Here is a 57,477-nt window from a genome sequence, read left to right as displayed (position 1 = left end):
GCGCATCAAAACTGGTAATGACCAGCTCATTGTTAAATTGCCAGCCTTTCCATTCTGCCAGTTGGTTGATTGCATTTTGAAAGCCATTGTAGTTGCTTCCTCTTTTGTAATTGGTGAATTTATAGATGAGTGATTGGTTCCTGTTATTCTTAATCCCCGCCGTTGCACGAATGATATTTTCTGTTTCCGGCTGAATCAGGATCGGTAAACCCCAGTCCCTTGAAAATTCAACAGTTCGTAGCCTCTCCAGTGGCTTAAATTTATTTTGAACGTATTCGTAATCCAGGCCTGTTAACAGTTGCAGTTTATTTTTTTCACGTAATTGTTTTGTATTGTTTAGTTGAAACTTTGCCGCAAAACCTTTGTCATCACCATTGCTGATTTTTGAAAAAGTATTGGGATCATAATTGCTCATCGCTACTTCCGTTTTCAACAATGTATTATCCGTGAAAGCGTAGTCCACACCCAGATTTACCAACTGTTGTTTCTTCGGTGTGACTAATAATGTCACCGGTTCAAAGCTCCCTTGTCGCTGAGTACCTACGGGCGGCACATATTTATACACTTTGCCGTTGGCCCCATTGAAATCAGGAACATAATTGCCACGGCCAACGCCGACATCGATAAATGATAGACTATATTGGGCCAATGAAGGATCAGTGGAGTATTGATAAAAAGAGTCAATGCCGTTATAAATTTTCTCGTACAGTATTTTGCCTGCTGCAAAAGTGTCAATGGCGGCTGAAGGATAAAAAGCCCGTTGTATGCTGTCACCGATACCGGCCAGGAATTGCTTTTGCTCTACACTCAATACCTGGTTGATCTGTGAGTTCTTTGCATCGCCATTGGTAAATGCACCGACACGAAGCTTTAATTTTTTATTAATGTCAACTTCTTCCGATACATAAAAATTGGCATTTAAAAAATTACGATCCGCATATTCAAACTCAATTTGAATACGACTGTCTTTTGTGATCATTCGTTTGGGAGTAAATGTCACTTCAGCTGTGTTGTAATTGATCACATAATCCTGGTCTTCGCCCCGCTGCAACAATTGGCCGTCTAAAAACACTCTTTCTGTATTGGCCAGCACGATGAAGAAAAATTCATTGTTGGCGCCGGTAAGACGATAAGGCCCCTGGTTGCCTTCCAATGCCTGTATTACATTGCGGGTAAATTTTCCTTTTGCGATGGATCCGCTGGCCAGTGTTTTCGATTCCGTTTTTTTCCCAATCTTATTCGTCGTTTGGAAAGCGACTCCCTGCAATCGTTTATAAAAATTCAGGAAATAGCTTTGGTTTTGCCGGATGTCAATATCACCTAAATTGAGCTGCCAGTTTCGCTTTCTAAATTGCAAAAACACCTGGTCAAATTCATTGAGTTGTTGTGTAGTGCCATCCGGCTGAATGGGAATATTGTTATCGGTAATAGCAGCCTGAATTTCGATGCTGTCACCCAGCATGCCACTCAATTGCAGATTAAGCGTCGAGTTTAATACGGCATCCTGGCTATTGCCAAATGCGATTTGACGGCCAAAACTTCCTTCCGCTTTTATATTGCCGAAATTGAAAATACCTTTCTGCTCTTCACTCAATTCATTGTTGAATTCATAGGGCGCAACGGCCATACTATTGATAACGCTGTCGACCCGCATTCGCTGAACGACGGGATTGAGTTTATAAAAGAAGACACGGTAGGTGACACGAATGCTATCAGTAGCAGGTCGTTTATTCCAATGAAGAATAGCATTGATAAAATCGAGGCTGTAATCTGCAGGGTCAATCCCCTGAACCGTGAATGTTTGTGGAATGATACTGGTAGTGTCCAGGATGACGCTGTCAGCTGCAACGGCAAAAACCCGTTGGCGCAGATTGGAGCTGTTTTTACCGGGCACCTGGGCTTTGCTACACAGGGTCAAAACTACGGCGAACAAAACCAACGATATCCTTCGCAAACCATTCAATAGCAGTGAGTTTTTATCAAAAGCGCAAAATTCGGTGTTTTATTGCGCTAAAAATATCTCCCCCTGTTATTTCAGGAAAAAAGAAGCAAATTTGAGCCAGTCATGAAAAAAAATGTCTTCAGTTTTTTCCTTTTTGTATTTGTTGTTTCTACATCTTCGGCGCAAGTAACACAGGTTGATAAAAAAAATAATGCATTGTCAGTTGGTCTGTATGCATCATTGGGCGGCTTTAGTGATTCCCATATCATGGGAGCCGGAATTGACTATTGGTGGAAACCTTTTCATCCATATAAAGATAGCAACGATTCAAAACAGATTGCTTTTGCCATTAATGGCGGCGCTCACTACTTTTTCGGAAAGCATGTTATTGTGAATAGCTATGGATTTAAATTTAGTAATTTCCTTGACATGCATATCATGCCAGGGTTTTTGTACCAGCCATTGAAACGATCAATCATCCAGCTATCTGCAGGACCAAACGCTAATCTTTACAAACAAAATATCCGGGTTGGCGTTGGCGCTAATTTTTTTACCAGCTATTACTTAACAGAAAAAATCTCGGCAGGACCTGCGATCCATTTTAGAAAATTCTCCAACACAGCAGCTTTATGGAGTGGCGGCATAGCTGCCAGCTGCTTTTTTTAGATCACTTATCAACTCCTTCCAACACCAGCAGGAATGTATATTGCAACGCTACCTCCTTCAGGTAATCAAAACGGCCGGAAGCTCCGCCATGGCCCGCATCCATATTGGTATGAAATAATATTTTATTATCATCGGTTTTTAGTTCCCTGAGCTTAGCCACCCATTTGGCTGGTTCGAAATATTGCACCTGGCTATCATGCAGGCCCGTTAACACTAACAAATTGGGATAAGCTTTCTTTTCTACATTGTCTACGGGTGAATAAGATTTCATATAAAAATATTCATCCTTGTTTGCCGGGTTACCCCATTCGAGGTACTCGCCGGTAGTAAGTGGGATGTCAGCATCGCTCATGGTCGTTACCACGTCTACAAAGGGGACATCAGCCACTACCCCGTTCCAAAGATCAGGGGCCATATTGGTCACTGCGCCCATCAGCAAACCACCGGCACTTCCACCCATGGCATACAGATGTCCCTTGGAAGTATATTTCTCTTTGATCAAAAATTCACCACAATCAATAAAGTCCATGAAAGTGTTTTTCTTTTTCATCATCTTACCATCCTCATACCATTGACGGCCCATCTCCTGCCCACCCCGAATATGTGCGATAGCATACACAAAACCCCTGTTTAGAAGACTGATCACATCCCGATCGAAACCTGCATCCATACTGGCGCCATACGATCCATAGGCGTAGAGTAATAAGGGGTTGCCGCCATCTTTCATAAACCCCTTTTTATAGACGATTGACACCGGAACTTTTACACCATCCCGGGCAGTAGCGAAAATTCTTTCTGTTGCATATTCTTCCTTTTTGTATCCACCCAATATTTCCTGCTCTTTTTTTAATTCCTTCGTTTTAGTATCCATGTTATAATCGTAAATAGAAGGCGGCGTTACCAGGGACTGGTAATTGAAACGAAGAATATTGGTGTTGAAATCAGGATTGATATTAACGGCTGCATCATAGGCCGGCTCATCAAACTGTATATAGTGTTCTGATTTATCTTTTTGATTGATCACACGCAGGTTCATCAAGCCTGCTTTTCTTTCTGAAACAACCAGGTGATCTTTAAAAATGTTAAAAGAAGCCAGGTAAACATCCGGCCGGTGTGGAATTACTTCTTTCCAGTTTTCTTTTGCTGTTTTATCCAGCGGGCATTCCATCAGGCGGAAATTTTGGGCCTCCAGGTTGGTGCGGATATAAAACTTGTCATTGTAATGATCGATATCATACACAAGGCCCATGGTTCTTGGGTAAAAAACAGTGAAGACACCGGTTGGATTAGCAGCATCAAGAAAGCGATTCTCACTCTGCTGTTCGCTCAGCTCAGAACCAATCAAAATAAATTTCTTCGATTTTGTGCGGCTGACATTGATATAATGGCGGTTGTCTTTTTCTTCATAGATCAATACATCTTTTGAAGGATCGGTACCTAATTCATGACGCCACACCTGGTAACCCAGCAATGTGACAATGTCTTTTTTTATATAAAATACCGTTTTGTTATCAGCGGCCCACGCATAAGCACCACCCTGTGTGTTGATAATTGTTTCGGGAAAGTATTCACCGGTTTGAAGATTTTTGAAGCGAAGCTTATACAAACGGCGGCTTACGTCATCCTCACCAATTGCCAGTAATTCGTTATTATCGCTTACTACAAGGCCTGTAGCATTGTAATAAGTCTTCCCCTCTGCGGCTTTGTTAGCATCATGAACAATCTCCTCCGTCGCATCCAGTTTTTCTTTTTTCCGGCAATAGACCGGGTATTGTTTTCCTTCGTCAAAGCGGCGATAATACCAATATCCGTTGTCCTTATAGGGAACTGATTCATCTTTCTCTTTTATCCGGGCTTTGAGTTCAGTAAAAAGATCGTCCCGCAGTTTTTTTGCACCGGATAACATGGTATCCAGGTAAGCATTTTCGGCTTCCAGGTAATCGACCACTTTGCTGCTATCCGGACCTTTTTTGAAATAATCATTCATCCAGTAATAGTTGTCGATCCGGGTGTCGCCGTGTGCCACCAGTTCTTTCGGTTTTTTATCAGCTACCGGGGTTTTTACACCCTCTGGCCATTTATAGGTTTCCTTACTGATAGTTGAAGCGTTTTGACATGACATAATAAATAACAGTGCCAGGGGCCAAAAGTTTTTGCAGCTCATGCAGACAAGTTTATCCCTGAATATACGACCTTCTGAAAACAAAAAAGCCTTTGTAAAAAGGCTTTCAAAAAATAAGAAGAAAATTTTTATTTATTATCAGCAGTAACACCTGCCAGCATGTATTCAGCATTCAGGCGGGCAATATTGGTGATGGAAATTTCTTTAGGGCATACTGCTTCGCAGGCGCCGGTATTGGTACAGGATCCAAAACCTTCCTTGTCCATTTGAGCAACCATACTCACCACACGTTTTTTTCTTTCAGGATCACCCTGTGGCAGCAAGGCCAGGTGGCTTACTTTGGCTGATACAAATAATAAGGCCGATGAATTTTTACACGCTGCCACACAAGCACCACAACCTATACAGGCGGCTGATGCAAACGCATCGTCCGCTTTATCTTTCTCAACAGGAATGGCATTGGCGTCGACGGCATTACCGGTGTTGACTGAAATATAACCCCCGGCTTGTATAATGCGATCAAACGCATCCCGGTTTACCATTAAATCTTTTATAACCGGAAATGAATTGGCTCTCCAGGGTTCTACCGTAATGGTATCACCATCTTTGTAGGCCCGCATGTGTAATTGGCAGGTAGTATTAGCATGCCATGGACCATGTGGCCGGCCATTGATATACATCGAACAGGCCCCGCAAATACCTTCGCGGCAGTCATGATCAAAAGCAATAGGATCTTTTCCTTCGCTGATCAACTTTTCATTTAGTACATCAAACATTTCCAAAAAAGACATTTCGGAAGAAATACCAGATACCTCAAATAATTCAAAACGACCCGGGCTCTTTGCATTTTTCTGCCTCCACACTTTCAACTTAAGATTCATCAAGTAATGTTCCATAAACAAAAATATTCTTCGTTTAAAATTATTTGTATGACCGTTGCGTCGGCTTCGCCACTTCAAATCTCAACTCTTCTTTATTCAACTGCCACTGGCTTTCACCTTTATATTCCCACGCGGCCACATAGCTATAGTTCTCATCATTCCTTTTGGCTTCACCTTCCTCTGTTTGGCTTTCTTCACGGAAGTGCCCACCGCAGCTTTCGTTCCTGTTCAATGCATCCAGACACATCAACTCGCCCAGCTCAATAAAATCAGCTACCCTATTGGCTTTATCCAGCTCAGGATTCATTTCATTTATTTCACCGGGTATACGAACATCACTCCAGAATTCTCTTTTCAACTGCTGAATTTCACTGATGGCTTCCTGCAATCCCTTTGCATTGCGGGCCATACCACATTTCTCCCACATAATTTTTCCTAACCGCTTGTGCATGCTTTCTACCGACTGCTTTCCTTTTATATTCATCAGTGTATTGATGCGGTCACCTACTGCTTTTTCAGCTTCTTCAAATGCAGGATGCGATGTTGGTATCGGTTTCACTGCAATTTCATTGGCCAGGTAATTACCGATTGTATAGGGAATTACAAAATAACCATCCGCCAATCCCTGCATTAATGCGGACGCACCCAAACGATTCGCCCCGTGATCGCTGAAATTAGCTTCACCCAATGCATACAAGCCGGGGATTGTTGTTTGCAATTCATAATCTACCCACAAACCGCCCATTGTATAGTGCACAGCAGGATAAATCCGCATTGGCACTTCATAGGGGTTTTCGCCGGTGATCTTTTCATACATATCGAAAAGGTTACCGTATTCTTCTTTCACCACTTCTTTACCTAAGCGTACCAGTGTTTCCAAATCGGGATTTTCGATGCCTTGTTTGCTGGCTTCAACTTTACCGTATTTATTGATCAGGTTGTATTTGAAATCGAGGTACACCGCCTGCTTGGTAGTACCTACTCCATAGCCGGCATCACATCTTTCTTTGGCAGCTCTTGAAGCTACGTCACGGGGTACGAGGTTACCAAATGCCGGATATCTTCTCTCCAAATAATAATCCCTTTCTTCTTCAGGAATATCATTGGCTTTGCGGGGATCATCTTTTTTCTTAGGAACCCAAATACGACCATCATTGCGTAATGACTCTGACATCAGGGTCAACTTACTTTGATGATCGCCTGTTACAGGGATACAGGTAGGATGTATCTGCGTAAAGCAGGGATTACCAAAAAAGGCGCCACGTCTATGCGCTTTCCACGCCGCAGTGACGTTGCTGCCCATGGCATTGGTACTTAAATAAAACACATTGCCATATCCGCCGCTGCAAAGCAGTACCGCATGACCGAAATGTCTTTCTAAGTCACCTGTAACAAGATTCCTGGCAATGATGCCCCTGGCTTTACCATCGATTTGTACAATATCGAGCATCTCATGGCGATTGTACATTTTCACATTACCCAATGCCACTTGTCTTTCCAATGCCTGGTAAGCGCCTATCAATAATTGCTGCCCGGTTTGCCCTGCAGCATAAAAAGTTCTTTTTACCTGTGTGCCACCAAATGAACGGTTATTCAATAATCCTCCATATTCTCTTGCAAAGGGAACGCCTTGTGCCACACACTGATCAATAATATTGGCGCTAACTTCCGCCAGGCGATGCACATTGGCTTCTCTTGCACGATAGTCACCACCTTTGATTGTATCATAAAATAAACGGAAAACCGAATCACCATCATTCTGGTAATTCTTGGCAGCATTGATACCACCCTGTGCGGCGATGCTGTGTGCACGGCGGGGAGAATCCTGGAAACAAAATGCTTTCACCTGGTAACCCAATTCGCCCAATGCAGCGGCTGCTGAAGCACCGGCAAGACCTGTTCCAACGATAACAATTTCCAGCTTACGTTTATTCGCCGGGTTTACCAGTTTACAATGTCCCTTGTAATCTGTCCATTTCTGTTCTAATGGCCCCGAAGGAATTTTTGAATCGAGCATATTGTTCTTTTAAAAAATTATTTTTTGTACCGGCTTTTGAATCACTGCTCATCGTCCCTTGCGTCGCACTCTTCATCGTTCTGTTCGCTACTCGGCCTCTCCCCTTCTCCCTCCCCCAAAGGGAGGGAGCGGCGCTGAATTGCAGTTCCAAACTTCACAAATACCACATCAGCTTTATATCTCTACTCACCATTTTCGAAGATTTCGATCTATTGCAGCGTTTTTCGAAAAGCTTGGGCTGTGCTTTGCAAGTCTTCCGCCAATCGGCGGAGAGATTTTAGAGGGGGCCACCCTTACACCCAACCCAAATACATACTTACCGGCATCATCGCAAATGCCAATGAAACGACGACGGAAAAGCTAACACCAAGTGACTGAACTACTGCAATGTGACGTGTGTTCGACAGGCCCAAAGTTCTGAATGAACTCTGAAAGCCGTGTAGTAAATGCCAGAAAAGAGAAAAACAAGCCACAACGTATACGATCACTACCCACAACTCACTAAATGTAAACTTCATTAATGCAAACATATTATGAACTGTTCTTCCACCTTCTAATTCCATTTCAGGACCCGGGATACCTGTGAAACGTGAAGGAATCCAAAACTGCCACCAGTGCAAAATGAAAAACAATAAAAGAATGGTGCCCAACAATCCCATGCTGCGGCTATACCATTTACTGCCCTGGTTTCCCATAGGCACAGCGTACCCTACTTTTCTTTTGGATTGGTTGCTTGCTGTCAACAGGTAGCCTTGTATGATATGGAGGAAAATACCCAGAAAAAGCCCAACCTCCATGATGCGGATAACAACAGTGGCACCCATAAAGTGAGCGGCTTTGTTAAACATAACTCCGCCATCATTAGCCCAGATACAGGCATTTACTCCAACATGTACTACCAGAAAAGAAATAAGAAACAAACCCGTCAAACCCATTACTAACTTCTTGCCGACTGCAGACTTGAGAAATTCAGACCATTTCATCTTGTAATATTTGTTTTACCTGTTGCCAGATATTTAGCGTGTTGCTATAAATGACCGGGGTCTTTCATAAGCAATCATCAATTTGGTTGTTCAATTTTGCGCAAAAATAGTATCCAATGACCAAACAATGACAAAAAAAATTTGCAGGCAAAACAACTGTAAGTTTATTGTTTTGGCTAATATTTACTGCAATCGTGCAGCCAGTTCATTGTCTACTTTCTTAAAAAGATGATAAGGTTTATAGGTGCGCCAGTTTTCAATTTCCATCAGTTCAATATACCGGTTAAGATGCGCTTTTTTAAAATCATATTGCGTTTGTGACGGCATATTCAAACAAACGATCCAGCCATTTTCATCCATCAGTTCTTCATAAAGCTCTTCATAATAGTCAGCTCCGCCACTATGAAAATTAAGGACATTTTCAGTGATGAGGATGAATTTCACCATCCCTTCGTACATGAATTTTTCAAGTACTTCTCTTTTCAGCTCCATGATATCGTTTTCGATTGCATCATTCCATTCTCCTAACATTTCGATGATGGCATATTTCTCATCTTTATCGGCCATCAATACCTTGAGGTATAAGGTGCGGCTGCCAAAATCATCCCATTGTGGATGTATAAAGTAGTTGTAAACAGTTTGAGTGAATTCAAATTCAGAATACTGCCGGCCATAGAAAGGCGAAAGCTGATCCTCCTCACTTACATAAATATGTCGCCAGTTATAAAAGGGCTCTATGGTATGCATAGAAAAATTCTTCCTGCAAAGATAGAATAAGACTTGAAAGAGAGAATAGCTAAGAGATGAAGGAGAAAAAGAGAGAAAGAGTTGGTTGAAAATTCATTTTTACGTATGAAGCACTGCGGAGGCCAGCCAGTTGGCCAAGCCATTATTCTTCTCCTGTTTTGTGCACCGGGACACCCGGCTAATTTTCCAGGTTAAAAAAATTTACAATTGAGCGCTGCTCGTCGGTTTTGATAAGCAGTCTGGAATGGATTTTATTTGAGTATGGAGTTTGGAAAGATACCCGGTAAATTGTTTTGACTATATCTATTGCTTTTTCCGGACTCCATTTGCCATTACATTCTTTCAGTTGCCGTTCCAGCTCTTTATATACTTTACAGGCTGCAAAGGCTATGCAAATGTGTGCTTCTATTCGTTTTTTAAGATGGTGATAAACCGGCCTGATTTGTAAATCGGACTTGGATATTCTGAAGGCTTTTTCGATTAGCCACAGTTGATTGTATTTTTCAACAACTGTTTCTTTGGGCAATGTGGTGTTGGTGATATATCCCTTCAACCCGTCCCATTTGGCATCGTCATTATATTTTTCGTAATCTATTTTGATGGCGGCTTTACCTTCTAATTTCAGATATTTATTATACCCCTTATTATTGATGTGGTTCTTACTGAGTATTCCTGTTTTAACTTTTTTCTCCAGGCTTTCCAATCCTTTTTTCCTGTTATGCGCATCCTTGTCGGCACGGGCTTGTTTGTAATTTACTATCAGCCGGCTGTTGTCTTCTTTCATAAGCTCGGTACTTTGCTTATCCCGTAGCTCTAATGAGAGGATAGCTTGTTTTATGGCATCAGATTCGTTTTTAATCCGGCCTCCCAGTATGTATTGGTATTGTTTGGCCTGTAATGCTTTTATATTTTTATTGGATAACAGCCCGGCATCTGCCACTACTATCAGTTCTTCGGGTTGGTGTTTGGCTGCAAAGTGTTCTATAACCGGTATCAGTGTGTCTCCTTCATATTTATTGCCTTCAAATACATCATAATCCAGCGGATAGCCGCCTTCGCTTACCAGTAATCCTAAAACAATTTGTGGTTGCTGATGTTTGCCGTCTTTGCTGAACCCTGTTTTTCTAAAATCATCTTCACCGGCTGCTTCAAAGTACAATGTGGTTACATCATAAAAAACAACAGCGATTTTATTGCCCAACAGCTTTAGGGTGTGCCGTAAACTGATTTGCTGTACAAGTTCTTTTTGACTGGCGTGCAGTTTGTCTAAATAGCGGTAAATACGGTACACACTTATTTGCACACCTTTGTATTTAAATAAATAGTCAACCGTTTTAAGCTTGCTTACAGGGTACACAAGCCGGGTAATAACCAAATGGCGGAATAATTCATCCCGAACTGCATTAAACCCAATCTCATCAAATATTTTTCCCAGTAACAATTCCGGCCCCACCAACTCAAGCGAATCAATATGATTGATAAATGTATCTGCAAATTCCAGCTCAGCCTGCTGATCAAATGGAAAGGCGGTTTGTTTTGTGTGCTCTAATATCTCCAGCTTTGCTTTTTTAACCAACAAATCAATCTCGGCAGGTTCGGCAGAACTGCCTACAGTTCTGAACACTTCATACTTGCCACTGCTTTTATCAATTATTTGGATACTGATTACACCACTGGGATTAGGCTTTCTGCGTACAAACATTCTCAAATGTAATCAAGCCCCTCAAACTCAACAGGGACACCCAATACAAAAGTATGAACTCAATACTGGCAAAGGTTTCAGCAGATTTTTTTGATTTTTTTCAGACCACCGCACAAAACAGGAAAGAGAGAATAGCTAAGAGATGAAGGAGAAAAAGAGAGAAAGAGTTGGTTGAAAATTCATTTTTACGTATGAAGCACTGCGGAGGCCAGCCAGTTGGCCAAGCCATTATTCTTCTATTTCCCCATGCAAGTTGCTATCCAAAACAGGCCCTACTCTTTCTCCTTTACTCTTTGATCCTCCTAGCTCAGTAAATAACTTTTCAGCTCATTGTAATTATTCTTCATTTGAACACTTTTCTTTTCACTGGCCATGATAGTCGTCAGGGAGGATGGTATTTCAATCTTTTTCCCCGTGGTGCTCTCAACAGCATCCGGAAACTTAACCGGGTGTGCAGTTTCCAGGAAAATTCCTTTCGCAGAAGGATGAGAATCCAGGTATTTTTCTAAAGCCAGGTAGCCAACCGCACCATGTGGATCCAGTAGATAATGATGCTGATCGTACACTTTTTTAATCGTTGCAAGAGTGTCTTCGTCGGAAATACTATAGGAAGAAAGCTTATTTTTCAAATCAGGGAATTGGTGTTGAAATATCTCCAGTATTCTTACAAAATTGCTCGGATTCCCCACATCCATGGCATTGCTAAGTGTGGGAACAGCCTGCTTTGGTTTCAGCACGGCCGTATCGAGATAATCACTCACAATATCATTTACATTGCAAGCCGCAATAAAATGTTCAACTGGCAGGCCGGACTTGTTGGCCAAAATGCCTGCACAGATATTTCCAAAATTTCCACTGGGCACACAAACTACCGGCGGATGTTTCTTATCTGTCCACTGTTTGTAAGCAAAGAAATAATAGAATTGTTGGGGAAGCCATCTTGCAACATTAATAGAGTTGGCTGAAGTTAAAAATAATTGTTGATTCAGTTCTTTATCAGTGAAAGCCTGCTTTACCATCTGCTGGCAATCGTCAAATGTTCCTTGTACTTCCAGTGCATGAATATTTTTGCCAAGCGTTGTTAATTGTTTTTCCTGCACCGGGCTTACTTTGCCTGACGGATAAAGAATCACTACATCAATTCCGTGTACGCCATAAAAGCCATTGGCAACAGCACCGCCGGTATCTCCCGATGTTGCAACTAATACCGTAACCTTTTTAGTATTATCCTGCAAGAAATAGCCAAGACAACGGCTCATAAATCTTGCACCAATATCCTTGAAGGCCAGCGTTGGGCCATGAAATAATTCCAACGAAGAAATAGTATCATTTACTTTAACAAGCGGTATAGGAAAGCTGACTGTTTCTTTAACGATCTGGAATAGTTTCTCGTCCGGTATGGTGTCACCAACATAGGGTTTAATCACACGAAAAGCTATCTCTTCATTAGAAAAATTTTCTATACTATTAATCAAATCCTTGTCAAGCTGCGGAATGCTTTCAGGAAAATATAATCCTTTATCCGTCGCCTGTCCCTGAATAGCTGCTTCTTTAAAATCAACTAATGGTGATTGTTTATTTGTAGAGTAATATTTCATTGTCTCCCTATAATCTTTTTAATCTTGTAAATCGTGGTTCTGAATTTGTACGCCATTTTTATTAATGGTAGTTACATAGGTGTGATAATCTATTCCAATCCTGTCATACACATCCTTCATCACCTTTTCTACGGCCTGCGCTGTTGCTTTATCGCGGCTCAGCATAAATATTGATGGCCCGGAACCCGAAATACCACCACCTAATGCACCGGCCTCTTTGCATTTCGCTTTTACTTCATCAAAGCCGGGTATTAAAATGCTTCTTACCGGTTCAATGATCACATCTTCGAGTGACCGGCCAATAAGGTCAAGATCATTTTTCAAAAAACCCGTGACAAGACCTGCAATATTTCCCCATTGGCGAATTGCATCTTTTAACAGCACTTGTTGCCGCAATATCTGCCTGGCATCCGATGTTCTTACTTCTATCTGCGGATGAATAACGGTCACATGCAAATCAGGCGAAGGAATAGATACGATATCTAACGGATGAATGGAGCGAATCAGACTTACGCCACCCAGGATGCAGGGAGCAATATTGTCGGCATGCTTCACACCTGAGGCCAGCTTTTCTCCATTCATTGCCAACTGTACTACTTCATCAGACGAAAATATATTTCCGAATAAATGATTGGCAGCAACAGCCGCACCCGCCGCACTGGCTGCACTTGACCCAATGCCACTTCCGGGCTTAATGTGTTTTTCGATAATGACTTCAAAGCCTTTATTATTGCCAGCTTTTTCCATAGCCGATAAAAAAACGACACCTGCCACATTTTTTTCTGGCTCCGTGGGTAAGTTATAGTTGTCACGATTATGAATGATCACCTTTGGCTCATCCAATAATTTTACTTCCATGATATCACTTGGATCGCTTAGTGCCAATCCTAAAATATCAAAGCCGCAAACGAGATTGGCAACTGTACCCGGGCAAAATACTTTAATAGCTCCTTCCTTTGCATCAAACTGTTTATTATCCATTCAGCAGATTTTTCAAATTTATTTAAACGCAGCGTGTCATGATTGTTTTGCAGCACGGATAATATCGGCAAAAACACCGCTGGCTGTTACTTCGGCCCCGGCTCCCGCACCTTTTACAACCAATGGTTGCTCTTTGTACCGGTCGGTATAAAACAACACGACATTGTCCTTTCCATAAAGATGATAAAGGTCGTGGTTCGGATCGATATGTTGCAAGCCTACTGAAGCTTTTCCATCTTTATAAGAGGCTACAAATTTCAACTTGCAACCTTCTGCATTTGCTTTGTCATACAATTTTTTGAAATGATCTTCTTCTTTCGCCATGGCTGAATAAAAATCAGCAACCGTGCCCTGCATACATGAAGCTGGCATAAAGGAACTATTGGCGATGTCATTCATTTCAATCTTTTCGCCGGACTCTCTTGCGAGGATCATGATCTTACGCATTACATCAGTACCGCTCAAATCCAGTCGTGGGTCGGGTTCGGTGTAGCCCTCATCCTGCGCCTGTTTTACCACATCAGCAAATTTTTGCTTGCCGTCATAATTATTGAAAACAAAATTTAATGTTCCGCTCAATACCGCATCAATCTGGTGCACACTGTCACCACTGCGGAGCAGGTCATTTAGGGTTCCGATGATAGGTAAACCTGCACCGACATTTGTTTCAAACAGGAACTGGCAATTGTATTCACCTGCCAGGTCTTTCAAACGGCGGTAATTATCAAAAGAAGATGACGCCGCTATTTTATTGCAGGCAACGACCGAGATGCTTTTTTGCAAAAGCTGGTCATATACAGACGCTACTTTATCGTTGGCAGTAATATCAACAAATATGGAATTGCGCAGGTTGCGATTGATGATCTCCTGTACGAAGGTTTGCAGATCAGCCTTGTCAGCTTCTTCCAGTTGTTCTTTCCATTTTGCAGGATCGATGCCTTCTTCTTTAAAGATCATTTTCCGGCTGTTTGACAATCCCACTACTCTTAATTGCAATTGCATTTGTTTTTGCAGGAAGCCTAACTGTTGTTTTATTTGACCTAATAACTTGCCTCCGACGTTACCGGTGCCAATGATGAAGAGGTTGACTTGTTTGTAGGTTTTTTCAAAAAACTCTTCGTGCAACACGTTGATTGCTTTGCGAACGTCATTGGTGGCAATAACCGCAGAAATATTTTTTTCGGAAGAACCTTGTGCAATAGCCCGGATATTGACACCATTTCTACCCATGGCGCTAAACATGCGGCCGCTGATACCGGGGTGACTCTTCATGTTTTCTCCCACTAATGCAACAATTGAGTGTTCTATTTCAATTTTCAGCGGCTCCACTTTTTCCAAAGCGATCTCATTGGCAAAAGCATAATCGACAGCCTGTTTCGCTTTGCTGGCAGAAATAGCATCTACCGCTACGCAGATGGAATGCTCCGATGAGCTTTGAGTAATTAATATGACATTGATTTTTTCATTGCTTAATGCTTCAAACAATCTTTTTGAAAAACCAGGTATGCCGATCATACCACTTCCCTCGAGACTCAATAATGCAATATTGTTGATGCAGGAAATACCCCTTACGATGTTTCCATTTTTATTGGCAATTGACTCGATCAGTGTTCCCTTGTCCTCCGGCGCAAAAGTGTTTTTGATCCATACGGGGATATTTTTTGTCATCACCGGCTGGATGGTTGGAGGATAGATAACCTTAGCACCGAAGTGAGATAACTCCATCGCCTCCTGATAAGAGATATGCGGGATAATGCGGGCATTGGCTGTCAGTCGCGGATCGGCAGTCATCATGCCGCTAACATCTGTCCATATCTCCAGGTTTTTTGAAGTCAACGCTGCAGCTATGATAGCAGCAGTGTAATCGGATCCGCCCCTTCCCAGGGTAGTGGTAACGCCGTTGTTTGTTGCTGCAATAAAACCCGGAACGATAAAGAGCGATGCATCCTGGTGAGGAAAGAATTCAGCGATATTTTGATAGGTGGCAGCAAAATCAACTTCTGCATTGGTGAAATTGGCGTTAGTCACGATCAGCTCTCTTGTATCTTTCCATACATTTTCTACGCCTGCTGCCCTGAATGCTGCAGAAATGATTTGAGAAGAAAGCCATTCTCCATAGCTACCGATACGATCTTTTGAACGGGGTGTAAGTTCCCGCAGCAAGAAAATACCGTTGCAGATATCTTCGATTTCATTGCAGCTTTTCTTTACCAGGCTTAACAACTGGCTTTGATTGGCAACCGGTATTAATTGTTTGGCCGCTTCCAAATGACGCTGTTCGAGTAAGTTCAGTTTACTCTTGTAGGTCTCATCACCTTCAGCTGCCAGGGCTGCAGCGCCAAGTAGTAAATCCGTGACACCACCCAGTGCCGAAACAACTACTATCGTCTTATCTTTTTTTACTGACTCCTTTACAATGGCGATGACTTTATTGATATTATCTGCATTGGCTACTGATGTACCACCAAATTTTAAAACCTGCATGACCGATTATTTATTTTAATGATTTCAATGATGTGTAAACAAAGTTCTTCCTTTTGAAGATTCAGCGATTAAGCCCCTGGGGTGATATAAAAAGTATAATCCGCTTTAGCGGATTGTTGTGATAATAGTAGTGGTAGTGGAAATGGAGCCCACTGCGGAAGAAGAAATGATATGACTATTATTCAACACGATTTTTTTATAGGAGCGCAAGATACAGAAGAATAAGTAGAAATTAAATTTCTAATCCTTCAAATATTTTACAGCAAACTACTGTTAGTTATTTTGCTGCAGCAGCTTTTTTTACACTTCCATATTGCAACAATAATTTCTTTGCTTTTTCATAATCGCTAATGCCTAACCTGTCCATTAGCATCTTTACACCGCGGTCAACCAATTTTTCATTGGTCAATTGCATGTTCACCATTTTGTTATCCTCCACCCTGCCAAGTTGGATCATTGCAGAAGTTGAGATCATATTAAGTACCAACTTTTGAGCAGTTCCGCTTTTCATCCTGGTGCTGCCGGTTACAAATTCCGGTCCTACTACTACTTCGATGGGGAAATCAGCGGCTGCGCTAACCGGCGAATCAGGGTTACAGGAAATACTTCCCGTCAGAATTCCATTCCTGCGGCATTCTTCCAATGCACCAATTACATAAGGTGTGGTTCCGCTTGCAGCTATGCCAATCACCACATCTTTATCGGATACATTATGCGCCTGCAGATCTTTCCATCCCTGTTCTTTATCATCCTCAGCAAATTCAACCGCTGTAGTAATGGCCTTGTCTCCACCGGCAATAATAGCGATCACCAGCCCGTAGGGAACACCATAAGTAGGCGGACATTCACTCGCATCCACCACAGCCAAACGGCCACTGGTGCCAGCGCCAATATAAAATAAACGGCCACCCATTAGCATCTTGTCGCTCACCGCTTCTACTAATTTTTCTATTTGGGGAATTGCTTTTGCAACCGCATCGGGCACTAATTGATCTTCTTTATTGATATTGGACAACAGATCAGCCACACTCATTTTTTCCAGGTGATGATACGAACTCGACTTTTCTGTAATTTTTTCAAACGCCATACATCTTCGTTTAGCTATGGTACTCTATGAGGCCGCTCATAGGTTTCTTTAAAACTTTTCCTAATTCAAATTCATAACTGTGACACAGTTGTTCCAGTACATCCTTAAATCCAAAAGCTACACTGCCCACAAAGTTGACCGGGTGACTCCATACTTCTTTATACTTACATAAATGTGTAAAGAAAAAATCGTTCAGGCAATCTTCAATGATATTTTCGATCATGTAATGGCCCCTGTTTTCTGCAAGAAACATTACAAAGCTGGCAAGATAACGATTGGGTAATGGATTTTTATAAACATTTTCCAATATCTCTGTCGAATTGGTAAGATAAGTAACGTCAAACCGGCCCCGCAATTCGTCATCAAAAGTGTTGTATAAATAATATTGCAATACCCTTTTGCCCAAATAAGCACCACTGCCCTCATCGCCCAGCACATAACCAAGGCCCGGGCTATTGGTCACAATTTTTTTTCCGCTATAATAACAAGAGTTGGATCCCGTTCCTAAAATACAGGCAATTCCTTTTTGGTCACCGCACAAGGCTCTTGCTGCCGCCAGCAGGTCGTGATTTACATCAATGGCTGCTTCAGGAAAAACAGCCTTGATGGCTTTTTTCATCAGCTTTGCATTATCGGGGTTGGCGCAACCGGTACCATAATAGTAGATCTCGTCTACCTGGATATTTTTTAGCTTGGGTTTTAATTCTTTCAAAAGCAAGGCACTAATCTCTGCCTGGTTCAAAAAATAAGGGCTAATACCTTGTGTGAGAAATGTTTTTCGTTTTCCGTTCGTAATAAGACTCCACTCAGCCTTGGTAGCACCGCTATCAGCTATCAATTTTACCGAATCCATATAAAGATTTGTTGAAATGGACGAACGAAAAAAACATTCCGTTCAAATCCAGTATTTTGCGCCAAATTAATGTAAAGTTAGATGATGGGAAATAAAAAACTGCAGGTATGGTTACCAATGATCTTTTCATTGGTGTTGATAGCAGGAATGTTCTTCGGTTATAAAATGGGTAATAGCGGTAGCAGCAGAGGTTTTTTAAAAGTTTCCAAGACTACATCGCTGCAGGAGGCTCTTGATCTGATCCGGTTAAAATATGTCGATAAAGTCAACACTGATTCTATTCAATCAGGTGCTATCAAAGAAATGATGAATGAACTGGATCCTCACTCTGTCTACTTTCCACCCGTTGAACTAAAAGAAGCGAATGAAGACCTGGCCGGTAACTTTGACGGCATTGGTGTAGAGTTTAATATTTTTAATGATACGGTCAATATTGTTTACGTCATTCCGGGTGGCCCCAGTGATAAGGCTGGTTTACAAATAGGCGACAAACTTTTAAAGGTGAACGATTCATCCTTGATCGTAAAAGGCATGCCTACTTCTAAAATAAAAGAATATATAAGAGGTGAAAGAGGATCGGTTGCAGCCATTCAAATTTCAAGAAACGGCCAGATCAAGACTATCAATGTTACAAGAGGAAGTATACCTGTATCGGCTGTTGATGCGGCTTATATGATTGACAATACCACGGGCTATATCAAGCTGAATAAATTTACCGAGAATAGCTACGAGGAGTTTATGGCCGCCCTCGAGAGTTTAAAAAAACAGGGCTTGCAGGCACTTATTTATGATTTGCGCAGCAATGGCGGTGGTTATATGAATGAAGCTATTGACATGGCGGATGAATTTTTAGAAGGTGATAAACTGGTTGTTTACACCGAAGGAACAAACAGCAAGAAAAGAGAATATCGTTGCAAGCGTCCCGGGCTTTTTGAAAAAGGGAAATTGACGATCCTCGTAGATGAGCTTTCTGCCAGTGCCAGCGAAGTATTGGCTGGCGCTTTGCAAGACTGGGATAGGGCTGATATCATTGGTCGTCGCACTTTCGGCAAGGGGCTGGTGCAGGAACAATATCAACTGAGTGACGGATCAGCCATCCGCCTGACCGTGGCCCGCTACTACACACCGCTTGGCCGCAGCATTCAGCGTCCCTATGATAAAGGGAAAAAAGTGTATATGGATGAGATATGGGAACGATACTCGAACGGTGCATCGTTGTATGCTGATTCTAACAAAGTCAACAATGGAAAAGAATATAAAACGGCCGCAGGAAGGGTTGTATATGGTGGTGGTGGCATCATGCCCGATATTTTTGTGCCAATTGATACAGCTACTTATCCAAGAAGTATTAATAAGCTTTTTGTAAATGGCAGCTTCAATAGTTTTGTATACACCTATTATTTACAACACAAAAAACAAATTGATCAGTATAGTTCACCAACTGACTATATAAAAAAGTTTAACCAGCTGGAAGACATGTGGAAGCAATTTGTAGCGTATGCAAAAAAAGATTCTGCTAACCTCGAAGACGTCACAGCAAAACAAAAAGAAACCTTGCAAAAGCGATTAGAAGCTTACCTGGCAAGGTTTCGCTGGAGAAACAGCGGTTACTTCCAGGTGCTGAATAGCGAGGACACCGTTTTTGCAAAGGCATTTGAACTGGTAAAGAAATAAATTTGCCGGGAAGATGGGGAGACGGGAAGTTTGATTGAGGGATAATCTTTTCTTACCGACTTGCCGTCTTACCGGCTGAATTTTTCATTTGTGATGCTTTTCAGGATAAGATGCTGGTTGTTTATTGTTGGTTATTGATTTTATTGTCATCCCACCATTTCTTTTCCATTTTATAAGAACCGAAAAGGCCCAGCCCCCCTCCGATTGCAATCAATGCAAAATAGATCGGTATATTTTTCTCATTGTCGTAGTGACCATTGCGCAGATTTTGATATAGCACATAATTATCCAGCAAATAAGCCAGGAATAAACCAACTCCTGCTCCGATTAATAATAAAGCCCATTTCAGGTTTTTATAGGGGGCTGGCCTATTGGCAAATTCTTTGGGATTCATGCCTTTCTCTATCATGGCTAGATTTTGCCTTGTTTTCAGGTAAACAATGCCGAATATCATCGCAAATCCGCCTGCGAACATAGTTAGTGGAACTAAAACTTCTGGACCGCTCATAATTGTAAATTTTATTGCCTGCCTATCGGCAGACAGGTTTTAAGTAGTTTGTTTGTGTCTTGTTCTTCTATGACTACAGCTTTTAAACCCAGGTTACAGTCATTTCCAAACTTTTTTAAAAATCGTTGTACAATAACTAAGACTACACCTGTTTGAAACAGGTTACAAGCAATTTTCCAATATACTATATTAGGAGTAGAAAATCCTTCGAAACCCTCCTGAGCTTGTCGAAGGATGGGCTTGCGGGATAAAATCGTACTTTACGCTGTAACCAAAACTCTACGATTGTAGTCTTATAGATAGATGTCTACCGGACTAAATGATAATGAGCTTATTAGCAAAGTTATTGGCGGCGACCAACAGGCTTACGCAGCCTTGGTTAGCCGCTATCAGAACTATGTATTTACATTGGCACTCCGTTTTACCAAAAACCGGGAAGATGCCGAGGAAGTATCGCAGGACATATTTATCAAAGCATATCGTGCCCTGGCAGACTTTAAAGGGGCTTCCAAATTCAGCACCTGGCTTTATACCATTGTAAATACTACTTGTATCAGCTTTTTGAGGAAAAAGAAATTGGAAGTTCATTCTTTAGACAATGAAAAAGTGTTTGAAGTAGCGGATAGCCAGGATTCAGGAATGCGGGCCAACCTGGTAGAACAAAAATCGAGAGTGTCGATGGTCAATAACGCCATCAAAATGCTAAGTACCGACGATGCAGCCGTTATAACTTTGTTTTATAAAGGTGAGCAAACGCTGGAAGAAATAGCGCAGATATTAGGTATAGAAACCAATACGGCTAAGGTCAGGCTGCACCGGGCCCGCACAAGATTAAAAGAAAAAATGGAAACTTATTTTGCACAGGAAGTAAAAGATTTAAACTAATCCTAAACTGAAATGATATGAATGCACATGAAAATATAGAAGGACGTTTGTGGGATTATATAGATGGGGTTGCCACTGTTGAAGAGAAAACCATCATTGAACAATTGATTGCAACCAATGCTGAATGGCGTGACAAATATGGCGAACTGCTGGAAGTACAGCAGTTATTGCAGTCTTCAGAATTAGAAGCCCCTTCTATGCGGTTCACCAAAAACGTGATGGAAGAAATCAGCAAACTGCATATTGCACCTGCAACCAAAACCTATATCAATAAAAATATCATTCGTGGCCTTGCAATATTTTTTATTACACTGATCGTTGGCTTTTTGGTATATGGTTTCGGCCAGGTAGATTGGACGGTGCAGGGTGATTCTAAACTTCCGGTCGATTTCGCCAAAGTGGATTATAGCAAGATGTTTAATAATGACTGGATCAATGCATTCATGATGATCAATGTAATACTGGGATTGTTTTTGCTGGACCGATATTTTGCCAATAAACGAAAACAGTTCCACGAAGAAGCTTGACCTCTCCTCCGGCGCTTTGGCCGGAGTCAGACATTCATCGTCTGACCCTAACCCCCTCTCCGATGGAGAGGGGAATAAGAGCAAAATAAGTTGAAGATGCTTGGTGAATTATCATCAGGTCCGGTATAACCCTTCTGTTCGCAGGAGGGTTTTTTATTTGCCGAATTACGAGGAAAAGATGATGAAGCTTTGCAATTTTTCTCAAATCTGGAAACCGGGAGCTATTAATCCGTAGGGGCATTTATGAATAATTGCTCAGTCGGGTATTCTCTTAATTCTTTCCTTTAAGTCTTTATCGGTAATATCCCCTTGTTCCGACTTATCATAAATAGAAACCAGGTACACGATATTTGCAACTATCTTCACACAAGTGATCACCCTGGCACCACCGCTGTTCCCTTTACCTTTTGAAGCGATTGCCAATCTGATTTTGTATGTCCCCTTGCCAAGCGGGGTACCTATAGCCGGGTTGGATTGCAGTTGATTAGCCAACTCTGCAACATCATTCTTAAGCGAAGTATATTTTTTTGCAAGTTTCTTAGCCTCAGATAAAAACTCTGGTGTGGCCACGATATTATAAGGCATCAAGCAACTGTTTGAGCGGAATGGATTTCAATTTTCCTTTTTCAATTTCTCTTACCTGCTTCAGCCCTTTTTCCATAGATTTCAGAATCCTGCTTTTAGCATCAGGCTTATTCTTTTTTAATTCCGATGTAAGTTTTTCCCACTCCCGGATCGGGACGAAAACGCCCACCGGTTTTCCATTCGCATCATATGTGTACTGAAAAGACATTGTTGTGATTTGCTTTCAAATTTAAACAAAATCTTTTTGTCTTATTAGAAGGACGCATGATCCCTGCGCCAATTAACGTTTGCAGAGTGAATATATATTGACGTATCATAGTTATATAACAAGCGTGATAATGAACATTGAGCGTTGAAAATTGGATATTGAATTTTTTTCAGCGGCATTAAATGTTCAACGGTTAACGCTCTCCCGAGCTATCGGGATCAATGTTCAACGAAAGAGCTTATTTAAACGATATTAACCTTGCATTCACCACTCCCCATCATTCTCCTTCGCTCAGGATTCTTAACTTTGCGCTACAACAAATGTTTGTAATGGATATAAAGAATAACATACTGGAAACCATCGGCAATACTCCTTTGATCCGGCTCAATAAAATAACCAAAGATTTCCCCTGTACTGTACTGGCAAAAGTGGATTATTTCAATCCCGGCAATTCGATAAAGGACAGGATGGCGCTGAAGATGGTAGAAGTGGCGGAGCAAGAAGGAAAATTAAAACCCGGCGGAACTATTATTGAAGGCACGAGTGGTAATACAGGTATGGGTCTTGCCTTGGCTGCCGTGGTAAAAGGCTACAAATGTGTTTTTGTTACGACCGATAAACAATCAAAAGAAAAGGCAGATATATTAAAGGCAGTAGGTGCGGAAGTAATCGTTTGTCCTACGAATGTATTGCCTGAAGATCCCAAGAGCTACTATAGCGTAGCCGCAAGACTGGCAAAAGAGATTCCCAACTCTTATCATATGAACCAATATGATAATCTTGCGAACAGGTTGGCGCATTATGAAACTACAGGGCCCGAGATATGGAATCAAACTGATGGCAAGATCACCCATCTGGTGTGCACCGCAGGTACAGGTGGAACTATCACGGGTACTGCCATGTATCTCAAAGAAAAAAATCCCAACATCCAGGTATGGGCCATTGATGTATACGGATCATTACTTACCAAATATTTCCGGACGGGTGAAGTTGATATGAATGAAGTGCATCCCTACATTTCAGAGGGCTTTGGTGAAGATTTTGTGCCGAAGAATTATGACATGAGTGTGATCGATCATTTCGAACAGGTGACAGATAAAGACGGCGCCATTATGGCAAGGAAACTGGCAAAAGAAGAAGGGATATTTTGTGGTTACAGTGCCGGTAGCTGCATACAGGGATTAATGCAACTGAAAAGCAAATTGAAGAAAGATGACCTGGTAGTTTGTATTTTTCACGATCATGGCAGCCGCTATGTAGGGAAAATTTATAATGATCAATGGATGATTGAAAGAGGGTTTCTCGACGTAAAAACTTTTAAAGATGTGATTAGTTCGAGAGGTGCTACACGCCTGATCACGGTGGAACCCACTCAAACCGTTGCAGAAGCGGTGGAGCTAATGAAGAAATATGACATAGAACAGATACCGGTAATGAATGGCGAAGGCCCGGTCGGTGCAATCAGTGAAGGCGGTTTGTTCCAAAAAATATTTGACAACCCGGAGATAAAAAACTCAAAAGTGAGTGATGTGCTGGAGCCTATGTTGCCAGTGGTAGCTTTTGATACTCCGGTGGAAAAATTGAGCTCCCTCATCAACAAAGGCAACGGCGCCGTTTTGGCAAAAGACGAGGCGGGCAGTTACCATATTATTACGAAATACGATGTATTGCAGGCACTAAGCAAATAGCCACACAATACCGCTACAGTTGATTTAAAACAAGGCTGGTAATGTTTGCACCAGCTTTTTTCGTATAAATACCATTCTTTCTGTTGCTTTTTCCGCAACTAAAAACTGGTCCATTTACCATTGTTACAGGAAATACTGACATCATAAAGTAGGGCAGTTTTGCGCTATGATGCTAAAGGAATCACAATTATTTTTGTTTCAGAAGTTGATTGAATTGATTCAATCATTAGTCCAATATCATCCAGATAAAAACCAACCGTCCAAGTATCGATTTAATTTTAAAACCCAATCCTTAGAAAACCAAACGATTCGAAATCCAGTATCAATCAACTTCTACTTTTACTTTTACGATTTAGTTCAAAGAATATATAAGATCCAACATCCTTAGAAAAGCGAACCAAAATCCTGGAGAAAACCGATTCAACGATCCTTACGAAGACCATCCAAATCCAAGACCAGGAAAACCAAATCCAGTCCCTGAAGAACGAACGCAAGTCACCGTGTCCAAATCCATGAAAAGAAATTGACAATCCGGAACCCCTCCTGCTACAAACAACGTTTTTAGCAGGAGGCGCGGTGATAAAGACCCTCTCTACCAAGCTCTTTGCTTATACCAACCTCATTATAATTATAAAGTTATTCACTCAAGGACGGGCGACGCCAATGCTGATTTGAGAAAGAGATTGATGAATGACTCTTTCTCAAATCTAATTGGTATAAATTGCAGCAAAACAGCTAATGTTTTCTTTTACAGATCAAACAGGAAGAACCGTCTCCCTTACTTCTACCCCAAGACGTATCGTTTCCTTAGTTCCCTCACAAACAGAATTATTATTTGACCTCGGCCTCGACGAAGAAGTGGTCGGCATCACCAAATTTTGCGTTCACCCGGCCGAATGGTTTTATTCCAAAACCCGTGTGGGCGGAACAAAAAAAATCAATCTTTCAGCTATACATCAATTAGAGCCTGAGCTGATCATCGCCAACAAAGAAGAAAATGTAAAAGAACAGGTGGAAGAGCTTGCGAATTCTTATCCCGTTTGGGTAAGTGATGTGAATGACCTGGAGGATGCTTACCAAATGATCGAACAGGTGGGGCTGATGACTAATACCAATGACAAAGCCCAATCACTGATCACACTGATCAAATCAAACTTTGCCCAACTGCCGAAAAAAAATACAAAACCCCGAACCGCTTACCTGATCTGGAATGATCCGTATATGACAATTGGCGGTGATACATTCATCAACTCCATGTTGGACATAGCAGGTTATGAAAACATATTTGCTAATAAAATCCGTTATCCTGAAGTAAGGATTGATGACCTGCAAAAGGAAAACCTGGAATTTCTTCTGCTTTCATCTGAACCATTTCCATTCAAACAAAAACATATCGATCAATTGCAACCTCACCTACCTGGTACAAAGATCTTGTTGGTGGATGGTGAAATGTTTAGCTGGTATGGTAGCCGGCTACAATATGCACCGCGATATTTTTTAGAATTGCAGCGCTTAATGATTGAGAGTTGAATAGTTTGCAGGTGACAATTTTCAGTTAGCAATTGGTCTGCGCTTGTGAGTCTCCCTGGGTTTGCCGAAGGATTCGTAACTTCCCCTCATGAGTTTTGCAGACCATGATAATGACCTGGAAAAAACGAAAGTGGATAAGCCTTCCCGGAAAAAGCCCATGTTCCCGGTCAATGCGGCGCTTCGCTCCTATCTAAAACACCATGGCCGGGAAGTAAAGCTTCCTGTGTTGTATAAAGATCTTTTGCATTATACGTTTTCCGTTCCTATCAAAGACAAAAATGGCCGTGATACGCTTTGGGAAAAAACCATTTATGATAAAAGAGATTGGGATTTTATCCGTGACGGGCTGGTAAAAATTTATGCGATTCTGAAAACGGAAGGGGATTTTACTTTCACCAGCCACCTGGACGTAGCACGAATTGATTATTGCACATTTGGTAACTCACATCCGTTTCGCATCCGCATTGTCAATAAATACAATGACAATTACGATCATTATTATATCAAGATAGCAGATGCATCCCGCATTTACGGTTTGGAATTAGAACATATACTCTCTCCTAACCGCATTACTTTTTTTACCTGCGAGAATACTTTGGTGGAAGAGCATATTCCGGGAATACCGGGTGATGTATTCATTCAGCAGTTGAAGAACGATCCCAATATCAACCTCATAAGATTAGCTAAGGAATTTGTGAAGTTCAATGAGCGATGTTTTGTTCGGTTACTGGGTGACATGCGGAGCTATAATTTTGTGATCGACATCACACCTGATATAGAGGATTATCAATATCGCATTCGTGCCATTGATTTCGATCAGCAGTCCTATGAAGGAAGAAAGAACTTGTACCTGCCACAGTTTTTTAAAGAGAATTATCCGTATGTCGATCTTTGCCTGAAACATTTGAATAAAGAATCCATCGCACAGTACCAGGCAGAAGAAAGAACCATGATCACTTTCAGGTTGGCTTCCTCCCGCTATCGTATCAAAGAACTGTTGGATATCATGTCATTGGATAAAATATCTGTGCCTGAAAAAGTTGAACAATTGAAACAAGAACTGAATGCTCACCTGCATACTACAACCTTCAATAAGTGTCAATCGATGGGACAAGTTGTAAAAAGGCACTTAAAACAAACGCTGCAAAAAAACTTGTTGTTGGTTCAGCGAAATGTTGGGAAAGACAGTGATTAACCCCTGTCTCTTAAAGGGAATGTGATTTTACATTAATTAAACCCTTACGATTGTTTGCTTTTATAATACGCTGATCATCTGCAGACTCCCTACACTAATGATAAATAAACTATATTAGCGGCTCTTTTTACGGTTGCTGCCTCTTTTAAAACCAATTATTTTACTTAAAGAAGAAACTGTTGCAATGAAAAAGTACAAAGCCGGGGTCCTTTTCGGTGAAGAACTGGAAGCCCTTTACAAAGATGCGAAAGACAACCAATTTGCTTTACCTGCTGTAAACACCACTGGCACCAACACGATTAATGCCACATTAGAAGCTGCTGCAAAAGTCAACTCACCTGTTATCATTCAATTTTCCAATGGGGGTGCGCAATTTATGGCCGGTAAGGGAATGCCAAACGATAAACTGCAGGCTAACATTTCCGGTGGTATTTCCGGTGCCCTGCATATTCACAATGTTGCAAAATATTATGGTGTGCCCGTTATATTGCACACTGACCATGCAGCAAAAAAATGGCTACCCTGGATCAGTGGTTTGCTCGATGCCGGTGAACAATTTTACAAAGAAAAAGGCCAGCCCCTTTTTAGCTCACACATGTTGGATCTTAGCGAAGAGCCATTGGAAGAAAATATTCAAACCTCGGTAGAGTTCTACAAAAGAATGAAACCACTCGGAATGAGCATCGAGATTGAATTAGGTGTTACCGGTGGTGAAGAAGACGGTGTTGACAACAGCGACGTGGAAAATGATAAATTGTATACACAACCAGAGCATGTGGCGTACTCTTACACAGAGTTAAGCAAAGTAGGTAATTTGTTTACCGTTGCTGCTGCTTTTGGTAATGTGCATGGAGTATATAAACCGGGCAACGTGGAATTGCGTCCTGAAATATTAAACAACAGCCAGGTTTATATTGAAAAGAATTTGAAAACCGGTGCTAAGCCTGTTTATTTCGTGTTTCATGGTGGTAGCGGTTCGCCTCAACACCAAATCCGTGAAGCGATCGGTTATGGTGCCATCAAAATGAATCTTGATACCGATCTTCAATGGGCTTTCTGGGAAGGTGTGCTGGACAATTACAAAAAGAATGAAGCCTATTTGCAAGGACAGTTGGGTAACCCTTCCGGTGCGGATTCTCCCAATAAAAAATATTACGATCCCCGTGTATGGCTTCGTAAAGGAGAAGAAACCTTCATCAAGCGTTTGGAGGTTGCTTTTGAAGATCTCAATTGTATCAACCGGAATGCATAAAAAATCAGCAAGCCTCGCCATTCAGCGGGGCTTGTTTGTTTTATATCGGATATCTTGTCTGTTGCTTAGTTTTATATCCAGATAAAAAATCAATATTGATGAGGCTTGCTTACTACCTGACCCGTTATAAAAAAACGGTTTTAATTCTGCTTTTTATTTTTTCCTGTCTCATCTCTTTTTCTCAATCTTCCTGTTTGCCTGTTGCATTGCAATGCGATTATCTTGTCAATCCAATAGGCATTGATGCAGCGAATCCACGCCTGAGCTGGAAGCTGAAAGATGAAGGAATAAATGCCAGGCAAACAGCCTGGCAGATTTTTGCCGGAACTGACTCCTTAGCAATCACTAAGGGTGTTGGCAATAGCTGGCAAACGGCCCGCATTAGCTCATCCGATCAATTAATAATCTATAAAGGCAAGGCCCTCTCTCCTTTCACCCGTTATTTTTGGGCGGTAAAAGTTTGGGATAAAGATGGTAAGCCAGGCAGGCTTTCCACTGTAAACAGCTTTGAAACAGGGATGATGGATAAGAAAAACTGGAAAGGCGCCTGGATCAGCGACACAAGGGATATTAGCATCAAACAAGCGCCGTATTTCAGAAAATCATTTTCAGGTAATAAAAAAATAAAATCAGCCCGGGTATATATTGCTGTAGCCGGATTGTATGAGCTATCAATTAACGGGAAAATAATCGGCGATCATCGCCTCGATCCGATGTATACACGTTTTGACCGGCGTAATTTATACGTAACGCATGATGTGACGGGTTATTTACAAAATGGTCAAAATGTTTTGGGTGTATTGTTGGGTAATGGATGGTATAATCATCAATCTACTGCCGTTTGGTTTTTTCATGAAGCGCCTTGGCGGGCAAGACCAACTTTTTGCCTGGACCTGCGGATAGTGTACGAAGATGGATCAGCGGAAACGATCAGCACCGACAAGAGTTGGAAAACATCATTGGGCCCGGTCATCTTTAACAGCATTTACACTGCCGAACACTATGACTCACGATTAGAACAGCCGGGTTGGAATACAATTGCATTCAATGATTCAGCCTGGAAAAATATTATTTTCAGAACCGCTCCTTCATCAAATATTGTTGCACAGGTGTTGCATCCTATTCGTAATGTAGAAAAGATCATGACAAGCAGGTTTAACAAGATCAATGATACCACCTGGGTATTTGATTTGGGAAGAAATATTGCCGGCGTCAGTGAATTGAAAATAAACGGTGATGCAGGAACGATGATCCGTTTGAAACATGGCGAGCGAATATATCCCAATGGTCATGTTGATCAGTCCAATATTGATGTTCATTACCGGCCAACGGACAACAGCGATCCATTTCAGACAGATATTTTTATTTTAAATGGAAAGGGTGAACAACGATTCATGCCCCGGTTTAATTATAAAGGTTTTCAGTATGTAGAAGTAACCAGCAATAAGCCCATCGATCTTTTGAAAGATGATCTTACCGGTTATTTTATGCACAGCGATGTGCCGGCTATTGGCCTGGTCAGTTCAACCAATGAAATCATCAATCAAATTTGGCGGGCAACCAACAGCTCCTATTTGTCAAACCTGTTTGGTTATCCAACAGATTGCCCGCAGCGGGAGAAAAATGGTTGGACAGGTGATGCACATATTGCAGTAGAAACAGGGCTTTACAATTTTGATGCGATCACCATATATGAAAAATGGATGGCCGATCACCGTGATGAACAGCAACCCAATGGTGTACTGCCTTCCATTATTCCCACCGATGGTTGGGGATATGAATGGGGCAACGGGCCTGATTGGACCAGCACTATCGCCATCATTCCGTGGAATCTCTATTTGTTTTATGGCGATCAAAAAATACTGGCCGATTGCTATGACAATATCAAGCGATACGTTGATCATATTAATGACTTGTATCCATCAGGGCTTACCACATGGGGATTGGGTGACTGGGTGCCTGTAAAATCAAAAGCACCGGTTGAATTGACTTCCTCTGCATATTATTTTGCAGATGCAAGCATATTGGCGAATGCCGCTAAATTGTTGGGTAAGCCGGAAGATTATAAAAAATATTCAGCATTGGCCACGACGATCAAAAATGCGATCAATAAAAAATACCTGGATACAAATAGCGGTATCTACGGTACGGGTATTCAAACAGAACAAAGTGTTCCGTTGTTTTGGAATATTGTCCCGGAAGAACTACGAACAAAAGTTGCTGCCAATCTTGCCAAACGTGTTCAGGAAGATGGCAATCATATTGACGTCGGTCTGCTGGGTACAAAAGCCATTCTGAATGCATTGAGTGAAAACGGTTATGCTGATCTTGCATACAAAGTAGCATCGCAGGAAACATTTCCTTCGTGGGGATGGTGGATGAAAAATGGAGCTACTACCTTATATGAAAACTGGCCTATCGATGCCAAATCGGATATATCAAGGAACCATATTATGTTTGGCGAAATTGGCGCATGGCTATATAAAGGACCGGGGGGTATAAAGCCAGATCCGCAACAGCCGGGTTTTAAAAATATTTTGCTGGAGCCGCATTTTGTCGAAGGGCTTGATCAGTTTGAAGCTTCGCATGATGGACCTTATGGAAAAATTGTTTCATCCTGGAAAAAGGAAAATAGCAGCATCGTTTATACGGTTGTAGTGCCGCCTAATTCTACTGCAACAATTAAGTTACCGAAGATAAAAAGCCAACTACTGTACGAAAACGGAAAGAGGATACATACCCGGGACGAAAAATTTGTCCGTATCCTACCAGCAGGTTTGTATAAGTTTGAATGGAAATAAATGGAAATTAAATGTGGCGATTAATTTTTATCTCAGCGCTTTTATTCATCCTGTCAATATTTTTTGCGCAAAAAACATTTTCACAAAGCCGTGGCCGCCTTTCAGATTATAATATAAAGATCGGTGTGTTAGCCAAAGGGAAATTAAATGCTATAACAGATGTTGCCGGCGTAAAGGTTGGTCATACAACATTGATCAAAGCCGATTCAGTCCGTACGGGAGTCACCGCCATCTTACCACATGAAGGGAATTTGTTTCAGCAGAAAGTACCGGCTGCTATTTTTGTGGGCAATGGTTTCGGTAAACTGGCCGGTGTTACGCAGGTACGGGAACTGGGAAATATTGAATCACCAATCATTTTGACCAATACATTGAATGTTTCAACTGGCATCGAAGGCGTTATCAGGTATACCTTGTCCCAGGCTGGCAACGAAAATGTACAATCGGTGAATGCTGTTGTGGGAGAAACCAATGATGGCTATTTAAATGATATCCGTGGGCGTCATATAAAAAATGATGATGTAATACAAGCCATTCAAAATGCGCAAACAGGCGCCGTAGCAGAAGGCAATGTCGGTGCAGGAACCGGTACAGTTTGTTTTGGTTTCAAAGGCGGAATCGGCACATCATCTAGAGTAATTCCCAAAAGTCTCGGCGGCTATACAGTGGGTGTTTTGGTTCAAACCAATTTTGGCGGCGTCTTACAAATTGACGGTGTGCCGGTAGGTGAAGAACTAAAAAAGTTTTACCTCAGAGATCGCTTGAATGATCCGGCTGATGGGAGCTGCATGATAGTGGTAGCAACTGATGCTCCGCTGGATTCCCGGAATCTTGAACGCCTGGCCAAGAGAGCTTTCATGGGTCTTGCTAAAACAGGCGGCATTGCCAGCAATGGCAGCGGTGATTATGTCATTGCATTTTCCACGCATCTGTCTGTAAGAGTGTTACATGAAAGCAGGGAGTTATTGCAGTCTGAAAATGTTTTGCGCAATGATGAGACCTCTCCTCTTTTTATGGCGGCGATTGAAGCAACGGAGGAAGCAATATTAAATTCATTGTTTAAGGCGGAGACAATGAAAGGCAAAAATGGTCGCAGCGTCGAAGCCCTTCCGCTTGATCAAATAATTCCTTTATTAAAAAAATATAAAAGCATTCCGCAATGATCGTTTTTATCAACGGACAATTTGTAGATGAGGACAAGGCAAGCCTCCGGTTAAATGATCTTTCGATTCAACGGGGTTATGGCGCCTTTGATTTTTTTAGAACCAGAAATTATATCCCGTTATTTTTGGATGATTACCTGCACCGCTTTTTTAATTCAATGGATGGAATGCATTTGCCCTCACCGCATTCAAAAGAAGAATTAAAATCCATTATTCATGAATTGATAAACAAAAATTATTGGCCCGATGCCGGTGTCCGCCTTTTAATCACAGGTGGATATTCCGCTGATGGCTATGAATTGTCAACGCCAAATTTTATAATCACACAACATAAAATTCAATTAACAGACACCACTAAGTTCAACAATGGCATCAAAGTTATTACCCATGAATACCTGCGGGATCTCCCAGAAATAAAATCTGTCAATTACCTGGTGGGTGTATGGCTGCAGCAAAAAGTAAAGGAACAGGGAGCTGCTGATGTGCTGTACCATAAACAAGGCATCGTCTCCGAATTTCCACGCTCCAATATATTTATCGTTAAAGACGATACCCTCATTACCCCGGCTGATAATGTACTACCCGGTATAACCCGCAAAAAGCTGATTGACCTGGCTCGGCAGAAATGTGCTGTCGAACTAAGGCCTGTTGAATTACATGAAGTGTATAACGCTGACGAAGTATTTATGACAAGCACCACCAAAAGACTGCTCCCCATCACAACAATTGATGACACTGTTATAGGTAATGGCCAGGCAGGTCCCATAACATCCTTGCTGAATGACGCTTTCATTGAAATGGAAGAAGAATATCTTTCAGTGCAACTGGAAAAATAGTTGTCAAAAGCTAAATCCTATTCCGGCGCTGGCAAATGCATGTAACTTAGGATCCATTCTCCAAAAATCATCAGAAGGAGGATCAAGAAAAATAGATGGGCCAGCCGCAACCCGGATAAATACTCCTCCATTTAATTTTTGATACCTGTAGCCAATACCAGGGTTTACATAAATGTATGAATCTGTTTGGTCTTTATACTTGCTGCGGTCTATATAAGGAGTAACAGCCAAACTAAATTCCGGATGGTGCTCATTTCGCCCTGTCATTACACTGAGACTAACCGGGAATGACAACGCATCTTTTTGAAGTGAAAAACCTGCTCTTACACTATAGTCCACTTTCTCTCCCTGCCTGATAATTCTATCATAGTTGATTGAATACACCGGACCTTGAGAAGTCCATTCCGTATAAAAAGTATTTTTCGCCACGGTTGCTTTATGCTGGCAATAGCCGGCCTTTGAAAAAAGAAAAAGCATAACTGGCATAAGCAAATACCATTGCCAGGTGGATGACATTTTTTTCATGTTATAAATTATTTGATGATAAACTTTTCGGGAATGAAATGAAATCAGGAACAAATCAATTTTGATTGAATCACTACGCAGGTTTAACAAGGGGAAAGGGAATCAAAGGGGTATTATAAGAATGGATTTGCAAATATAGCAGCGATATTTAAATTATGCAAGCCTCCTTCTTTTGCATAACCATTTACATAGCCTGATTTGGTTTGTCGGGTATTAATTCTTTATAAATGGCGATAGGTTTTGCTTTTATTGCCGATACCTTTGCGGCGATTTATGCTTAAAGCAACAGCGCTGACATATAAAAATGCATATTCAGGATTATCGCATTCTACCTGGTTGTTATCATTGATCATGCTGATCAACCGGAGTGGCACAATGGTGGTTCCGTTTATGACATTGTATCTCACCAGTCCTAAGATGGGCTATTCGGTGGGGCAGGCAGGTATGGTGTTTGGCTTGTTCGGACTGGGTGCTTTTTGCGGGGCGTATATCGGTGGTAAGCTGACTGATAAAATTGGCTACTATCCTGTTCAGCTGATTACACTCATCGGCGGTGGTATTCTTTTTATTTTATTAGGACAGATGAAAACCTATCCGCTGATCTGCCTTTTCACTTTCCTGGTAAGTTTTGTGGGTGAGGCTTTTCGTCCGGCAAATTCAACAGCTATCGCTTTTTATAGTAAAGAAGAAAACCGAACCCGATCCTATGCATTAAACAGGCTGGCGATCAATATCGGCTGGGCGGTTGGAAGCGCTATTGGTGGCATTCTTGCAAAGATCAATTATGAATTGTTGTTTTGGGTAGACGGCATTACCAATATTCTTGCGGCGATCGTCATGATACTTTTTCTCAAACCGGTAAACCGTGCTGTTGCTGAAACTTCGCAAGAGACAGCACAGACTCCTGCTCTTTCAGCTTTCCGTGATAAAACATTTATCATTTTTATTTTGGTAACGACATTATTCGCCAGTTGCTTTTTCCAGATATTCACCAATATCCCTGTTTACTTTAAAAGGCATCTTCATCTTTCCGAGCCTTATATCGGTTTGCTCATGGCAATTAATGGGGTCATTATTGCATTGATAGAAATGATACTGGTATATAAGCTGGAAGGCAAACGGAAAAGTATGGTGTATATCACCAGTGGCGTTCTGTTAACAGGTCTTTCGTTTTGGTTATTAAACATCCCATTTCATGGTGCATTCATAGGGCTTTGTATGATCACCCTGGTAACGTTTGGCGAAATACTGTCTATGCCATTTATGAACAGCTATTGGATAAGCCGGACCCAGCGTAACAACCGGGGGCAATATGCGGCGCTTTATACGATGGCCTGGTCCGCTGCGCAAACTCTTGGGCCTATGGGTGGCGCTCAATTGGCCGAGCATGCAGGTTTTACGACACTGTGGTGGGTTGTTGGCGGATTGTCAATTGCGGCTGCTCTTGCCTTTAAAAAATGGTTGTAGGTTTTTGCAGTCAAACAATCGATTGATATCTCCTCTGCAGGTCATCTTCCTGCTTTCTTCCTGCGATGGATAGAATGTTATCCAATGATTAATGCTGCCAGGCAAACAGTATTATACCCTTACATTTGCTAAAATTTTTTTGGCTTATGAAACTATCAACAACACTGCTGATTGGATGCATAATGTTTGCTGGCAGTTTTGTTCAGGCTCAGTCTGTTCAACGACCTAAATTAGTAGTTGGAATTGTGATCGATCAAATGAGATGGGATTATCTCTATCGTTATTATGATCGCTATTCACCCGGCGGCTTTAAACGAATGCTGAACCAGGGCTTTAGTTGTGAGAATACTTTTATTCCTTATACACCAACTTATACTGCAGCCGGACACAGCTGCGTGTATACCGGTTCTGTTCCTGCGATCAATGGCATTATTGGCAATTATTGGTATCGGCGGGATCTCAAACGAAATTGGTATTGCACGGATGACTCAACCGTTTCGTCTGTGGGTAGTAATTCTATTGCCGGTAAAATGTCACCGAGAAATATGCTCACCACCACTATTACCGATGAGTTGAGGCTGGCAACAAATTTTCAAAGCAAAACAATTGGTATTTCGCTGAAAGATCGCGGTTCTATTTTACCTGCGGGTCATTCGGCTAATGCGGCTTACTGGTTTGACAATGCTACCGGCGGATGGATCAGCAGCACTTATTATATGAATGAATTACCCGAGTGGGTTAAAAACATCAATAGCAAAAAATTGCCGGATCAATACCTGCAGCAAAATTGGAACACACTTTACCCGATCAACACTTATAAACAAAGTACATCTGATGATAAAGTGTACGAATCCACTATCGGCGGTGAAGACAATACTTTTCCACACATGACTGCTGCTATTTCGGTTAATAAATACGAGTCATTCCGCCAAACACCCGGAGGTAACACCTATACTTTTGATATGGCGAGAGCAACGGTAGAAGGTGAAAAATTAGGCCAGAGAGGAATCACCGATTTTCTTGCCATCAGTTGTTCATCCACTGATTATATCGGTCATGCATTCGGACCAAACTCAATTGAAGTTGAAGATACTTACCTGAGATTGGATAAGGATCTTTCTGCTTTTTTTAAATACCTGGATACTAAATTAGGCAGTGGTCAATACCTTGTCTTCCTGACCGCCGATCATGCGGTGGCACATACACCGGCATTTTTAAAGGAAAATAAATTGCCTGGTGGCACATTTGACGATGCAGCGGTAAGACAATGGCTGAATGAAAAAGCAGAAAAGAAATACGACATCAGGAGCGCAGTCGAACAGGTTATCAATTACCAGTTATATCTTAATTACGCATTGCTGAATGAAAAGAAAGTGGATATTGATGAATTTAAAACCTGGGCGGTTAATGAATTGAAAAATCACCCGGCTATCATGAGCGCATTTGATTTGGAAGAAGTACCGGAGACACCGATACCCGCCAAAATAAAAGACATGGTGGCGAATGGCTATAATCAAAAGCTAAGCGGGGATATCCAGTTTGTATTCAATCCAGGCTGGTTTGATGGATATGACAAAGGCACTACCCACGGATCGTGGAACCCGTATGATTCTCATATTCCGCTTGTATGGTTTGGCTGGAAAATAAAACCTGGTAAAACAAACCGGGAAACTTATATGACGGATATTGCTGCAACGGTAGCTGCCATGCTGCGTATCCAGATGCCAAATGGTTGTGTGGGCCATGTGATTGAGGAAATCACCAAATAAACAATTTAAACGCTTATTATATGGAATTGAAAGAGCAATTTGAGAAGGCAGTAAAAGAAAGCAAGGAGCTGCCATCAAAACCCGATAATGACACGTTGCTAAAGTTATATTCACTTTACAAGCAAGGAACAGAAGGCGATGTAAACACAGAGCCCCCTTCCAATCCATTTGATTTTGTAAATAAAGCCAAGCATGAAGCCTGGAGTAGTTTAAGGGGAAAAACAAAAGACGATGCGATGAAAGAATACGTGAAGTTGGTGGAGCAACTGAAAGGATAAAAAACAAAAATGCCGGAGTAGTTCCGGCATTTTTGTTAGCAGATGTTTGCCATTTGACAGAGGCATAAATTCTTCAATATTGGGTACATAACTCCACAATCTTTCTTTTTAAACAGGATAACTGGCTGCGAAATAGCATTCCCCCCAACTGATGACGCCCCTGCCCCTCTTGGCTTGTTTATTGAAGTATTGTTGCTATAGTTAAATAAAACCAATTTTTATGCGACAATTTGTGAAACAACAAAGCATTAAGTCCGGTACTGCTTTAATGCTGGTACTTACAAGTTTAATGGCAAAGGCGCAGGATAAAATTGATATTAAAAAAGAAGAAGTGGCCTCGTGGCTGGAAAAAAACTGGATATGGGTCGTAGCAGGTGTTGTGTTAATAATTCTTATTGCAATGATGGGTCGCAGAAGAACGACCACTACAACCAGGGGTGGTTTGCGTAAAACAACAACGGTGATCAAAGATGCCGATGGACATACAAAGAGTGTTACAACGACGGAAGAACCCCTCTGATAAGATAAGTTTATTCACGCTGAATCGGGTAATGAGAGCAGGCCTTCAATACCAGGAGTACCGGGTATTGAAGGCTTATTTATTCGGAATATAGCACGGGATATGCGCTTATTTACACCTATTAATTCAACATAAAATTGCCGTTGTTTTCAAAGTTTTCACACTCTTCTTTTCATGGTCAGGTGAGCGGAATTTGCGATCTTGTAGGTGAGAATTCTTTAAAAAAAGATATACCGCTTCCGTGTCAGTTTGCACATTTTGAAAGGCTAAAATTATTCGCCCTGATTAAAACATTGATAAAATGGCCATGAATTTTTATTCAATTTCCGCAGAAGAGGCACTGAAACTGATGGGCAGCAATATCAACGGGCTGGATGATGAAACAGTGCAAAAGAAAATTGAAGAGCATGGAAAAAATGAATTAAAGGGAAAAAAGAAAGTTAGCCCACTGGTGATTTTCGTCCGCCAGTTTTTGGATTTCATGATCCTGGTATTGATTGCTGCCGCCATTGTGTCTGCATTTATTGGTGAGGGGTCAGATACTATTGTCATTATCATCATCATTGTGCTCAATGCCATCATTGGTTTTATCCAGGAGTACCGGGCCGAGAAAGCGATTGAAGCATTACAAAAGATGGCGGCGCCCATCTCGCATGTGTTGCGAAACGGCAACGTAGTTGAATTACCGGCGGCAGATATTGTTCCCGGCGATATTGTATTGCTGGAAGCCGGCAACACGGTTCCCGCTGATATGCGGCTAATAGAGATCGAATCGTTGAAAGCGAGTGAAGCAAGCCTTACCGGCGAATCAAATCCCGTTGATAAAAGAACCGATGCACTGAAAGATGAAGATCCGCCGCTTGGCGACAGGACCAATATGGTTTTTAAGGGAACACAAATTACGAGTGGCCATGGCAAAGCGGTGGTAGTGGCAACAGGGATGAAAACCGAGTTGGGTAATATCGCCGGCATGCTGGACAAAGCGGAGAGCGTCACACCTCTTCAGAAAAGACTGACGCAGTTCAGCAGACGATTAACGGTTATTATCATTGGTCTTTGTGTTGTTTTTTTTGCCGTAGGTTATTGGCAGGGCGGTGACCTGAGCCAAATGTTACTAACAGCCATCTCGCTGGCGGTGGCGGCTATTCCTGAAGCATTGCCCGCTGTAGTGACTATATCGCTTGCATTGGGAGCCCGGCGGTTGATGAAGCAGAACGTCCTGATCCGGAAATTATATGCCGTAGAAACATTGGGGTCCGTCACGTATATCTGTACCGATAAAACGGGGACACTGACAAAAAACGAAATGATCGTTCAGGAAATTTGGGTACAGGATGAAAGCAAACGGGAAGAATTGTTGCAGGCCATGAGCCTGAATCATGATGTGAAAGAAAAAGATGGAAAACTTACCGGCGATCCCACTGAAATAGCAATGGTGGAGTATGCCAAAAAGCAGGCAGATCATAAGCGGGTAAAAGAAATTCCTTTTGACTCAGACAGGAAAGCGATGACCACCATTCATGAACGGGGTGAAAAATTTTGGGTGATAACAAAAGGAGCAGCTGAATTGATCACCGAAATAAATCATGATGAAGGGATCAAGGGACAAATAAAAGAACAGGAAGAAAAGATGGCTAAAAACGGTATGCGGGTAATTGGCTTTGCAGGCAAAGAAATACATGAAATACCCAGCGAGGTAAAACCCGAGACCATTGAAAAAGAAATGCATTTTATTGGTCTTGCCGGCCTTATAGATCCGCCACGGGAAGAGGCCAAACAAGCAATACATGAATGTAAAGCCGCCGGCATTGTGCCGGTGATGATCACAGGTGACCATCCCCTGACGGCTGAATCTATTGCCCGGCAGTTAGGCATCATTGATAATGAAGATCAAAAAGTAGTAACAGGTGTGGAACTGGCAAAGAATAAGGCTGAAAATTTAGAAACGGATGTAGAGAGGATAAGGGTGTATGCAAGAGTATCACCCGAGCAAAAGCTGAGAATCGTTGAAGCTTTACAAAACAAGCAGCAGTTTGTTTCGATGACTGGTGATGGTGTAAATGACGCCCCCTCTCTAAAGAAGGCCAATATCGGTGTGGCAATGGGCATAACGGGCACCGATGTTACGAAAGAGGCCGCACACATGATATTGCTGGATGACAATTTTGCCACGATTGTAAAAGCGGTAAAAACCGGTCGCCGGGTTTATGATAATATCCGGAAGTTTATTAAGTATATCCTGACGGGTAATACGGCAGAGATATGGACGCTTTTTCTCGCTCCTATTATTGGCCTGCCGATTCCTTTATTGCCGGTGCACATCTTATGGATCAATTTAGTGACGGATGGCCTGCCAGCTTTGGCACTGGCAACCGAACCTGCTGAAAGAAGCATTATGGAACAACCGCCCCGCAGTCCCAATGAAAGCATTTTTGCAAAAGGTCTCGGCATACATATTTTATGGGTTGGTATTTTTATCGGGATGCTGACGATCGCTACGCAATGGTTCGCCATTTCGTTTGGAGATACACACTGGCAAACACTTGTCTTTACCGTGCTTTGTTTCTGCCAGCTCTGGCACGTGATGGCCATCCGCAGCGAGATAAGATCCCTGTTCAAATTGGGACTGTTTACCAATAAACCTTTGCTGCTGGCGGTTTTTGGTACGGTGCTGCTTCAGCTGGCGGTGATTTATATTCCTTCTTTAAATAAATTTTTTCATACCGAACCGCTGACACTGGTCGAGATGCTGGCTGCTTTTGGTATATCCTCTTTAGTATTCTTTGTGGTTGAACTGGAGAAAAAAGTGAAAAGAATAGTAAAGAAATCCAGCCCAAAAAGATGAGATCATGTATTCAGATTTTCTGATTCACTCTTTCATACTTTTCAAAATCTGTCATGTTCTTTTGCAGACAGCTATTACTTTTCTTCCAGAAAAGTATTGGAAATTAAAGTGCAATATTGACCAGCAGGTTTTGTGAATGCCTTTTTCTCAGCCGATTCTATGCGTAAGGAGCGATCGGCTTTTTCCCACGGCTCCTTTTTATTTTTTATAAAGTTCTCCAGGCTGCCCAGGTGGCGTTTTAATGATTCGGGTATGTTATACCGGGCTAACATGTGAATTTATTTTTGCAAAAACTTCACCAATTCTGTGTTGAATTTTTCAAGCTCCTCAATAAACAATAAAATTTTTAGTTGAATGCTCTCTCTTGAATGATTTATCAGGTGTAGCCAGGTCGTTTTTCTATATTATTACCGGGATAGCACTTCATTTAAATACCGCTACTGACAAGCACCACTCTTTATTTATTTCGCAAAGCCGTGTAAGCATTTCTTCATACTCTTTTCTTAAGGCCTCTTTTTCCGTTTGTCCCAGGAACTGGATGTTGTATCCATGTGGCCCGTGTAATATTACAAAAGGATATTTGCCTCCGGGTTCTGGTTTTCCACCGACATCATGATTTGTCACATTGGGTGCATAGTGCATAACATGCGGAACGCTAGCTGTTACCACGTTATCGTTTTCGTCCGGGTTCGTATATGTTCTAAGTATCGGGGAAAGCATGTAAGAGAGACCTGCCCGTTCCGGTGCTTTGTAATAATGTTTTTTGAAGCGGTCCTGTATGATTTTTTTTAGTTCCTCCGGAGGAGTGCCTTTGGCCTGCATTTCTGCGATGTCAAAAAAGACGGGCATTTGTGCCTTGACACCCGCTTCATCAAAGGAAATCGGATAAAGAATATCATCTCTATATTCTTTTAACGGCCATGATCCTCTCATTGCATCATCACCTGTTCGGGCAACAAAAGTGTGAAATCCATTTGAGCCCTTACGGACAAGTTCGAAGCCCTTGTCAGGGTTTAAAACATACACGGTTGCACTATCTCTGAGATGCGGCGGAAGTGCACTGAGGGCAAGTTGAACTTCCAAATCTCGTGGCAGCGCCTGAATTTTATTCATTGCCTTGTGGGTCTGCTTAGTTTGTGCGTTCGCTGCCAGTGAGAAGAATAGACCCGTAATTACTGCCAGTGTATGAAACCTTCTCATCCACATTGTCAGCGCTGTTATGTTTGTTGTCATTGTAATTATTATTTACTGGTTTACTTGTGCTTTTGTTTCTTTTACATTCTTGCCTGGTTGTTCTTTACCTGTTGTTATCAGCGGCAATAATTTCTCCTGCACATACATGGACCATGCATGTGAGCAGGCATCGTAACATTCAATTTCGGGAACTAAGCCTTCGTGAGTAAAGACGACCTGGGTTTTGCCGTCCTTTTTAGAAATTTCAAAAATAATTTTCGTGCCTGTCCACTCATTTTTCTTTTCAAGGAAAGTAAGTTCGCTGTCGGTAACAAGCCAAACAACTTTTTTGCCGGGGATTACTTCAATTAATTTTTGTTTGGAATAATGAGCACCTCCTCCGGCATGAAAACTAAACTCATCATTTAGTTTTTCTGTATTCCCTTTAATTTCTTCGGAGTACAATCCTGACCACCATCCGCGAACATTATTGATGGCATTAAACACTTCTTCAGGTGTTTGTTCCAACACCAGGGTAGTACTGAAATTGTTGTTGTTCATATTTTTTTTGTTAGCCATAATCATGATTTTTTATGAACTTCATTAGTTCGAAGACACAAGCTTCTTTTCGGTTTCTGTTCTTGGCGTGCCGGTGGCGTTAGGTTGACCTTTGCCTGTTTGGATCAGATTGTTAAGACTGTTTTGTATGTAGTGTGTCCATCCCTGGCGGCAAGCTTCATAACACTCGTATTCGGGAACAAGACCGATGTGCGTAAACACAAGTTGGGTTTTGTCGCCCTGCCTCGAAATTTCAAAGCTGACTTTTGTATCGACCCACTCGGTTTTGTCTTTTGTGAAGTTGAAGTGGTTGTCCAATATTTTCCAAACTACTTTTTTATCCGGAACAACTTCGATTAGTTTCACCTTGCAAAGATGAATGTCCTCGTAATGATATTTAAATTCATCATTAAGCTTGGCTGTACCGCCTTCAATTTCTTCCGACCACCATCCCCGAACATTATTGATGGCATTGAATACTTCTTCCGGAGTTTGGTCAACCACGAGTGTAGTGGTAAAATCTGTTGTTGTCATAGTTATTTCTTTTTGATTAGTTGTGTTTTTGTTGCCTATTACCTGGCTGGGGTGTAAAATGCTTAGAAACGATTTCTCAATAAAAGAATTGCTCTGATACAATCTGGCCGTCTTTCACTTCATACAGCATAATCTCATTGAGCTGTATTCTTCCTGATTTTTGTACAGTAATATCTACTTCCCTGCCTACGGCAAAATGATTACCACCTACTACAGGTTCAGTAGTATAAAGTTTATGTGCTGCTTCAACACGTTTTACCCAGTCCTCACCTTTTTTGCGAACTGCAGCCTTACCTTCTGCATACCCAAAATAAGGTGAATCGGGAGGGTCTATGCTTCTGACATTTTCCGAAAAAAATTCATCCTGTATTTCAAACCATTTTTCTTGTTGGGCAAGTTCATGGAATCGGGCGGCAACTTCCTGAGTTGTCAATGCCCTTTTTTGTTCTTTTATCATTGTTTATCTTTTGTTGATTTAGTAATTATTCTTTTTTAAGCAGGTGTTCCGGTTTCACAAAGGGATTTTAAACTTGCCCGTAGCCGTCCCCAATGAAATACAGCTGCATTTCTGATGCTTGCATTTCTGAAAGGATTGCTATTTTTTGTAGAAGTAAGTAAATCATTTGAACTCGTAATGATCGTTTAACTCCTTAAAGCTTCATCCTAAAACAAGCTTCTTGCCTTTACCTGTGGCAATCAAACTAAATAAACTTTGCTGAATAAGTTGGCTCCATGAATTTGAACAGCTATCGAAACATTCAATTTGGGGATCTAATCCCAAATGAGTAAAACGGAGATGAGTTTTGTTATCCTGTTCAGAGATTTCAAAACTAATTTTTGTGCCGGTCCATTCTTTTTTGTCTTCAGCATAATTAATTATGCTTTCAGTAACAAGCCATACTACTTTTTGATCAGGAATCATATCAACTATTCTTTGCTTTGAAAAATGAAGTTCTTTATAACGATAAGTGAACTCATCGTTAAGCTTCTCTGTACTGCCATTAATTTCTCCCGACCACCAATGCTGAGGATTGTTGATTGCGTTAAATACTTGTCCCGGAGTTTGGTCTACTACCAATGTAGTAGAAAAGTCTTGCTTTGTCATTTTTGTTTGTTTTTAAAATTTGTATTTACTCTTCTAAGATGGAACGGGGAAAAACTATTCAATAAAAGTGTTGCTCTGATACATCCCTACCCTCTTTTGCCTCTTTACGCATTATTTCATTAATAATTACTTTTCCATGTTTTTGAACGGTAATATCTAATTCACTACCAACTGCAAAAATGATTTCCTGCTATAACAGGCTCCGTAGTATGTAGCCGGTTGACAAGTTCAATTCTTATTACACCTTACGAGGGTGTTCCAACCCCTGTTTCACAATGAGATTTCAGGCTTGTCATAAAACGTCCCCAATCATAATTACAACCGTCAAACAGATCCGTAACTGCCCGCCAACCCGAGTGGGCAAACCGTAAAATGGTGCGTCCTTCTTTTTCTTCTAAATCAAACGAAATGTTGGTGTCCAACCATTCGTCAATAGAACTGATGCATTGCCATTCTACTCTTTTATTGGGAGTAAGATCAGTTACTTTCATTTCGTTTGGGAAATTCCCAAATGTAAATGTGTTTACAAATCCAACCTGAGGGTTAGCCGTGGTTTGCTTACACCACCAACCTGCAAGTCCTTCCTGGGTTGTAATGGCTTCGTACACTTTTTCAGGTAGCGTTTTTATAACTAGTTTATGTCTGATATCTGCCATAATTTTATTTTTTGTTTTTAGCAGTAATATTTCAGACACCAAAGCTATTGTCTGAAATTTATCCGGATGGGCGGCAAAATGGACTTTGTAGTGGGTTGATTTGGACACAATGGATTTATACCTTTGTAAAAAGACAGCGATGAAACATATTACCATAATTGTTCCCGATGGACAAAGTAACCTGAGCACTATAGCATGCATAGTTGGCACTTACGAAATATTTGCAGTAGCCAATAAGTATTGGAAGGAAAACGGCAAAAAGGAATTGTTTAAAATAGAACTGGCAGGTGTTTCAAAAAAGGCGGAATTTGAACATGGCTTGCTGACAGTGAATCCACAGGCACACATATCCGCCATTGCCAAAACTAATCTCATCATTATTCCTTCATTGGTTCGTGATTATCAAAAAGCAATCAAGGGAAACAAACTGCTGGTTGACTGGATTGAGCAACAATATAAACAGGGTGCTGAAATAGCCAGTATGTGCACAGGAACATTTATGCTGGCATCGGCAGGTTTGCTGGATGGAAAAAATTGCTCTACGCACTGGTCTGCTGCGGATACTTTCAGAACCATGTTTCCCAAAGTGAATTTACAGGCTGATCAGTTGATAACGGATGAACATGGAATTTATACCAATGGCGGTGCCTATTCCTTTCTGAACCTGGTGATTTATTTGGTAGAAAAATATTATGACAGGCAAACTGCAATTTATTGTTCCAAAATTTTTCAGATTGAAATGGACAGGCAAAGCCAGTCGGCATTCATCATATTTACAGGTCAGAAACAGCACGGGGATGAAATAGTGAAAAAAGCACAGGCCTATATTGAAAGTAAAGTGGATGAAAAAATATCTGTTGAAGATTTGTCTTCGAAATTTGCTGTCGGCAGACGAAATTTTGACAGGAGGTTTATTAAAGCTACCGGCAATACGCCTGTTGAATATGCGCAAAGAGTAAAAATTGAATCGGCAAAAAAAGCATTTGAAACCAGCCGCAAAACAATCAATGAGGTTATGTACGATGTTGGCTATTCGGATATAAAAGCGTTTCGTGAAGTATTTAGAAAGATCACCGGAATGTCGCCATTGGAATACAGAAGTAAATACAATAAGGAGGCCTTGGTTTTATAGAACTTTTACAATGTGCAACATAACTCCCCATTGCTTCGTGAAGAGCCACGCCTCTAAACCTTCCTTGTGGCAAAGGGTTACTCCACTCTGCTTTTTCGGGTTTTATAAGTAGGAAACCAATCACAGCACTCATCACTCAACTATTTTCCAGTAAGAATTTTTCCGGATAATTTTGCCGCTCCGAAACTCCCAAAGATCACAACCCCGCACTTTTATTTTAACTCCCGAAGTTGTGGTTCCTGTCAGTGTCCATTCCGACACACCCCTGTTACCATCGGCTGATATCCAATGTAGGTCTTCACCATACTGAACATCAGGAATACCTTTGAAGCGACCAGCAAGGGCTTCACGTACCTGGGCCTTGCCGATCAAGCGTTGGCCCCAGGGTTCAGGTCCCCTTGGAAGATCTAAGGAGCAATCATCGGAGAAGAATTCCATAATTGCGTCGACGTCATGGCGATTGAATCCATCAAGCACTTGCTTCATAGTTTCTACTGTGATGGTCATTTCTTGTGATTTGGTTTGAGTTTGCGATGTATTGTCAGTTGTCTTGCTGTTACAACTACAGAATCCTAACAACCCACTTAAAAGTGCGATGATCAAAACTTGTTTTTTCATAGTCGATTTGTGTTTGCTCTTTCGTCAAAGCATGGCGCATGACGTTCCCTGAAATACCACGACACCACAACAGGATTGCTTATGCAAAATTCACACTCGTAGCGAGCCACGAAAACCCCTGGCCGCAAAATATGATTCTGCACCGTTGGCATACACGAAGACACTCCCAAAGCGGAACTCACCAGAGATGGCACCACCGAGTTTCCTGATATCCGAAGGTGTTTTCAGCCAGCTCGATGTTTTCGCATCGAACGTTCCAAGTTTCTGCAAGTCCCGGTATTGTTCCTCTGTTAAAAGCTCAATGCCCATGTCAGCTGCCATGTTAATTGCGCTATCTTCTGGTTTATGTTCTTTTCTTTTTTCCAATGCTTCATGATCGTAACAAAGACTTCTTCTTTCTTTAGGACTTTCCGGTGAGCAATCATAAAAAGCATATTCGCCGGTCTTTTTATCAAGACAAACAACATCCGGTTCACCGCCGGTTATTTCCATTTCATTAAGCGAATACAATTTTCCAGGATTAGCATCCAGCTTTGCCTGTACTTTAGCCCACTCAAGACCTTTATGGCGATTCATGTTTTTCTCAAAACGGGTTTTCAAAGCGTTGAGTAGTTCTTCACGTTGTTCTGCTGACAACTTCTTTTTATTGTTATTCATCTTGTTCATACCTATGAATTATTTCTGTTGAATAGTCACTAATCATCCAATCCCTTTCCATTGAGAATTTGCTTGATGTGTTTTTCAACCCTTGCTTCACGGGTTTTGGATAGTTTGGGTTGAGAAAAATGAAAAATGTATGCTCTTTGCCGCCCCGGTGTCAATGCATCAAAGGCAGTTTTCAATGCAGAGCTTTTGTTCAACTTCTTTTGAAACTCTTCAGGAATTTTGAAATCTGAAGTCTTTTTCAATTTCACTTTCAATCCGGCTCTTTCCACTTCTATGGCTTCATAGACATAGGCTTTCAAAGTCTTTTCCATCTTCACTATTTCCTTAACATTAGTGAACCGGATCTGCCGGGCCGACTGCACATTCTTCGTTTGCTGGATCAGGATGCCATTGGGATCATTTAACAATGCACCTTTGAAAAACAAAAGAGCACAGTATTCTTTAAATCCATGTATTAATACAATGTTTGTGTTCTCAAAAGTGTAACATGGGCAACCCCATTTCAATTCTTCGATCAGTCCGCAGTTAAGAATGATCGCTCTTAATTTCTCATATTCTTTCTGCCACTTTGTCTCTTTACTAAAAACCCAATCAACTTTAGGGTTCATGTTATTCTTTTTATTGATTAACCAAAATTAATTTTCTATCGGCAGGTCTGAAATACCAGGATATCACAGTCAGGATCAGTAATAATGTTGGTCCAAAAATTTCTTTGGCTTCATCTCCACTGATTAAATGAGAAATGACGGCCCCCGACATGGCCATGAAAAAACCTGCATAAGCCCATTCCTTTAGTAAAGGAAATTTAGGAATAAGCACTGCTACAACTCCCAAAATTTTCCAAATACCCAGTATTGTCAGCAAGTAGACAGGATAACCCAGGCGTGTCATCATATCTGCCTCCTCTTCCATTTTTAATAACTGTACTATTCCGGTTGATAGCATTCCTAATGCAAGCCAGATAGTGGCGATCCAATAGATGATTTTATTTCTCTTTGTCATGACGTGTTATTTTAACCTGCCTGCCGTCAGGCAAGTTTGCTTAAGATTTCCTGTATTCTGTTATGTGCCATATTTATACCCTGAGCAAAGGGCAACTGCAGCATTTGGTCCCTGAGTGCAACTGATCTATAGATTACATGCATATTGAGTTTGCTGCTGTCGTCAGTAAGTTTTTCAAATTCAAGGAACTCAAGCTGGACTTCAAAAGGCGAATTTTCCATTTCAAATGTCCGTGTGATCTTGCGGTTCGGAATAAACTCATGGATCGTCCCATTGAACCCATGTTTGTTTCCTTTAGGATCGGTTGTTTCGAATTGATAACTGCCATGCTTTTTATTTTCCAATTTCAGCACTTTGGTTCCCATCCATTGCTCAACAATCTCTGCCTCTACATACGCTTTAAAAAGTAACTCCAATGGCAAATCAAATTCCCTTGTGATCGTTAATTCCTGTTTGCCGTCTTCGGCATGGATTTTTGTTTTTCGCTCCATAGTGTCTTACTTTTTTGATTTGTACTTCTTCATTGCGGTTTCCAATTTATTAAACCTGTCATCCCACATGTTACGGAATGGTTCAATAAAGTCTGCTATTTCTTTCATTTTTTTTGGATTGAAGTGATAATAAACCTCCCTGCCGTTGTACTCTTGTTCAAGTAATTCACACTCGGTGAGGATTTGCAGGTGTTTTGAAACGGTCGGTCTTGCTGTGTCAAAGTTTGCCGCTATTGCACCTGCGGTCATGGATTGTGAGGCTACCAGCAGCAGTATAGCCCTTCTTGTCGGGTCTGCTATGGCCTGAAATACGTCTCGTCTCAAATTCATTGCGTAGCCAATTGACTACAAATATATGTGTAGCTATTTAACTACGCAAATTTTTTCTGCGAAATCAGCGAAGAATTATCCCACACAAGCCGCGACTGAGGAAGTGTAAAGAGATAATGTTGAGAATATAACTGTCTGCCCAAATTGTGGTTCTAATGACTATATACATAGGACCCCTTGTTAGTAGCTCTGGAATAAAGTCTTTGAACTGGTGATATTTTTGTCTATTTTTTTCATAAGATCTTATTTTTTTCTCAAGCACAATTTGTTTTACTACTCCCAAAGGGAGATTATATTGTTTGGCTCTTCATTTCTTGAACTGCCTTCTCACCTTCTTCTGTAATGCCCATTACTTCAGTAAAAACGCCAAGCTCTTTAGATGTGTCGAAAAAAACAATCCTGGCAATAGGGTGATTAACGCTGGTTATTACCGGGAGCTCTTTATTCGCCATTCCGGAAATGGCTTTGTCAAGATTAGCAACTGGTATGCTATAAGCTATATGGTGCACACCACCAGCAGGATTTTTATCAAGATAATCCTGAAATATACTGCGTCCTGAAAGGGGCTGAATTAGTTCGATGAATGTCCCACCTGAGTAAGCAATGGAAACGAGGCTTTCAGCATCACATGGCTCTTCATGATACGTGGAAATGCATGCCGCACAACGTCCGTGCATTGGCGATGCGGTGGTATTCCGTGATTCATCAGCCCGGTAAAGATGTCGACCAGGATATATTCGGACTTCAGCAACTATCCCTCTCGTACCGCTTTACATAGGGATACGACGTTAGCAGTAGGCATTTTTGAGTTATTCATTTTTTATTTCGTTCGCTCACCAATAATTTTATCATATTCTAATCAATAGGCTGCCACAATTGAATTTTATTTCCTTCAATGTCTAAAACGTGAACAAATTTCCCATAATCATATGTCTCAATTTTGTCTACGATAGTTACGTTTTCTTTTCTCAATTCTTCAACCAATGCTTCTAAATTCTCTACTCTATAGTTTATCATAAAGTCTTTTGTTGAAGGCTCAAAATATTTTGTGTTTTCTGCAAAAGGATTCCACTGGGTAAGCCCCTTTTTAGTGCTGTCATCAATTTGTCGCCATTCAAAGCTTGTACCATATGGGCTTGTGTCAAACCCTAGGTGTGTTTTATACCATTCGTTAACTGCTTTTGGGTCTTTGCATTTGAAGAAAATACCGCCTATTCCTGTTACTTTTTTCATTGTTGTATTTTTATTTTTGTTAGAGATTATTGTCTTGAAAGTAAAACCTGATAGAAATGAGGTTGCAATTAGTGTTATTGTCAATATTGTCCGTTTCATAGTTTATAAATTAAATTTTCTGCTGGTTTCCCCATCAATGTTAGCGATTCATTGTTTTTATTATTGTGATTATTTTTCGAGAATGTTTTTCAAACTTGACAAACTTTCATCCATATCTTTCGGAAATTTTTTTTCTGCCATTGGTATCATTATGTTCAGAGGATATTTCAATGTACCTGTATTGATCAGGTTTACTTTGGTTTGATCATCGGATAAAGATTCTGTCTCAAAGATCACAGAGGCAGAGACCCGCATTGGTTTTACAAAGCGGATTTCTGTTTCAATTCTTTTGCCTTCAATAATGTTCTTAATTTCCTTTTCTCCCTGGCCGGCGCTTTTATCTCCGCTCCAGGAGTAAATAAATCCAACTGTTCCGTCTGTTCCTTTGAATTCTTCTTTCCTGTTTTTTTTGTCAGCCGTTGCCCATTTGTTGAATTGGTCCTGGTTTTTGAGCAGTTTTAAAAAATCAAATACTTTTTGCCGGGGCGCATTGATGATAATTTCACGATTGACGTAATGTTCCCTCTTCATGAAAAGTGCAATGATCAACAGCAAGGCAATAATGGCTGCCACTACAAGTAGAATTATAATTATGATATTCATTTGCGAAAGTTTTGTAGAGAAAGTTAATACATTTTCCCTTCCTGCCGGCGGGGGGTGCTGCGAAGAACTATGCGTTACGAAAATGAGACTGTGCAATGACTCTCCCGATAGCTATTGGAAGGGACATTGTGCACTCCGCTATTCAATCAATATTGTTGCTGTGAAGAACTATGGAAGAAAGGTGCTGATTTATTTTTTTCTCATCCGATAGCTATCGGATTTATTTCTCCTAACCTCCAATAGTACCCGTCTTAACTTCTCCGTCCCGTTTGTAATAGGCTATGTTCACTCCGGTTGTTGTAACAGTACTTTCTGTTAATGTAAATGCTGCCGGGATCATGCCATTGTCAAAAAGCTTTTTTCCCTTACCTAAAGTCAACGGAAAAATTTTGAGCCTGAGCTCATCTACCATATCGGATTTATTTCTCCTAACCTCCAATAGTACCCGTCTTAACTTCTCCATCCCGATAGCTATCGGGACGCTTGTAATTAGCGAAGACCCACCGTTTGGCGTAGCCAAACTGTCTGTTAGGTGTTCGTTGTTTTTCGTCAGTTACTTTTGCCCGCTATCTTTTGGGGTAAAGTCCATCATCCATTGAACACCAAATTTGTCTGCAAACATTCCAAAATATGGACCCAAAGGGCCGTCAGCAATTGGCATTTCAATTTCCCTCCTTTTGAAAGCCCGTTGAATAATGTTTTATTTTTAATTATTTTAGCAGACCACCCTTTTCAGTCTGAGCCTTAACCCCATATCGTATTGCCGCTTCAAGTATATCAATGTTTATATCTTTTAGAGTTTTGAACCTGATGCAATACCCGGTCACACTCGCCTTGCCAAGTTTTTTTCCATACGTTTGGGCTAAGTATGTCTTATCCTTGATGCCAAGGATGTAAACAGAGATCCCGGTTGTGTTTGCGCTCAAACCAATTTGATAAAACTCCCTGGTTGTTCCATCAGCATATTTTATGGTGTGAGATCCATATCCTATATTAGGATTAGAAACAGTTTTATTTTCACTGTTTTTACCATCCAGGAACCATAATTTACATGCTGGCATTACTTGAAGAATGATGCGGTGCAACTCCTGCATGTCACTGCGTTTTGGTTCAGGCTGGCTGGTAATATACTTTTTGATTTGTTCTTGTACGTTCATATAATATGAAATTAAGGGTTGCTTACTTTGCCTTTTTCATCCCGATAGCCACGCCTGAATGACTCAGTCGGGCAATGGCATTCCGTCACGCCCAAACCGAAGCTAAATTAATGGAAATTCGCAGCGAAGATTATTAGAAGTTTCAATCATTTTTTGGTTTGTAGCTCAAAACAGTTTTGCCGCCTGGATAGAGTTTTGATTGTATCGGTGTAAATTTCTGTATACTGTCAAGTGAATTAAAAATAGTCATACCATTACCCATAGCTGTTGGATTTACAATAAGATGATACTCGTCAATGAGTCCTTTTTTTATTAGTGATGAAACAAAACCTGCACCGCCAAAAACAAGGATGTCTTTACCGTTTTGTTTTTTTAAGCCCGTAATTTCTTCTGCAAGATTCCCTTTTGCCAAAGTGGTGTTGTTCCAGGCTGATTTGTCGAGTGTTTTGGTGAAAACAACTTTTGGAATCGCAGCTATTTTTTTTGCAAATGGATGAGCAGGATTTTGGTCTGCTTCATTCTCCCAATATTTTATAATGCTTTCCGCCGTTTTTCTGCCAAGTAAAAGAGTGTCGGAGGCATCAAGCAGAGAATTGAGGAACTCTATAAATTCGGCATCAGGATTCCATGTCATCCAGTCATTTTTTCCATTTAATCCTCCAACATATCCGTTTATTGTCATTTGCATTTGCAATTTTACTTTTCTCATTGTGTTTTGTTGTTTGTAAGTTTGTTTTTGTTTTTAATTTGTCTGTTTTAAGTTAGCAGTGTCGCCAAAGAATGGCAGCTAACGTTGCGATAAAGTCGTCAACAGATTTTCCAGATTGATCATTGACATCTTAAATCCTTCTGTGAAGCCCATTTCAATCATCTTCTCCATGCGGGCAAGGGATTCATTGTAAATAGTAATACTGACTTTTGTCTTTCCATCTTGTTCGCTAAAAGTGTAATCCCAATCAGAACCTGGCAATTCAGGGTTTTCATCTTTGTCAGCAAAAGCATTGAACATTTTGAAATTGGTTTTCGGGCTAATGGAAGTGTATTTCTGAATTGCCCAGCGCTCTTGTCCTTCCGGGCTTACCATCGCATAAAATCTTCGCCCGCCAACTTTGAAATCCATAAACTTCGTTTTCGATGCCCAGGGTTTAGGTGCCACCCATTGGTCAAGGATTTCTGCTTTGGTAAATGCGTCCCATACCAGCGACAGGTCAGCATTAAATTCCCTGGTTATGAATACCGTTTTCGCTGCTTTGTCAACGGTAAAATCAAATAGCAAACTGTTTGTCATTTTTTTTGTTTTTTAAGTGTTGATAATACTTTGTCGAGTTGATTGAACTTTGTTTCCCAAATTTTGCGGAACTGCTCAATCCATTTATCTATCTCTTTCATTCTTTCAATTTCAAGTGAATAATAAATTTCCCTGCCTTTGTATTCCTGTTTCACCAATTCGCATTCTGTCAGTATGCGTAGGTGTTTAGAAACAGATTGCCGGGTAGTGTGAAAGTTCTCAGCAATGGCGTTCGGTGTCATTGCCTGCAATGCAATAAGGGTAATGATTGCCCGTCTTGTGGGGTCGGCTATTGCCTGGAAGATGTCTCGTCTCATACTGTTTATTATTTTTAAGAAACCAATCGGTTGCAAATATATGTGCAACTATTCGGTTTCTCAAATTTTTTTGCAAAATATTTTTTCAAAGAGAAAATGTGGTGAAGTCCGCTTTACATAGGAACCAATGTTAGCGATAGTGCATTACTTTGTCATACAGACTTTTTAATTGAGTGTCACCAAAGCCATAAATGCTTTCGCGGTTCCAAAATTCTTCGAACACTTTATGAAAATCAGTAGAAATATTTTTTATGATGTCTTCAATAACTTTTTCAGGTCTTCCTTTTGTCCCATCTTTTGGAAAGCGGTCGACATGCGCCTTTACTACTTCTTGCAGATACGGAAAAGCTGAAGATTGATGCCTTGAGAGATTTGTCAACTCTTCAAGGTTACCGTTTTTGTATGCTTTCCACAACTCTTGCCCGAAATTTATGTCGGCTTCACTTAAAGGAATTCTATCTGCATAACAAACTTTAAGTTCATCTGACTTTGCTGGTCCAAAAGCATTCCAAAACTGTTTATTGGTTTTGTCTAAGTAAGAAGTAAAAACGGCAAAAACCTTTTTCTTAATTGACAAGCTATTGATAATTGAAATAACGAACCACATATTTACCTGACAAAACAAGTCATACTCAAACCAAAGATTAAACTTTGAATTATCAGGCGCATTCATTATTTTTTCAAATTCTTTTACAACAGAATTATTGTATTCGGCTTCTGTTATTCTCATGTATCTGGCTCTTGATTGCCAAAAGTCATGGAGGTTATCGCCTGATAATTCTCCGTCAATAAGACCTTCTCTAACAACAATAATCTCCCCTTCAATTTTTGCGTCTGGAAAACTGTAAGCAAGGGAGTCGCCGTTTAAAATATTGTACACCATAACTGCAAGGTTTTTTGCATTACCGCTAACGAGCAGGGCTTTCTGATGGGCGGGTATTCTGTGATTCGTTTGCCCGGAACTGCGGCTGAATAAAGATGCCGATTGCCCTTCCGTCCAGCCCTGCTATTGCACCGCATGTTGAACTAAACCTCCGGTAGCCTTCCTTAGGTTGGAGATGTTGACCTTAGCTTTTATTCACTTTAAAAATTAAATTATGGAAGCTAAGACAACAAAAAGACAGTACAATACTGTTTTATCACAAGCCAAAAAAGGCGTGCCGGGGTTTGCACTTGCGTACGGTAAATTTATAGAGAAAACTACGCTTGAACAAAGCAGCAAAGGACTTATCACCAACTACAGCCGCAGCCTTGCTTACATCGCCCTGCACTTTAGTCGTGTGCCGCACCAGGTCAGCGTAGATGAGATCAACGCTTATCTCTATAGCATGATGGTGCATGAAAAATGTTCACTTTCTTATTTCAAACATGCAGTGTTTGCATTACGCTACTGGTTTCGCCTGTTTAATATGGAAGACAAAGCCATTCAGATGCCTCCCATTTAAAAAAAAAAAAACTACCGGTGGTTTTATCACGCCAGGCATGTAAAGAACTGTTTAAAGCGCAGGTCAGTTTAAAACACCGGTTTTTATTAACCTTTGCCTATGCAGGCGGCCTTCGTATGAATGAACTGCGATTGATTAAAATAAGCGATGTGGATATGCACCGCCGCCAGATACACATACGACATGGCAAGGGCCGCAAACAACGTTGCGTAACATTATCAAAACTGCTTTGCGATAAACTGCCGCATTATCTCAGCAAGGTAAAACCCCAGTTGTATTTATTTGAAGGCCTCACACCCGGACAGCCCATGGGACAGCGCAGTATTCAATACATCATCAGCGAAGCGATGCCAAAAACTTCCATTCAAAAACAAGTAAGCATGCATACGCTGCGCCATAGCTTTGCCACCCATTTGCTCGAAGATGGCGTGGATATACACACCATACAGCATCTGCCGGGTCATGCTGATTTAATTCAAACACTGGTCTATCTGCATGTGGCGCAGGTAAAATCCAAACCGGCACACAGCCCGCTGGATACATTGTATAATGTCATTACACTGTAGCCATGAGCCGGCCGGTGAAGATTTTGTTTACACATCCTGCCGCCGGGTTTTCGGAAGATCCGTTATTATGGTTTTATGGCTAATGCAAACAGCGCTTTATTGCAGGTGCAGCAAAAAGAAATGGACATACCCCCCTCTCCATCCAGTGGAGAGGGGCCGGGGGTGAGGCCAAAAAAAATTTCCTGGAAAATAATTGCCAAACAAAAATTGAATTATGATGCTGACTTGCGTCCCTGCCGCAAAAAAGGAAAGATGATTACGTTATTGCACTTTGATGCCAATGCACCGGCATTGAATCATTGAACGCATTTTTGAATTGATAAAAGGAAAGATAGCATGATTTTTTTTTACCGTCAATAAGCGGCAGGATAGTCGTTGCCCGCCAACAAAAAAATACTATCCAAAAACAAAAAACAGGAATTAAAAAGATGATCAAAAGGGAAATGGAATGAAAAGTTACCGCAGGATATACTAATTATCACTTACTAAAAAGAAGACTCTTGCTTTTTCTGCAACTCCTCTTCTGCGAAATCGTAATTGAAATTCCATAATGTCTCACCGGCGGCTACCGTCGCTTCATTCAACAAAGGCTTAAATCAAACCTTTGCGCCCAAAAAAGTCTCTACGGCGGAAATACTGCCGGCGCAAAGCTTCGTTTAAGCCTTATATGTTAGCGGTAGTGTTTCTTTTTGTCAAAGCATTTCAATAATTTGAATATTGTTACCGCAAGTGTCATTGAATACAGAAATTTTTACTGTCCCCATTTCAGTTGGCTTAACACTAAATTCAACTCCAAGGCTTACAAGTCTTTCATATTCTTGTTGCACATTGTCAACATTGAACTGAGTGTAAGGAATGCCTTTGTCAAAAAGTGCTTTCTGATAGGTTTTGGCTTCTGCCAAATGATTTGGTGATGGCTCTAACAGAATTTCTGTTCCTTCAGGTTCTTCTTTGCTCACTACCGTCAGCCATCTGTTTCCTTCGCCAAGTGGCACGTCAAACTTCTTGATAAAGCCTAATTTTTCAGTGTAGAATTGCAGTGCCTTCTCTTGGTCTTGAACAGGCACACTAGTTACTTTTACTTTCATTTGTCTTTTTTATTTATGATTAGGCAGCAAAGTTCCAAAACTGAAATTAGAAAGACTTTGTGAAAGTTGCTCTTTTTTGAAATTCGCTTGGGGCAAGCCCAATTTTAGTTTTAAATAGGGTGCTAAACGAACTTGGGCAATCAAAGCCTACCGAAAAACAAGTTTCAGTTACAGTCATTCCGCTCTTTAAATTTTTGACTGATTTTTCAATTCGTTTTTCTGTCATATACTGCTTTGGCGTCATTCCGTAATATTTTTTAAAAAGTCGGAGCAGATGAAACTTTGAAGCGAACCCAATATTTGCCAATAGAACCAGATTTACTTCCTTGTCCAGATTGTTGTCGATATACTGTTTTGTTCTAACAACAGCGTCTAACTGTCTCTCGTTGGAGAAACAAATTTTCTTTATTCGGTCTATTTCACTTTGGTAAAATGTCATATTAGTTGTCTGTTTGGTGTCTTTTAACATTACCGCTAACGTCAGGGCTTTCTGCTGTGCTGATATTCCGTGTTTCTTCAGCCCGAACTGTTGCTGAGTAAAGTTAATGCAGTTGATGTTATATTCTGTTGCTGGGCTTTATTCGTTCAGCCCAAACTACAGGTGATAAGCGAACGGGACGATGAGTATATATTCTTCAGTCAGCATAGTAGAAACCCCATGTTGTACTAAACCTTCGGTAGTTTGTGAAGCCTCTGATAAAGTCAGAGGCTTTTGTTTTGCAAGATTATTCATTGTAAAAATATTCAAATGTAAAACAAACAAACTACCGGCCTGCGTTGCAAGGCCAAAGATTATGTAACTATTGTACAACAAGCCAGTAGCAAAGTAACCGGTTTTGAACAACTGTACAAAGATCTTGAACGGGCTATTAATGTAAGTGGTAAAAGTAAAAGCACTCTTACTAATTATGCGCGGCAACTTGCACATCTTGCATTGCACTACCAGCAACTACCTACTGATCTGGACAACGAACAGGTGCTCGATTACCTGCATCTTGTTAAGTCCAATGGTTCGCCATCTGCCACCTTCTTTAAATTTACCGTATATGGTATGCGCTATGCCTGCAAGTTGCGCGGCTTGCCCTATCAACAGTTCA

The 57,477-nt window shown here is 41.1% G+C and carries 61 protein-coding genes and 1 pseudogene (1 of these 62 only partly in view); 20 read left to right on the top strand and 42 right to left on the bottom strand.

Features of this window, described 5'->3' with window-relative positions; all coding sequences use genetic code 11:
* Positions 1-1,963 carry the 5' portion of a DUF8818 domain-containing protein gene (locus P2W73_RS10785; protein ID WP_276502044.1) on the bottom strand. The gene continues 1,517 nt to the left of window position 1, outside the view, so the window shows 1,963 of its 3,480 coding nt (coding positions 1-1,963); its start codon is at positions 1,961-1,963; the stop codon falls past the left edge of the window.
* Positions 1,964-2,065: 102 nt separating this feature from the next.
* Here P2W73_RS10785 and P2W73_RS10780 point away from each other — a divergent pair, with 102 nt between their 5' ends.
* Positions 2,066-2,608 (top strand): hypothetical protein, encoded by a 543-nt coding sequence (locus tag P2W73_RS10780; RefSeq protein ID WP_276502043.1) that lies wholly within the window; start codon positions 2,066-2,068, stop codon positions 2,606-2,608.
* A gap of 1 nt (position 2,609) precedes the next feature.
* Here the strand turns inward: P2W73_RS10780 and P2W73_RS10775 are convergent, their stop codons facing one another.
* From P2W73_RS10775 to P2W73_RS10725, 11 genes are all read right to left on the bottom strand, one after another.
* Positions 2,610-4,772, bottom strand: a complete 2,163-nt coding sequence (locus tag P2W73_RS10775) for a S9 family peptidase (RefSeq protein ID WP_276502042.1) — start codon at positions 4,770-4,772, stop codon at positions 2,610-2,612.
* A gap of 86 nt (positions 4,773-4,858) precedes the next feature.
* Positions 4,859-5,626: a succinate dehydrogenase/fumarate reductase iron-sulfur subunit gene (locus P2W73_RS10770; protein ID WP_276502041.1), complete on the bottom strand. Its 768-nt coding sequence runs from the start codon at positions 5,624-5,626 to the stop codon at positions 4,859-4,861.
* 25 nt (positions 5,627-5,651) lie between these two features.
* Positions 5,652-7,628 carry a fumarate reductase/succinate dehydrogenase flavoprotein subunit gene (locus P2W73_RS10765; protein WP_276502040.1) on the bottom strand — a complete coding sequence of 659 codons (1,977 nt, stop codon included), beginning with the start codon at positions 7,626-7,628 and terminating at the stop codon, positions 5,652-5,654.
* Between the two features lie 293 nt (positions 7,629-7,921).
* Positions 7,922-8,611, bottom strand: coding sequence for a succinate dehydrogenase cytochrome b subunit (locus P2W73_RS10760; protein WP_276502039.1), 690 nt, complete (start codon positions 8,609-8,611; stop codon positions 7,922-7,924).
* A gap of 183 nt (positions 8,612-8,794) precedes the next feature.
* A complete protein-coding gene (locus tag P2W73_RS10755) occupies positions 8,795-9,358 on the bottom strand; it encodes a hypothetical protein (RefSeq protein ID WP_276502038.1) in 564 nt (187 codons plus the stop codon).
* 178 nt (positions 9,359-9,536) lie between these two features.
* A complete protein-coding gene (locus P2W73_RS10750; protein WP_276502037.1) occupies positions 9,537-11,060 on the bottom strand; it encodes an IS1634 family transposase in 1,524 nt (507 codons plus the stop codon).
* Positions 11,061-11,362: 302 nt separating this feature from the next.
* Positions 11,363-12,658 carry a threonine synthase gene (gene thrC, locus P2W73_RS10745; protein WP_276502036.1) on the bottom strand — a complete coding sequence of 432 codons (1,296 nt, stop codon included), beginning with the start codon at positions 12,656-12,658 and terminating at the stop codon, positions 11,363-11,365.
* A gap of 18 nt (positions 12,659-12,676) precedes the next feature.
* The gene (locus tag P2W73_RS10740) at positions 12,677-13,639 is read right to left on the bottom strand and encodes a homoserine kinase (RefSeq protein ID WP_276502035.1); all 963 of its coding nucleotides are present in this window, start codon (positions 13,637-13,639) and stop codon (positions 12,677-12,679) included.
* A gap of 36 nt (positions 13,640-13,675) precedes the next feature.
* Positions 13,676-16,123 (bottom strand): bifunctional aspartate kinase/homoserine dehydrogenase I, encoded by a 2,448-nt coding sequence (thrA, locus tag P2W73_RS10735; protein WP_276502034.1) that lies wholly within the window; start codon positions 16,121-16,123, stop codon positions 13,676-13,678.
* 277 nt (positions 16,124-16,400) lie between these two features.
* A complete protein-coding gene (gene murQ / locus P2W73_RS10730; RefSeq protein ID WP_276502033.1) occupies positions 16,401-17,210 on the bottom strand; it encodes an N-acetylmuramic acid 6-phosphate etherase in 810 nt (269 codons plus the stop codon).
* 10 nt (positions 17,211-17,220) lie between these two features.
* Positions 17,221-18,063: an N-acetylglucosamine kinase gene (locus P2W73_RS10725; protein WP_276502032.1), complete on the bottom strand. Its 843-nt coding sequence runs from the start codon at positions 18,061-18,063 to the stop codon at positions 17,221-17,223.
* Positions 18,064-18,147: 84 nt separating this feature from the next.
* On the opposite strand from P2W73_RS10725, the gene P2W73_RS10720 reads away from it, so the two are divergent.
* Complete coding sequence (locus P2W73_RS10720; RefSeq protein WP_276502031.1) at positions 18,148-19,737, top strand: S41 family peptidase; 1,590 nt, start codon at positions 18,148-18,150, stop codon at positions 19,735-19,737.
* 121 nt (positions 19,738-19,858) lie between these two features.
* On the opposite strand, the gene P2W73_RS10715 is transcribed toward P2W73_RS10720, so the two are convergent.
* Positions 19,859-20,245 (bottom strand): DUF6249 domain-containing protein, encoded by a 387-nt coding sequence (locus P2W73_RS10715; RefSeq protein WP_276502030.1) that lies wholly within the window; start codon positions 20,243-20,245, stop codon positions 19,859-19,861.
* Positions 20,246-20,548: 303 nt separating this feature from the next.
* Here P2W73_RS10715 and P2W73_RS10710 point away from each other — a divergent pair, with 303 nt between their 5' ends.
* Positions 20,549-21,130: an RNA polymerase sigma factor gene (locus P2W73_RS10710; protein WP_276502029.1), complete on the top strand. Its 582-nt coding sequence runs from the start codon at positions 20,549-20,551 to the stop codon at positions 21,128-21,130.
* 17 nt (positions 21,131-21,147) lie between these two features.
* Positions 21,148-21,657: a hypothetical protein gene (locus P2W73_RS10705; protein WP_276502028.1), complete on the top strand. Its 510-nt coding sequence runs from the start codon at positions 21,148-21,150 to the stop codon at positions 21,655-21,657.
* A gap of 255 nt (positions 21,658-21,912) precedes the next feature.
* On the opposite strand, the gene P2W73_RS10700 is transcribed toward P2W73_RS10705, so the two are convergent.
* Together P2W73_RS10700 and P2W73_RS10695 are read right to left on the bottom strand one after the other, a co-directional pair.
* On the bottom strand, positions 21,913-22,242 hold the full coding sequence (locus P2W73_RS10700) for a type II toxin-antitoxin system RelE/ParE family toxin (RefSeq protein ID WP_276502027.1): 330 nt from the start codon (positions 22,240-22,242) through the stop codon (positions 21,913-21,915).
* Positions 22,232-22,450: a hypothetical protein gene (locus P2W73_RS10695; RefSeq protein WP_276502026.1), complete on the bottom strand. Its 219-nt coding sequence runs from the start codon at positions 22,448-22,450 to the stop codon at positions 22,232-22,234. Before P2W73_RS10695 ends, P2W73_RS10700 begins: the two co-directional genes overlap by 11 nt.
* A gap of 221 nt (positions 22,451-22,671) precedes the next feature.
* Between P2W73_RS10695 and P2W73_RS10690 the strand changes: the two genes are divergently transcribed.
* On the top strand, positions 22,672-24,138 hold the full coding sequence (locus P2W73_RS10690) for a pyridoxal-phosphate dependent enzyme (RefSeq protein WP_276502025.1): 1,467 nt from the start codon (positions 22,672-22,674) through the stop codon (positions 24,136-24,138).
* Between the two features lie 13 nt (positions 24,139-24,151).
* Here P2W73_RS10690 and P2W73_RS10685 read toward each other — a convergent pair whose 3' ends face one another.
* Complete coding sequence (locus P2W73_RS10685) at positions 24,152-24,283, bottom strand: hypothetical protein (protein ID WP_276502024.1); 132 nt, start codon at positions 24,281-24,283, stop codon at positions 24,152-24,154.
* 593 nt (positions 24,284-24,876) lie between these two features.
* Between P2W73_RS10685 and P2W73_RS10680 the strand changes: the two genes are divergently transcribed.
* The 6 genes from P2W73_RS10680 to P2W73_RS10655 all read left to right on the top strand — a co-directional run bounded on the left by P2W73_RS10680 (position 24,877) and on the right by P2W73_RS10655 (position 32,915).
* Positions 24,877-25,668 carry a helical backbone metal receptor gene (locus P2W73_RS10680; protein WP_276502023.1) on the top strand — a complete coding sequence of 264 codons (792 nt, stop codon included), beginning with the start codon at positions 24,877-24,879 and terminating at the stop codon, positions 25,666-25,668.
* A gap of 88 nt (positions 25,669-25,756) precedes the next feature.
* A complete protein-coding gene (locus P2W73_RS10675) occupies positions 25,757-26,863 on the top strand; it encodes a hypothetical protein (RefSeq protein ID WP_276502022.1) in 1,107 nt (368 codons plus the stop codon).
* A 184-nt stretch (positions 26,864-27,047) separates the two neighbouring features.
* The gene (gene fbaA, locus P2W73_RS10670) at positions 27,048-28,115 is read left to right on the top strand and encodes a class II fructose-bisphosphate aldolase (protein WP_276502021.1); all 1,068 of its coding nucleotides are present in this window, start codon (positions 27,048-27,050) and stop codon (positions 28,113-28,115) included.
* Positions 28,116-28,213: 98 nt separating this feature from the next.
* Positions 28,214-30,916 (top strand): glycoside hydrolase family 78 protein, encoded by a 2,703-nt coding sequence (locus P2W73_RS10665; RefSeq protein WP_276502020.1) that lies wholly within the window; start codon positions 28,214-28,216, stop codon positions 30,914-30,916.
* Positions 30,917-30,927: 11 nt separating this feature from the next.
* A complete protein-coding gene (locus P2W73_RS10660; RefSeq protein WP_276502019.1) occupies positions 30,928-32,079 on the top strand; it encodes a DmpA family aminopeptidase in 1,152 nt (383 codons plus the stop codon).
* On the top strand, positions 32,076-32,915 hold the full coding sequence (locus P2W73_RS10655) for an aminotransferase class IV (RefSeq protein ID WP_276502018.1): 840 nt from the start codon (positions 32,076-32,078) through the stop codon (positions 32,913-32,915). Before P2W73_RS10660 ends, P2W73_RS10655 begins: the two co-directional genes overlap by 4 nt.
* A 3-nt stretch (positions 32,916-32,918) precedes the next feature.
* Here the strand turns inward: P2W73_RS10655 and P2W73_RS10650 are convergent, their stop codons facing one another.
* Positions 32,919-33,440 (bottom strand): hypothetical protein, encoded by a 522-nt coding sequence (locus tag P2W73_RS10650; protein WP_276502017.1) that lies wholly within the window; start codon positions 33,438-33,440, stop codon positions 32,919-32,921.
* Positions 33,441-33,713: 273 nt separating this feature from the next.
* Between P2W73_RS10650 and P2W73_RS10645 the strand changes: the two genes are divergently transcribed.
* The 5 genes from P2W73_RS10645 (at position 33,714) to P2W73_RS10625 (ending at position 40,319) form a co-directional block, all read left to right on the top strand.
* The gene (locus tag P2W73_RS10645; protein WP_276502016.1) at positions 33,714-34,907 is read left to right on the top strand and encodes an MFS transporter; all 1,194 of its coding nucleotides are present in this window, start codon (positions 33,714-33,716) and stop codon (positions 34,905-34,907) included.
* Between the two features lie 146 nt (positions 34,908-35,053).
* A complete protein-coding gene (gene pafA / locus P2W73_RS10640) occupies positions 35,054-36,676 on the top strand; it encodes an alkaline phosphatase PafA (RefSeq protein WP_276502015.1) in 1,623 nt (540 codons plus the stop codon).
* Positions 36,677-36,696: 20 nt separating this feature from the next.
* Complete coding sequence (locus tag P2W73_RS10635) at positions 36,697-36,954, top strand: acyl-CoA-binding protein (protein WP_276502014.1); 258 nt, start codon at positions 36,697-36,699, stop codon at positions 36,952-36,954.
* A gap of 220 nt (positions 36,955-37,174) precedes the next feature.
* Entirely contained in the window at positions 37,175-37,474 is a 300-nt protein-coding gene (locus P2W73_RS10630) for a hypothetical protein (RefSeq protein ID WP_276502013.1), read from the top strand.
* A 307-nt stretch (positions 37,475-37,781) separates the two neighbouring features.
* A complete protein-coding gene (locus tag P2W73_RS10625; RefSeq protein WP_276502012.1) occupies positions 37,782-40,319 on the top strand; it encodes a cation-translocating P-type ATPase in 2,538 nt (845 codons plus the stop codon).
* 74 nt (positions 40,320-40,393) lie between these two features.
* Here P2W73_RS10625 and P2W73_RS10620 read toward each other — a convergent pair whose 3' ends face one another.
* The 8 genes from P2W73_RS10620 to P2W73_RS10590 form a co-directional block, all read right to left on the bottom strand.
* Positions 40,394-40,591 (bottom strand): hypothetical protein, encoded by a 198-nt coding sequence (locus P2W73_RS10620; RefSeq protein ID WP_276502011.1) that lies wholly within the window; start codon positions 40,589-40,591, stop codon positions 40,394-40,396.
* 151 nt (positions 40,592-40,742) lie between these two features.
* Positions 40,743-41,552: a hypothetical protein gene (locus tag P2W73_RS10615; RefSeq protein WP_276502010.1), complete on the bottom strand. Its 810-nt coding sequence runs from the start codon at positions 41,550-41,552 to the stop codon at positions 40,743-40,745.
* 12 nt (positions 41,553-41,564) lie between these two features.
* Complete coding sequence (locus P2W73_RS10610; protein WP_276502009.1) at positions 41,565-42,071, bottom strand: SRPBCC family protein; 507 nt, start codon at positions 42,069-42,071, stop codon at positions 41,565-41,567.
* Positions 42,072-42,095: 24 nt separating this feature from the next.
* Entirely contained in the window at positions 42,096-42,584 is a 489-nt protein-coding gene (locus tag P2W73_RS10605) for an SRPBCC family protein (protein WP_276502008.1), read from the bottom strand.
* A gap of 76 nt (positions 42,585-42,660) precedes the next feature.
* Positions 42,661-43,041, bottom strand: a complete 381-nt coding sequence (locus P2W73_RS10600) for a nuclear transport factor 2 family protein (RefSeq protein WP_276502007.1) — start codon at positions 43,039-43,041, stop codon at positions 42,661-42,663.
* A gap of 201 nt (positions 43,042-43,242) precedes the next feature.
* Positions 43,243-43,689 carry an SRPBCC family protein gene (locus P2W73_RS10595; protein ID WP_276502006.1) on the bottom strand — a complete coding sequence of 149 codons (447 nt, stop codon included), beginning with the start codon at positions 43,687-43,689 and terminating at the stop codon, positions 43,243-43,245.
* Between the two features lie 58 nt (positions 43,690-43,747).
* The gene (locus P2W73_RS26500) at positions 43,748-43,813 is read right to left on the bottom strand and encodes a hypothetical protein (protein WP_369127522.1); all 66 of its coding nucleotides are present in this window, start codon (positions 43,811-43,813) and stop codon (positions 43,748-43,750) included.
* Between the two features lie 121 nt (positions 43,814-43,934).
* Positions 43,935-44,345 (bottom strand): SRPBCC family protein, encoded by a 411-nt coding sequence (locus P2W73_RS10590; protein WP_276502005.1) that lies wholly within the window; start codon positions 44,343-44,345, stop codon positions 43,935-43,937.
* A 139-nt stretch (positions 44,346-44,484) separates the two neighbouring features.
* On the opposite strand from P2W73_RS10590, the gene P2W73_RS10585 reads away from it, so the two are divergent.
* On the top strand, positions 44,485-45,477 hold the full coding sequence (locus P2W73_RS10585) for a GlxA family transcriptional regulator (protein WP_276502004.1): 993 nt from the start codon (positions 44,485-44,487) through the stop codon (positions 45,475-45,477).
* Between the two features lie 132 nt (positions 45,478-45,609).
* Here P2W73_RS10585 and P2W73_RS10580 read toward each other — a convergent pair whose 3' ends face one another.
* The 15 genes from P2W73_RS10580 to P2W73_RS10510 form a co-directional block, all read right to left on the bottom strand.
* A complete protein-coding gene (locus tag P2W73_RS10580; protein ID WP_276502003.1) occupies positions 45,610-46,095 on the bottom strand; it encodes a nuclear transport factor 2 family protein in 486 nt (161 codons plus the stop codon).
* A 90-nt stretch (positions 46,096-46,185) separates the two neighbouring features.
* Positions 46,186-46,761, bottom strand: a complete 576-nt coding sequence (locus P2W73_RS10575) for a DUF4256 domain-containing protein (RefSeq protein WP_276502002.1) — start codon at positions 46,759-46,761, stop codon at positions 46,186-46,188.
* A 29-nt stretch (positions 46,762-46,790) separates the two neighbouring features.
* Complete coding sequence (locus P2W73_RS10570) at positions 46,791-47,369, bottom strand: YdeI/OmpD-associated family protein (RefSeq protein WP_276502001.1); 579 nt, start codon at positions 47,367-47,369, stop codon at positions 46,791-46,793.
* A gap of 10 nt (positions 47,370-47,379) precedes the next feature.
* Positions 47,380-47,763, bottom strand: a complete 384-nt coding sequence (locus P2W73_RS10565; RefSeq protein WP_276502000.1) for a DoxX family protein — start codon at positions 47,761-47,763, stop codon at positions 47,380-47,382.
* 26 nt (positions 47,764-47,789) lie between these two features.
* Positions 47,790-48,254 (bottom strand): SRPBCC family protein, encoded by a 465-nt coding sequence (locus tag P2W73_RS10560; protein WP_276501999.1) that lies wholly within the window; start codon positions 48,252-48,254, stop codon positions 47,790-47,792.
* Positions 48,255-48,260: 6 nt separating this feature from the next.
* On the bottom strand, positions 48,261-48,584 hold the full coding sequence (locus P2W73_RS10555; protein ID WP_276501998.1) for an ArsR/SmtB family transcription factor: 324 nt from the start codon (positions 48,582-48,584) through the stop codon (positions 48,261-48,263).
* Between the two features lie 290 nt (positions 48,585-48,874).
* A complete protein-coding gene (locus tag P2W73_RS10550) occupies positions 48,875-49,261 on the bottom strand; it encodes a VOC family protein (protein WP_276501997.1) in 387 nt (128 codons plus the stop codon).
* 178 nt (positions 49,262-49,439) lie between these two features.
* Complete coding sequence (locus P2W73_RS10545; protein ID WP_276501996.1) at positions 49,440-49,817, bottom strand: VOC family protein; 378 nt, start codon at positions 49,815-49,817, stop codon at positions 49,440-49,442.
* A gap of 168 nt (positions 49,818-49,985) precedes the next feature.
* The gene (locus tag P2W73_RS10540; protein WP_276501995.1) at positions 49,986-50,519 is read right to left on the bottom strand and encodes an SRPBCC family protein; all 534 of its coding nucleotides are present in this window, start codon (positions 50,517-50,519) and stop codon (positions 49,986-49,988) included.
* A 229-nt stretch (positions 50,520-50,748) separates the two neighbouring features.
* Positions 50,749-51,039: a dihydrofolate reductase family protein gene (locus tag P2W73_RS10535; RefSeq protein ID WP_276501994.1), complete on the bottom strand. Its 291-nt coding sequence runs from the start codon at positions 51,037-51,039 to the stop codon at positions 50,749-50,751.
* A gap of 190 nt (positions 51,040-51,229) precedes the next feature.
* Entirely contained in the window at positions 51,230-51,676 is a 447-nt protein-coding gene (locus tag P2W73_RS10530) for a DUF1801 domain-containing protein (RefSeq protein ID WP_276501993.1), read from the bottom strand.
* A gap of 142 nt (positions 51,677-51,818) precedes the next feature.
* The gene (locus P2W73_RS10525; protein ID WP_276501992.1) at positions 51,819-52,385 is read right to left on the bottom strand and encodes a dihydrofolate reductase family protein; all 567 of its coding nucleotides are present in this window, start codon (positions 52,383-52,385) and stop codon (positions 51,819-51,821) included.
* A gap of 78 nt (positions 52,386-52,463) precedes the next feature.
* Positions 52,464-52,964: an SRPBCC family protein gene (locus P2W73_RS10520; RefSeq protein WP_276501991.1), complete on the bottom strand. Its 501-nt coding sequence runs from the start codon at positions 52,962-52,964 to the stop codon at positions 52,464-52,466.
* Positions 52,961-53,281, bottom strand: a complete 321-nt coding sequence (locus tag P2W73_RS10515; protein WP_276501990.1) for an ArsR/SmtB family transcription factor — start codon at positions 53,279-53,281, stop codon at positions 52,961-52,963. Before P2W73_RS10515 ends, P2W73_RS10520 begins: the two co-directional genes overlap by 4 nt.
* Positions 53,282-53,411: 130 nt before the next feature.
* A complete protein-coding gene (locus P2W73_RS10510; RefSeq protein ID WP_276501989.1) occupies positions 53,412-54,161 on the bottom strand; it encodes a hypothetical protein in 750 nt (249 codons plus the stop codon).
* Positions 54,162-54,378: 217 nt separating this feature from the next.
* Here P2W73_RS10510 and P2W73_RS10505 point away from each other — a divergent pair, with 217 nt between their 5' ends.
* From P2W73_RS10505 to P2W73_RS10495, 3 genes and pseudogenes are all read left to right on the top strand, one after another.
* Positions 54,379-54,726 (top strand): phage integrase N-terminal SAM-like domain-containing protein, encoded by a 348-nt coding sequence (locus P2W73_RS10505; protein WP_276501988.1) that lies wholly within the window; start codon positions 54,379-54,381, stop codon positions 54,724-54,726.
* Positions 54,727-54,743: 17 nt separating this feature from the next.
* Complete coding sequence (locus tag P2W73_RS10500) at positions 54,744-55,292, top strand: tyrosine-type recombinase/integrase (RefSeq protein ID WP_276501987.1); 549 nt, start codon at positions 54,744-54,746, stop codon at positions 55,290-55,292.
* 24 nt (positions 55,293-55,316) lie between these two features.
* Positions 55,317-55,595 (top strand): annotated as a pseudogene (locus P2W73_RS10495) (transposase); the annotation flags it as partial.
* Between the two features lie 389 nt (positions 55,596-55,984).
* Here P2W73_RS10495 and P2W73_RS10490 read toward each other — a convergent pair.
* Together P2W73_RS10490 and P2W73_RS10485 are read right to left on the bottom strand one after the other, a co-directional pair.
* On the bottom strand, positions 55,985-56,380 hold the full coding sequence (locus P2W73_RS10490; RefSeq protein ID WP_276501986.1) for a VOC family protein: 396 nt from the start codon (positions 56,378-56,380) through the stop codon (positions 55,985-55,987).
* A 46-nt stretch (positions 56,381-56,426) separates the two neighbouring features.
* Positions 56,427-56,819 carry a helix-turn-helix domain-containing protein gene (locus P2W73_RS10485; protein ID WP_276501985.1) on the bottom strand — a complete coding sequence of 131 codons (393 nt, stop codon included), beginning with the start codon at positions 56,817-56,819 and terminating at the stop codon, positions 56,427-56,429.
* Positions 56,820-57,477: the final 658 nt, after the last annotated feature.

Origin of the sequence: Terrimonas pollutisoli, assembly GCF_029360765.1 — a bacterium.
In the GTDB taxonomy this organism is placed as follows: domain Bacteria; phylum Bacteroidota; class Bacteroidia; order Chitinophagales; family Chitinophagaceae; genus Terrimonas_B; species Terrimonas_B pollutisoli.
The sequence above is the reverse complement of the archived record's forward strand: the minus strand, read 5'-3'. Positions and strand labels throughout refer to the sequence as shown.

Excerpts from the sequence above, each read along its gene's own strand:
- P2W73_RS10515 (WP_276501990.1), bottom strand. The coding sequence starts at position 53,281 with ATGAGACGAGACATCTTCCAGGCAATAGCCGACCCCACAAGACGGGCA.
- pafA (WP_276502015.1), top strand. The coding sequence starts at position 35,054 with ATGAAACTATCAACAACACTGCTGATTGGATGCATAATGTTTGCTGGC.
- P2W73_RS10780 (WP_276502043.1), top strand. The coding sequence starts at position 2,066 with ATGAAAAAAAATGTCTTCAGTTTTTTCCTTTTTGTATTTGTTGTTTCT.
- P2W73_RS10545 (WP_276501996.1), bottom strand. The coding sequence starts at position 49,817 with ATGAAAAAAGTAACAGGAATAGGCGGTATTTTCTTCAAATGCAAAGAC.
- murQ (WP_276502033.1), bottom strand. The coding sequence starts at position 17,210 with ATGGCGTTTGAAAAAATTACAGAAAAGTCGAGTTCGTATCATCACCTG.
- P2W73_RS10770 (WP_276502041.1), bottom strand. The coding sequence starts at position 5,626 with ATGGAACATTACTTGATGAATCTTAAGTTGAAAGTGTGGAGGCAGAAA.
- P2W73_RS10550 (WP_276501997.1), bottom strand. The coding sequence starts at position 49,261 with ATGCACGGACGTTGTGCGGCATGCATTTCCACGTATCATGAAGAGCCA.
- P2W73_RS10700 (WP_276502027.1), bottom strand. The coding sequence starts at position 22,242 with ATGCCTTATAATATCGTGGCCACACCAGAGTTTTTATCTGAGGCTAAG.
- P2W73_RS10580 (WP_276502003.1), bottom strand. The coding sequence starts at position 46,095 with ATGAAAAAACAAGTTTTGATCATCGCACTTTTAAGTGGGTTGTTAGGA.
- P2W73_RS10625 (WP_276502012.1), top strand. The coding sequence starts at position 37,782 with ATGAATTTTTATTCAATTTCCGCAGAAGAGGCACTGAAACTGATGGGC.
- P2W73_RS10610 (WP_276502009.1), bottom strand. The coding sequence starts at position 42,071 with ATGGCTAACAAAAAAAATATGAACAACAACAATTTCAGTACTACCCTG.
- P2W73_RS10765 (WP_276502040.1), bottom strand. The coding sequence starts at position 7,628 with ATGCTCGATTCAAAAATTCCTTCGGGGCCATTAGAACAGAAATGGACA.
- P2W73_RS10505 (WP_276501988.1), top strand. The coding sequence starts at position 54,379 with ATGGAAGCTAAGACAACAAAAAGACAGTACAATACTGTTTTATCACAA.
- P2W73_RS10740 (WP_276502035.1), bottom strand. The coding sequence starts at position 13,639 with ATGGATAATAAACAGTTTGATGCAAAGGAAGGAGCTATTAAAGTATTT.
- P2W73_RS10690 (WP_276502025.1), top strand. The coding sequence starts at position 22,672 with ATGTTCAACGAAAGAGCTTATTTAAACGATATTAACCTTGCATTCACC.
- P2W73_RS10525 (WP_276501992.1), bottom strand. The coding sequence starts at position 52,385 with ATGAGAAAAGTAAAATTGCAAATGCAAATGACAATAAACGGATATGTT.
- P2W73_RS10520 (WP_276501991.1), bottom strand. The coding sequence starts at position 52,964 with ATGACAAACAGTTTGCTATTTGATTTTACCGTTGACAAAGCAGCGAAA.
- P2W73_RS10565 (WP_276502000.1), bottom strand. The coding sequence starts at position 47,763 with ATGACAAAGAGAAATAAAATCATCTATTGGATCGCCACTATCTGGCTT.
- P2W73_RS10715 (WP_276502030.1), bottom strand. The coding sequence starts at position 20,245 with ATGAGCGGTCCAGAAGTTTTAGTTCCACTAACTATGTTCGCAGGCGGA.
- P2W73_RS10755 (WP_276502038.1), bottom strand. The coding sequence starts at position 9,358 with ATGCATACCATAGAGCCCTTTTATAACTGGCGACATATTTATGTAAGT.
- P2W73_RS10650 (WP_276502017.1), bottom strand. The coding sequence starts at position 33,440 with ATGAAAAAAATGTCATCCACCTGGCAATGGTATTTGCTTATGCCAGTT.
- P2W73_RS10555 (WP_276501998.1), bottom strand. The coding sequence starts at position 48,584 with ATGAATTTGAGACGAGACGTATTTCAGGCCATAGCAGACCCGACAAGA.
- P2W73_RS10575 (WP_276502002.1), bottom strand. The coding sequence starts at position 46,761 with ATGAACAAGATGAATAACAATAAAAAGAAGTTGTCAGCAGAACAACGT.
- P2W73_RS10605 (WP_276502008.1), bottom strand. The coding sequence starts at position 42,584 with ATGACAACAACAGATTTTACCACTACACTCGTGGTTGACCAAACTCCG.
- P2W73_RS10615 (WP_276502010.1), bottom strand. The coding sequence starts at position 41,552 with ATGACAACAAACATAACAGCGCTGACAATGTGGATGAGAAGGTTTCAT.
- P2W73_RS10705 (WP_276502028.1), top strand. The coding sequence starts at position 21,148 with ATGAATGCACATGAAAATATAGAAGGACGTTTGTGGGATTATATAGAT.
- P2W73_RS10600 (WP_276502007.1), bottom strand. The coding sequence starts at position 43,041 with ATGATAAAAGAACAAAAAAGGGCATTGACAACTCAGGAAGTTGCCGCC.
- thrA (WP_276502034.1), bottom strand. The coding sequence starts at position 16,123 with ATGCAGGTTTTAAAATTTGGTGGTACATCAGTAGCCAATGCAGATAAT.
- fbaA (WP_276502021.1), top strand. The coding sequence starts at position 27,048 with ATGAAAAAGTACAAAGCCGGGGTCCTTTTCGGTGAAGAACTGGAAGCC.
- P2W73_RS10720 (WP_276502031.1), top strand. The coding sequence starts at position 18,148 with ATGGGAAATAAAAAACTGCAGGTATGGTTACCAATGATCTTTTCATTG.
- P2W73_RS10530 (WP_276501993.1), bottom strand. The coding sequence starts at position 51,676 with ATGAACGTACAAGAACAAATCAAAAAGTATATTACCAGCCAGCCTGAA.
- P2W73_RS10620 (WP_276502011.1), bottom strand. The coding sequence starts at position 40,591 with ATGTTAGCCCGGTATAACATACCCGAATCATTAAAACGCCACCTGGGC.
- P2W73_RS10570 (WP_276502001.1), bottom strand. The coding sequence starts at position 47,369 with ATGAACCCTAAAGTTGATTGGGTTTTTAGTAAAGAGACAAAGTGGCAG.
- P2W73_RS10540 (WP_276501995.1), bottom strand. The coding sequence starts at position 50,519 with ATGAATATCATAATTATAATTCTACTTGTAGTGGCAGCCATTATTGCC.
- thrC (WP_276502036.1), bottom strand. The coding sequence starts at position 12,658 with ATGAAATATTACTCTACAAATAAACAATCACCATTAGTTGATTTTAAA.
- P2W73_RS10750 (WP_276502037.1), bottom strand. The coding sequence starts at position 11,060 with ATGTTTGTACGCAGAAAGCCTAATCCCAGTGGTGTAATCAGTATCCAA.
- P2W73_RS10485 (WP_276501985.1), bottom strand. The coding sequence starts at position 56,819 with ATGACATTTTACCAAAGTGAAATAGACCGAATAAAGAAAATTTGTTTC.
- P2W73_RS10710 (WP_276502029.1), top strand. The coding sequence starts at position 20,549 with ATGTCTACCGGACTAAATGATAATGAGCTTATTAGCAAAGTTATTGGC.
- P2W73_RS10725 (WP_276502032.1), bottom strand. The coding sequence starts at position 18,063 with ATGGATTCGGTAAAATTGATAGCTGATAGCGGTGCTACCAAGGCTGAG.
- P2W73_RS10595 (WP_276502006.1), bottom strand. The coding sequence starts at position 43,689 with ATGACAAAGCAAGACTTTTCTACTACATTGGTAGTAGACCAAACTCCG.
- P2W73_RS10490 (WP_276501986.1), bottom strand. The coding sequence starts at position 56,380 with ATGAAAGTAAAAGTAACTAGTGTGCCTGTTCAAGACCAAGAGAAGGCA.
- P2W73_RS10660 (WP_276502019.1), top strand. The coding sequence starts at position 30,928 with ATGTGGCGATTAATTTTTATCTCAGCGCTTTTATTCATCCTGTCAATA.
- P2W73_RS10680 (WP_276502023.1), top strand. The coding sequence starts at position 24,877 with ATGTTTTCTTTTACAGATCAAACAGGAAGAACCGTCTCCCTTACTTCT.
- P2W73_RS10590 (WP_276502005.1), bottom strand. The coding sequence starts at position 44,345 with ATGGCAGATATCAGACATAAACTAGTTATAAAAACGCTACCTGAAAAA.
- P2W73_RS10635 (WP_276502014.1), top strand. The coding sequence starts at position 36,697 with ATGGAATTGAAAGAGCAATTTGAGAAGGCAGTAAAAGAAAGCAAGGAG.
- P2W73_RS10760 (WP_276502039.1), bottom strand. The coding sequence starts at position 8,611 with ATGAAATGGTCTGAATTTCTCAAGTCTGCAGTCGGCAAGAAGTTAGTA.
- P2W73_RS10775 (WP_276502042.1), bottom strand. The coding sequence starts at position 4,772 with ATGAGCTGCAAAAACTTTTGGCCCCTGGCACTGTTATTTATTATGTCA.
- P2W73_RS10665 (WP_276502020.1), top strand. The coding sequence starts at position 28,214 with ATGAGGCTTGCTTACTACCTGACCCGTTATAAAAAAACGGTTTTAATT.
- P2W73_RS10630 (WP_276502013.1), top strand. The coding sequence starts at position 37,175 with ATGCGACAATTTGTGAAACAACAAAGCATTAAGTCCGGTACTGCTTTA.
- P2W73_RS10675 (WP_276502022.1), top strand. The coding sequence starts at position 25,757 with ATGAGTTTTGCAGACCATGATAATGACCTGGAAAAAACGAAAGTGGAT.
- P2W73_RS10655 (WP_276502018.1), top strand. The coding sequence starts at position 32,076 with ATGATCGTTTTTATCAACGGACAATTTGTAGATGAGGACAAGGCAAGC.
- P2W73_RS10585 (WP_276502004.1), top strand. The coding sequence starts at position 44,485 with ATGAAACATATTACCATAATTGTTCCCGATGGACAAAGTAACCTGAGC.
- P2W73_RS10685 (WP_276502024.1), bottom strand. The coding sequence starts at position 24,283 with ATGATGTCAGTATTTCCTGTAACAATGGTAAATGGACCAGTTTTTAGT.
- P2W73_RS10645 (WP_276502016.1), top strand. The coding sequence starts at position 33,714 with ATGCTTAAAGCAACAGCGCTGACATATAAAAATGCATATTCAGGATTA.
- P2W73_RS10560 (WP_276501999.1), bottom strand. The coding sequence starts at position 48,254 with ATGGAGCGAAAAACAAAAATCCATGCCGAAGACGGCAAACAGGAATTA.
- P2W73_RS10695 (WP_276502026.1), bottom strand. The coding sequence starts at position 22,450 with ATGTCTTTTCAGTACACATATGATGCGAATGGAAAACCGGTGGGCGTT.